General features: G+C 45.2%; 39 protein-coding genes. 16 read left to right on the top strand and 23 right to left on the bottom strand.

The window, feature by feature from the left end:
• Positions 1-243: 243 nt before the first annotated feature.
• Both G475_RS0119195 and G475_RS0119190 read right to left on the bottom strand, forming a co-directional pair.
• Entirely contained in the window at positions 244-813 is a 570-nt protein-coding gene (locus tag G475_RS0119195) for an FAD-dependent oxidoreductase (RefSeq protein WP_026702663.1), read from the bottom strand.
• Positions 814-875: 62 nt separating this feature from the next.
• Positions 876-1,160 carry a YrhK family protein gene (locus G475_RS0119190; protein WP_035711998.1) on the bottom strand — a complete coding sequence of 95 codons (285 nt, stop codon included), beginning with the start codon at positions 1,158-1,160 and terminating at the stop codon, positions 876-878.
• 376 nt (positions 1,161-1,536) lie between these two features.
• Between G475_RS0119190 and G475_RS0119185 the strand changes: the two genes are divergently transcribed.
• Positions 1,537-2,109, top strand: coding sequence for a thioredoxin family protein (locus tag G475_RS0119185; protein ID WP_035711994.1), 573 nt, complete (start codon positions 1,537-1,539; stop codon positions 2,107-2,109).
• A gap of 14 nt (positions 2,110-2,123) precedes the next feature.
• On the opposite strand, the gene G475_RS0119180 is transcribed toward G475_RS0119185, so the two are convergent.
• From G475_RS0119180 to G475_RS0119150, 7 genes are all read right to left on the bottom strand, one after another.
• On the bottom strand, positions 2,124-3,548 hold the full coding sequence (locus tag G475_RS0119180; RefSeq protein ID WP_051302733.1) for a HAMP domain-containing sensor histidine kinase: 1,425 nt from the start codon (positions 3,546-3,548) through the stop codon (positions 2,124-2,126).
• A complete protein-coding gene (locus tag G475_RS0119175) occupies positions 3,541-4,224 on the bottom strand; it encodes a response regulator transcription factor (protein ID WP_026702659.1) in 684 nt (227 codons plus the stop codon). The genes G475_RS0119180 and G475_RS0119175 overlap by 8 nt, the downstream gene beginning before the upstream one ends.
• 203 nt (positions 4,225-4,427) lie before the next feature.
• The gene (locus tag G475_RS0119170; RefSeq protein WP_026702658.1) at positions 4,428-5,135 is read right to left on the bottom strand and encodes a hypothetical protein; all 708 of its coding nucleotides are present in this window, start codon (positions 5,133-5,135) and stop codon (positions 4,428-4,430) included.
• A gap of 124 nt (positions 5,136-5,259) precedes the next feature.
• Entirely contained in the window at positions 5,260-6,957 is a 1,698-nt protein-coding gene (locus G475_RS0119165; protein ID WP_026702657.1) for an SLC13 family permease, read from the bottom strand.
• 126 nt (positions 6,958-7,083) lie between these two features.
• On the bottom strand, positions 7,084-7,800 hold the full coding sequence (locus G475_RS0119160) for a response regulator (RefSeq protein ID WP_026702656.1): 717 nt from the start codon (positions 7,798-7,800) through the stop codon (positions 7,084-7,086).
• Complete coding sequence (gene dcuS, locus G475_RS0119155; RefSeq protein ID WP_026702655.1) at positions 7,797-9,407, bottom strand: DcuS/MalK family sensor histidine kinase; 1,611 nt, start codon at positions 9,405-9,407, stop codon at positions 7,797-7,799. Before dcuS ends, G475_RS0119160 begins: the two co-directional genes overlap by 4 nt.
• Positions 9,408-9,491: 84 nt before the next feature.
• Positions 9,492-9,842: a helix-turn-helix domain-containing protein gene (locus G475_RS0119150; RefSeq protein WP_026702654.1), complete on the bottom strand. Its 351-nt coding sequence runs from the start codon at positions 9,840-9,842 to the stop codon at positions 9,492-9,494.
• A 231-nt stretch (positions 9,843-10,073) separates the two neighbouring features.
• Between G475_RS0119150 and G475_RS0119145 the strand changes: the two genes are divergently transcribed.
• Positions 10,074-10,253 (top strand): hypothetical protein, encoded by a 180-nt coding sequence (locus G475_RS0119145; RefSeq protein ID WP_026702653.1) that lies wholly within the window; start codon positions 10,074-10,076, stop codon positions 10,251-10,253.
• Positions 10,254-10,368: 115 nt separating this feature from the next.
• Here the strand turns inward: G475_RS0119145 and gucD are convergent, their stop codons facing one another.
• The 9 genes from gucD to G475_RS0119100 form a co-directional block, all read right to left on the bottom strand.
• On the bottom strand, positions 10,369-11,817 hold the full coding sequence (gucD, locus tag G475_RS0119140) for an alpha-ketoglutaric semialdehyde dehydrogenase GucD (RefSeq protein ID WP_026702652.1): 1,449 nt from the start codon (positions 11,815-11,817) through the stop codon (positions 10,369-10,371).
• Between the two features lie 12 nt (positions 11,818-11,829).
• A complete protein-coding gene (locus G475_RS0119135; RefSeq protein WP_026702651.1) occupies positions 11,830-12,999 on the bottom strand; it encodes a mandelate racemase/muconate lactonizing enzyme family protein in 1,170 nt (389 codons plus the stop codon).
• A gap of 29 nt (positions 13,000-13,028) precedes the next feature.
• Positions 13,029-13,952 carry a dihydrodipicolinate synthase family protein gene (locus G475_RS0119130; RefSeq protein ID WP_026702650.1) on the bottom strand — a complete coding sequence of 308 codons (924 nt, stop codon included), beginning with the start codon at positions 13,950-13,952 and terminating at the stop codon, positions 13,029-13,031.
• A gap of 1 nt (position 13,953) precedes the next feature.
• On the bottom strand, positions 13,954-14,646 hold the full coding sequence (locus G475_RS0119125) for a GntR family transcriptional regulator (RefSeq protein WP_026702649.1): 693 nt from the start codon (positions 14,644-14,646) through the stop codon (positions 13,954-13,956).
• Positions 14,647-14,746: 100 nt separating this feature from the next.
• A complete protein-coding gene (locus G475_RS0119120; RefSeq protein WP_026702648.1) occupies positions 14,747-15,904 on the bottom strand; it encodes an amidase in 1,158 nt (385 codons plus the stop codon).
• A 102-nt stretch (positions 15,905-16,006) separates the two neighbouring features.
• Positions 16,007-16,813: a histidinol-phosphatase gene (locus G475_RS0119115; protein WP_026702647.1), complete on the bottom strand. Its 807-nt coding sequence runs from the start codon at positions 16,811-16,813 to the stop codon at positions 16,007-16,009.
• Positions 16,814-16,907: 94 nt separating this feature from the next.
• Complete coding sequence (locus G475_RS25705) at positions 16,908-17,903, bottom strand: Gfo/Idh/MocA family protein (RefSeq protein ID WP_051302727.1); 996 nt, start codon at positions 17,901-17,903, stop codon at positions 16,908-16,910.
• Between the two features lie 20 nt (positions 17,904-17,923).
• Positions 17,924-18,730 (bottom strand): 3'(2'),5'-bisphosphate nucleotidase CysQ, encoded by an 807-nt coding sequence (cysQ, locus tag G475_RS0119105; RefSeq protein ID WP_026702646.1) that lies wholly within the window; start codon positions 18,728-18,730, stop codon positions 17,924-17,926.
• 18 nt (positions 18,731-18,748) lie between these two features.
• Complete coding sequence (locus G475_RS0119100) at positions 18,749-19,654, bottom strand: hypothetical protein (protein WP_035711981.1); 906 nt, start codon at positions 19,652-19,654, stop codon at positions 18,749-18,751.
• A 155-nt stretch (positions 19,655-19,809) separates the two neighbouring features.
• On the opposite strand from G475_RS0119100, the gene G475_RS0119095 reads away from it, so the two are divergent.
• From G475_RS0119095 to G475_RS0119055, 9 genes are all read left to right on the top strand, one after another.
• Positions 19,810-20,076 (top strand): hypothetical protein, encoded by a 267-nt coding sequence (locus G475_RS0119095; RefSeq protein ID WP_026702644.1) that lies wholly within the window; start codon positions 19,810-19,812, stop codon positions 20,074-20,076.
• 179 nt (positions 20,077-20,255) lie between these two features.
• Positions 20,256-21,563, top strand: a complete 1,308-nt coding sequence (locus G475_RS0119090; RefSeq protein WP_026702643.1) for an ABC transporter substrate-binding protein — start codon at positions 20,256-20,258, stop codon at positions 21,561-21,563.
• A 130-nt stretch (positions 21,564-21,693) separates the two neighbouring features.
• Positions 21,694-23,487, top strand: coding sequence for a sensor histidine kinase (locus G475_RS0119085; protein ID WP_026702642.1), 1,794 nt, complete (start codon positions 21,694-21,696; stop codon positions 23,485-23,487).
• The gene (locus tag G475_RS0119080) at positions 23,480-25,051 is read left to right on the top strand and encodes a response regulator transcription factor (protein ID WP_026702641.1); all 1,572 of its coding nucleotides are present in this window, start codon (positions 23,480-23,482) and stop codon (positions 25,049-25,051) included. The genes G475_RS0119085 and G475_RS0119080 overlap by 8 nt, the downstream gene beginning before the upstream one ends.
• Before the next feature lie 95 nt (positions 25,052-25,146).
• Positions 25,147-26,019 carry a carbohydrate ABC transporter permease gene (locus tag G475_RS0119075; RefSeq protein WP_026702640.1) on the top strand — a complete coding sequence of 291 codons (873 nt, stop codon included), beginning with the start codon at positions 25,147-25,149 and terminating at the stop codon, positions 26,017-26,019.
• Positions 26,020-26,082: 63 nt separating this feature from the next.
• Positions 26,083-26,961: a carbohydrate ABC transporter permease gene (locus G475_RS0119070; protein ID WP_035711978.1), complete on the top strand. Its 879-nt coding sequence runs from the start codon at positions 26,083-26,085 to the stop codon at positions 26,959-26,961.
• A gap of 15 nt (positions 26,962-26,976) precedes the next feature.
• On the top strand, positions 26,977-28,416 hold the full coding sequence (locus tag G475_RS0119065; RefSeq protein ID WP_026702638.1) for a glycoside hydrolase family 1 protein: 1,440 nt from the start codon (positions 26,977-26,979) through the stop codon (positions 28,414-28,416).
• A gap of 15 nt (positions 28,417-28,431) precedes the next feature.
• Positions 28,432-29,337, top strand: a complete 906-nt coding sequence (locus tag G475_RS0119060; RefSeq protein WP_026702637.1) for an ROK family protein — start codon at positions 28,432-28,434, stop codon at positions 29,335-29,337.
• Positions 29,334-30,299, top strand: a complete 966-nt coding sequence (locus tag G475_RS0119055) for a Gfo/Idh/MocA family protein (protein ID WP_026702636.1) — start codon at positions 29,334-29,336, stop codon at positions 30,297-30,299. The genes G475_RS0119060 and G475_RS0119055 overlap by 4 nt, the downstream gene beginning before the upstream one ends.
• A 446-nt stretch (positions 30,300-30,745) precedes the next feature.
• Here G475_RS0119055 and G475_RS26510 read toward each other — a convergent pair whose 3' ends face one another.
• From G475_RS26510 to G475_RS0119040, 3 genes are all read right to left on the bottom strand, one after another.
• On the bottom strand, positions 30,746-31,237 hold the full coding sequence (locus G475_RS26510; protein WP_051302726.1) for a DUF5412 family protein: 492 nt from the start codon (positions 31,235-31,237) through the stop codon (positions 30,746-30,748).
• A 141-nt stretch (positions 31,238-31,378) separates the two neighbouring features.
• Complete coding sequence (locus G475_RS0119045) at positions 31,379-31,648, bottom strand: phosphatase (protein WP_233275819.1); 270 nt, start codon at positions 31,646-31,648, stop codon at positions 31,379-31,381.
• Between the two features lie 206 nt (positions 31,649-31,854).
• Complete coding sequence (locus G475_RS0119040) at positions 31,855-32,616, bottom strand: SDR family NAD(P)-dependent oxidoreductase (RefSeq protein WP_026702633.1); 762 nt, start codon at positions 32,614-32,616, stop codon at positions 31,855-31,857.
• Between the two features lie 132 nt (positions 32,617-32,748).
• Between G475_RS0119040 and G475_RS0119035 the strand changes: the two genes are divergently transcribed.
• A complete protein-coding gene (locus G475_RS0119035) occupies positions 32,749-33,741 on the top strand; it encodes a zinc-binding dehydrogenase (protein WP_026702632.1) in 993 nt (330 codons plus the stop codon).
• 258 nt (positions 33,742-33,999) lie between these two features.
• Here G475_RS0119035 and G475_RS0119030 read toward each other — a convergent pair whose 3' ends face one another.
• Positions 34,000-35,391 (bottom strand): sigma-54 interaction domain-containing protein, encoded by a 1,392-nt coding sequence (locus tag G475_RS0119030; protein WP_051302731.1) that lies wholly within the window; start codon positions 35,389-35,391, stop codon positions 34,000-34,002.
• Positions 35,392-35,643: 252 nt separating this feature from the next.
• Here G475_RS0119030 and G475_RS27590 point away from each other — a divergent pair, with 252 nt between their 5' ends.
• From G475_RS27590 to G475_RS0119010, 4 genes are read left to right on the top strand one after another with little or no spacing between them, the layout of a single operon-like run.
• A complete protein-coding gene (locus tag G475_RS27590) occupies positions 35,644-35,787 on the top strand; it encodes a hypothetical protein (RefSeq protein WP_169728539.1) in 144 nt (47 codons plus the stop codon).
• Positions 35,788-35,808: 21 nt separating this feature from the next.
• The gene (locus G475_RS0119020) at positions 35,809-37,401 is read left to right on the top strand and encodes a sodium:solute symporter family protein (protein ID WP_026702630.1); all 1,593 of its coding nucleotides are present in this window, start codon (positions 35,809-35,811) and stop codon (positions 37,399-37,401) included.
• Positions 37,402-37,422: 21 nt separating this feature from the next.
• Positions 37,423-38,718, top strand: a complete 1,296-nt coding sequence (locus G475_RS0119015; protein WP_026702629.1) for an ArgE/DapE family deacylase — start codon at positions 37,423-37,425, stop codon at positions 38,716-38,718.
• 12 nt (positions 38,719-38,730) lie between these two features.
• Complete coding sequence (locus G475_RS0119010; protein WP_035711974.1) at positions 38,731-39,954, top strand: M20 family metallo-hydrolase; 1,224 nt, start codon at positions 38,731-38,733, stop codon at positions 39,952-39,954.
• A gap of 79 nt (positions 39,955-40,033) precedes the next feature.
• On the opposite strand, the gene G475_RS0119005 is transcribed toward G475_RS0119010, so the two are convergent.
• Complete coding sequence (locus G475_RS0119005; RefSeq protein ID WP_051302730.1) at positions 40,034-41,401, bottom strand: NAD-dependent succinate-semialdehyde dehydrogenase; 1,368 nt, start codon at positions 41,399-41,401, stop codon at positions 40,034-40,036.
• Positions 41,402-41,426 lie beyond the last annotated feature (25 nt).

Raw genomic sequence — 41,426 nt, 5'->3', positions numbered from 1 at the left:
GGGTTTATATAACAAGAACGTCCATTCAGCGGAGTCAAAATAGGTCGACTCCTGCGGGAAAAGCACGAGTCTCGAGACCCCGCAGGAAGTGGCTTTCTTCCGAGGAGGCTCGAGCCGTGCCCGCGGAAAGCGACCTATTTTGACGCAGCGATAGAACAATACACAAAAATCCGAACGATTTATGGAAAAAATCGTTCGGATTTTTTGTCCATGATAATGTTTTGTCCCAGACTCGCTGCCTGTTTATTTGGATTTTAACACATCATGGTCTACGTAGCGTTCTCCATTCATTTCTGTAAGTACGTTAATCGCTGTTTTTGCTCCATCCCCGGACGTTATGATGGTATGAACACTGACGCCGGCAGCGGTTCCAGCTGCCCAGACTCCTACTACGCTTGTTTTTCCTTTGTCATCGACATCAATGATCGATTTTATGCGTGGCTCGGTGCCTTCTGTTGTTTTAATGCCGGATGTTTCGGCAAGTTTGGTATTGCCGCCGATGGTGAGAATCACATGAGCCGCTTCATATTCTCCGTCCTCTGTTTCTACATTCACCCGTTGATTATCCACTTTCTCCACACGGTTTACTTGGGTATTCACAAATTCGGCCCCGAAGTTTTCCGCCTGCTCCCGGCCGGTTTTTAATAATTCCGGACCTTCTACTGCCGGCGCTCCGTAATGGTTTTCCACCCAGGCTGCTTTTGTCATACTTTGCTCGTTATCAAGAACCAGCGTTTTCTTTCCGGCTTTTGCTGTAAAAATAGCTGCACTTGCTCCGGCAGGGCCGCCGCCAACAACAATCACATCATACATACTTTTACTCCCTCCCTTGTTCTTTTCCATCCACCTTATCTCTTACCCGTTTCCCCCGTTTATCAATCATCATTTTTGTGCTGTTTTTCGATGTGTTTTTGCAAATGAAAATCATGAACCAGCCGTATGGCCGGGCGGACCATAAGCTGAAAACTTCCGATGACAAACAGCCAAATTCCAATGCTCTTTAACGGTTCTGAAAAAAAGAAGAAGCTTCCAATGAAAAACCACAGTCCAAGCAGAAAATCATTGAGGGTATGAAGGATGGTATATTTTTTCTGAACAAAGAACTCATAACGTCCGAGTGAGATATCCACATAGTTTTCCGTGGTCCTTTTTTCACTCATCTATCTTTGCCTCCCCTTTCCTAATAAATCTTCCCGGTATCATTCCTGGATAAAACAAAAATAAATCCCCGATCGCTGCCATCGGGGATTTATGATTATAAGGAGACATTTGGGCTTGCATTTACTTCATGGCGAAAATCAGTCGATAGCTGACCTCTGCCTGATCAGCTGTTAAAAGGAGGAATTATCATGTTCACCAGAAGAAGGGTCCTTTATGCTTGTTTGTCTCCTTATAAGAAGGGGGACAGGATAGTGTGTAATATGTCTTCTATCCTTACAATTTCATCTTATGAGATTTATATGTCAGCCCAATGTCAGAACGACATTTTTTCTAATTTTTTTCTTTCATGATAAACTCCAATAGAGGAGGGATAAAATGATAACATCGGCCAATATAAAAGAAAAGCTTGGACACGGCGTGACGCCGCAGGAATTTATGGAAAGCATGAATCATCGCTATCGCGCCACACTTGATCAATGGCACGAACTATTCACCTGGGACGACCATGATCGGGAAGCCCTTGCTCCCTTGAAAGACAACACCAGCCTTCGCTGTGCGGTTCTTGCCGGTGACTGGTGCGGGGACGTTCACCGCAGCCTCGGACCGGTGCTTGAGGTTATGAAGGAGGCGGATATTCCTGTTGAGCTATTTATCATGGAGAAGCACGATGATTTAATGGGACATTTTTTAACTATGGGCGGCCGTTCCGTACCGAAAGTAATTGTCACAAATCCAGGGGGAGATGTCCTGTTCACATGGGGACCTCGTCCTGCATACATCCAGGAACCAATGACCGAATTTAAGCGGCAGAACTATGCGCCGGACGATCCCCAGGCCGAAGAAGCCAAAAAGGCTGCGTATGAAGGGATTCATGCGAGGTATGGGAAGGACAGCGGTTATCAAAAACTGGTCGTATATGAATTGACCAACCAGCTGCTCCAACTCTGAACCCTGGGACGTCTTCACTCTTGATGCTTTGGCAGCTCAAGGGTGAAGACAGTTCTTCCCGGAGCGCTTTCTGCAAGCACCAGATCGCCCTCCATACTGCGGGCAATCATTTTGCTGAAAGGAAGTCCCAGTCCCAGGCCGTGGGTGTCATACTTTTTATTTTCTCCCCGGAAGAAGCGTTCGAATATAAGATGTTTTTCTTCTTCGGCTATCCCCGGCCCGTTGTCTATAATATCTATTCCTATCGTGGATGGATCTTTGTGATAGAGGACGGCATCCATGTTTCCTTCCCCTTTTAAGGCCTGCTTTGCGTTATTTAAAAGATTGACGATAATTTGTTGGAGCCGTAAAGAGTCTACGCTGACATAGACAGCGTCCTCCAGCAGATGCAGGGATAACTGCAGTGTTTCCTCATCGTTAGCTACCTCCCACTGGTGGATAATTTCCTTCAGCAGGGTATTAATATCATGTTCTTCTTTAGAAATCGGCACCGAGTAGGCAGCAAACGAATTAAATTCTAATAAATCCGCTACCATCGTTTTCATTCGATTGGCTTCGTTTAAGGATACATCAAGAAATTCTTTCGCTTCTTCTCCACTTACGACGTCGTCCCTTACGGCCTGAATCAGCCCCGTCATCGAAGTAACGGGGGTTTTTAATTCATGCGTCACTCCGGCCAAAAGCTCCGAGCGAAGTTTTTCGAGCTCCTGCAGGCGCCCGGACATTTCCCGGAAGGAATGAACGAGTTCATGCACTTCCTGTTCTTTTATGTTGGCCGGCAGGGTAAAGTCATAATCCTGTTCCTGAACATGTTTGGCGGCCGTAGCTACATCCTGGATAGGCCTTGAGAGTTTTCGCGACAAAACGTAAATAACGGCCCAGCCGATGAGTGCCAAAGAAACCAGCATAATCGCGAGAAGCCGGAATTCTTCGTTCATTTGCGTAAGCTGGTTGGCTGACTGAATCACGACCACCCAGCCGACAATGACATCCTCCGCCATAATCGGTGTTTTTACCAGATAGGACTCCTCGCCGCTTTCCAGCCGCAGGCGCTGGACATTGTTTTCATTTTCCAGAATACTTACGGGAAAGATTTCAAACGTAAAAGGGTTCCTTTCAAATGGGTTGGATAGAATCCGGCCGTTACGGTCCACAATATATATAATAGGATCCAGTTCCGTATCTAAAATATTCTGCCGCTGTTGGATATAATCAAAAATCCCCTCCTGAGGAACGGTTTCTCCTGATTGTTCCTCGACAAAACGGTCCGCTATTTCCTGTCCCAGATATTTGGTCATATCCAGTCGATGTTCAAGGTTTGTCTGTCTCAGCCAAAACACCGATACAATACCTACTACAATAAGTCCAATGACAAGTGTCATTAAATAGCGCGTCGTCCAATAACGAAGCAGTGAGATTTTCTTGTCTGATTTATTCATAAACACAGAATTGATACCCCAATCCACGCAGCGTCTTTATTTCCCCCTCCGACTCCGGCCAATTTTGCAGGGACTTGCGGATGCGCTTGATCGATAAGTCCACGGCCCGGTCACTTCCTTCATAATCGATCCCCCAAACCCTCTCAATCAGCTGTTCCCGGTCAAAGGTCTGATTCGGGTGTCTTGCCAAAAAAAGAAGCAGGGATAAATCCCGTGGGGTCAGCGGAACATCCGCTCCATTCAGTTTTACCGTGTGTGCTTTTTGATTGATGGTTAAACTGCCATAATGATTGACTTCCTCTTCCTGCAGCACCTGCCCCGACCGCCGCAGAACGGCTTTCGCCCGTGCTACCACTTCGCTTGAATCAAAGGGTTTACTTATATAATCATCGGCCCCGCCATCGAGGCCTTTGAGGCGGTAATCTACGTCTCCGAGGGCCGTAAGCATAATAACAGGAACGGCAGATTCTTCCCGGATTGTTTCGAGTATGCTCCACCCGTCCCGGCCGGGGAGCATCACGTCTACAATCGCAAGCTCCGGTTTAAACTCCCGAAAAGCAGGCAGCGCTTCATCCCCGTGTAATACAGCTTTTACTTCATAACCTTCTTTTTGAAAATAAGCCTGAAGCACTTTACTGATAGCCGGCTCATCTTCAATGATCAGTATTCTCTGCATCTCAGGTCACTCCTTGTCATCATTATATAAGATATACAGGTAATAAAGCTATGTATACAAAAGGAAATCCCCGATACATCATCAGGGATTTCCATATTTAAAAAGGGGGTCAATGAAAAAAGTTAGCTGCTTTTATCGCTGTGTTCACTTGTTGCTGCTTGCAGATAGCAAGGCGGGCTGCTGGGGGGACAACCCGCATGTTATTATATCCATGCATGCAAGGGGTCAGCATCATGGGTTGCTGAGGGAAAGAAGTTCATGTCTCTAGCTTCTTCCTCATGTTCGTTTACGATTTCATCGGAAATTTGTCGTATGCTTTTTCCCTTGGTCTCTATACCAAGTTCTTCCGCTGCTTGTAATGCTTGTTTTTCTTTCACTTCCATGATTAGTTGGGGGACTTCTTTTCCTTCAGGGTCAATGCCCAGTTCTTTGCTTTCGGCTTTTAATTCCGCTTCACTTACGGCGTCCACGATTTCCGACAATTCTTTGTCGCGGGTGTCAATGCCGAGTTCCGCTGCTCTTTCCGTTAGAACAGCTTCTCTGACTTCTTCTGTCAGGGTACTGAGGTTCTTTCCCAGTGTGCTTATTCCTAATTCTTTTGCTCGTTGTTTTACTGCGACTTCTTTGACTTCCTGGGAAATTTCATAAATATTCTTGTCTTCTGTGTCAATACCAAGTTCTGCAGCATACTGTTCCAGTTCCTCGGTTTTCATGGCTCGTCTGCTTTTATAGGCAGACGGCTGGCTGGCTTGATGTTGAGAAAAGCTGGCGTCTCCCTGAGGAGCTTCCTCTTTGGTGACTACGTTATCTACGGGACTATTTTCTGCAGCTGCAATGCCTGGCACTGCACCGATCATACTAATGGATAATACAGACGCCAGTAAATAGTTTCCTTTTTTATTCCATAGCACCTCGCTTCCCTCCTGAAGATTATCTATTGGATCGGCTCTCTGCCGATCACATTTATTACTTTAAAAGAACCTTATGTCAGCTTGATGTCAACAACAATATTTTTTTTAAAATTTTTCAGCCGGGTTATTGGAACTGTGATGGGATATTCTGCAGATCTATACTCCACACCGCCGGCAGGTAGAGATTGACAGCCACGACAATAAGAATAATAGCCAGCACATTCAGCCAAAATCCATTTTGAACCATTTGAATGATTTTCAATTTTCCTGTTCCAAAAATAATGGCGTTCGGCGGCGTTCCCACCGGAAGCATGAAGGCACAATTTGCTGCCATCGCACACGGAACCATCAAAGCATAGGGATGTATATTCAATGCAATGGCAAGAGACGCCACAACAGGTAGAATCATGGTTCCCGTTGCCGTGTTTGATGTAATTTCGGTTAAAAACAGCACAAGCGCCGTGGATACAAACACGATCAGGACAAAATTCATTCCTTCCAGAACCGTTAACTGCTCGGCCATCCAATTAGAAAGACCAGTATTTTCAAAACCGGAAGCAATCGCCAGACCTCCGCCGAATAACAACAAAATACCCCATGGAATATTTTTGGAATCTTTCCATTCGAGTACTTTTGTTTCTTCCTTGTGGGCGGATGGAATAGAGAATAGTAATAGCGTTGCCGTGATGGCAATCATCCCATCGCTAATTTCCGGCAGACTTACGATATCCTCCCATATAAATGTTCTTGTAATCCACATGAACGCTGCGAATACAAAGACGGCCAGCACCGCTTTTTCCTCCGGGCCAATGTGGCCGAGGGCTGTTTTTTCCTGTTTTATTAATTCCCGTCCGCCGGGCAGCTGTTTCATGTTGATGGGATAAATGATTTTAGTGAGATAAACCCAGGCACTCACCAGCAGAATGGCCACCACAGGAACCGCAAACGCCATCCAGCCGGCAAAAGATATTTCCACCCCATAAAGTTCCTCGACCGTTCCCGCCAGCAGACTGTTTGGCGGCGTGCCGATCAACGTGCCGAGACCGCCGATGGTGCCGGCATAGCCGATCCCGAAAATAATCGCTTTTTCAAATTTTTTCAGGTCCTTATTTCCCTCTTCTTCTTTCAGTGCTTCTGTCACCTGATAAACAATCGCCATTCCAATCGGAATCATCATCATCGTAGATGCTGTATTCGACACCCACATCGATAAGAAGCTTGTGGCAACCATGAATCCCAGAATAATACGATTGGTGCTTGTTCCTATGAAGTCTATAATATTTAATGCGATACGTTTATGAAGATTCCATTTTTCCATCGCCGTGGCTATAAAAAAGCCGCCCAGGAACAAGAATATAATATCATTTCCATAAGAGGAGACCACCGTATCCACATCCACCGCTCCGAATAACGGCAGTAAGATTATCGGTAAAAGGGAGGTCGCCGGGATCGGAATAGCTTCGGTAATCCACCATGTTGCAATCCACAGCGTGGCGGCTAATACGGTTTGAGCCGCGGCACTTAAGTCATCTGGCTGAAAAAAAAGCATGGCAAGAACAAATAACAACGGCCCAAGAATAAGCCCCACCAATTGGGCACGGGTGTAGGCTGGGTTATCCTCTCCGTCCCCTGAGCCACCGCCTGATTTTCCGTTGCCGCCCGGGCCTCCGGGACCGCTGCCAACTGCTGAATTTCCTTTGCTGCTCCCGGCGGAAGAAGCATTTGCTGCCTCCCTGATCTGAGAAAACGTCAACAATTTTTTCGTTTTCGTATGGGATGACCACAGACTTCTCCACACAGAAGTAATCGTTCCTTTCGCCACGTCCATTCCTCCTCACTCTTTCATTGTAAACGCTTACTGATTATCGAATATACATGTGTCTGCTTCGAAAGTATACCTTTGTTAAATATTCCAACCCTTTTTAAAGTAAAAAAAGCAAAAATGGAACTACTTCGCTTGAAAACGCTGCACCATTTCGAGCTTCCCGGGTTTGAGCCGGAATTGATGCAAGGGCCTTCCGGTTGCCTGGAAAATAACATCCATACCAAGCACATCCTGATCTACTAAGTAATGAAGGTATTTTCGTACAGAAACTTGGGAGATTCCAGTATGTTCGGCCACATCACCGGCAGAAAAAGCCTCCTCATGAAAGCTCTCCACCACCTCCGCGATACGGGAGAAGGTCAGCGGGGTAAGGCCCTTGGGAAGATCCGTTTCCTTGCTTTGAAGAGCCGGCTGGTGTTGAAAAAAGGGATCCAGATCTTTCTGCGTCACCGGCTCTTCCTTTTTGATGATATCCTGTTGATAACGATAGCGCCTCAACGCTTCCTGGAACCTTTCAAAATGAAAAGGTTTAATTAAGTAATCTACCGCCCCATATCGGAGAGCGTCCTGTACCGTTTCCTTATCATCAGCGGCAGTGATAACAATCACATCCACCGGACTTCCGGTTTTACGCAGATCTTTCAGCATTTCCATCCCTGTTTTCTTTACCATATAAATATCCAGTAAAATCAGATCAATGTCACGGCCGTTTAGGTACTTCCATGCTTCTTCCACATTTTCCACGGCAGCTGCCGCTTTAAACCCCTCTACTTTTTCGAGATATAATCGGTTAAATTTCGCAACCATCGGGTCATCTTCCACAATTAATGTTTGTATCATACGTGGTCCCCTTCATAGGGAACGGTCACTTCTATTCTTGTGCCTGTTCCTTTTTCAGAAAATATTTCGATATCCCCGTTCATTTCCTGCAAAGCTTTTCGGGTAAGCTCCATGCCATACCCCCGGTTCCTTCCTTTCGCAGATATACCTGATTGATATATATTCTCCATTTCCTCCTCTGTCATGCCTCTGCCATTATCGCGAATCGCAAAATAGAGAACGTCGTCCATGTAATGGATGGTTATTTTTATATGTCTGCGTGCCTGGTTCTGCACTGCTTCCATGGCATTATCCATCAGATTTCCAATAACCGTGATCAGCCCGTCCATTTGTTCCGTCTTTCGAAGTACAGGAAGCGGAGATCCCCCTTCCAGCTCGATCTCAATGTCCTGCTCCTGAAACGTATTGAATTTGTTCAGCAGATACCCTGCTAGAACCGGGTCTTTCACCAACTTAGAAACAGACCCAGTATCCCGTTGATAGGCCGTGGAGATCTGAGAAATATACTCCTCCAACTCCTGGTATGATTCGGTGTGAACCATGGCTGATATCACATGAAGCTTGTTCATGAATTCATGAGTTTGAGCCCGCAGCCGCTCTGCATAGTGTCTTGCCCCGGTAAGCTGTTCGAGAAGAGTGGTCAGTTCCGTTTTTTCCCGGAAAGTAGCAATGGCACCGACGACCTTTTCCTCTAAAGCCACCGGCATTCGATTTACGATAATAGAAAGGTCGTTCAGATTCATTTCCTGGTCGTATTCAGCATGTTGATGAGATAAGATCTCTCTCAAACGGGACTCCGGAAAAAAGACATCGACCCGTTCGCCCATCGGATCCTTCCTAATACCCGCTCGTTGAAATAATGCTCTGGCCGCATCATTGACAATAATAATATACCCCTTATCATTAATCGCAATAATACCTTCCCGGACAGAGGCAAGCATGGCTTCTCTTTCCTGGAGCAGCTGCCCAATCTCACGGGGTTCCAATCCATGCATTGTGTATTTGATACGCCGCGCCAGCCACAATGCTCCCAGGACACCAATCAGCATTCCTGCTCCGGAGCCAAGATAAACGATCTTCTGTCGATCCATCATAACACTCTCAATGTTATCCAATAAAATACCGACAGACACCACCCCGATCTGCCTGCCCTCCTCGTTGGTAATGGGTACAAAAGAACGCAGGGATTCCCCAAGGGTACCTTCAGCGACAGAAGAGTAGCTTTCTCCTTCAAATGCACGGTCTTCGTCGTTTCCTACAAAATACTGCCCAATTCGTTCCTCCACCGGATGGGACTGACGGATATGGTCCATATTCATGACAACAATATAAGCAACATCGGTTTCATCCTGCACCTGTTTGGTATAAGCTTGAATTTTTCCATCCTGGAACTCCTCCTGCAGTCCATTTCGGACAATGTCTGAGAAGGCCACAGCATGAGCGACATCCATTGTTTTTTCCTTTTGAGCCTCTCTTGCCTGCTCTGCTGTATCCCTTGCAATTAACACCCCTGTAACCAGCAGGGCAACCAGCGTGACAAAAGAAACGAGCAGGGTAATCCAACTCTGAAGCCGGATCGGCCTCCTATTATTTAACCAACGTTTCATACCTCTTCCCTTGCCTTTCTATTTTCTCCATCCAAGCATCAAAAAATGGGGCTGTCCAAAAGGGCAGCCCCTGCAGTCAGTAAACTAGTAATAATCCAGCCCCTGCTGTTTTCTTTCTTTTTCTCTTTTTTTGGCGTCCAAAAATTCTTTGAACTGCTCCTTGCTTACATAGGAGGACATGGCTTCTCTAACTACTTCCAGCCATTTTTCATCCAGTTCTTCTGCTGCTTCTTTCTCCGTTTTTGGACCTAGTATATCATGAACCTGAACATCCAGAGCTGCAGCAATTTTTTCCACATACTGTACGGAAGGGTACAGCCATCTATTCTGTTCGATGTCGTGTAAGTAGGTCAGCGATATATCTGTACGTGCCGCCAAATCATGAATAGACATGTCCTTTTTCATTCGATAACGGACAATCCGTTCCCCGATCAAAAGAAATCCTCCCTTCCCTTCTACTTTTCTTCCGGTTAAAGACCTTCCCCCATTTTGTTACGATTTTCTCCACCCAAATAAGCAGTTAAATAGGAGCATTCGTCCTTCTCTATTGCAATAATCACAACTTTTCTAGCATTTATTACAAATATATTACATGATAATATGTAATTGTAATGGAGATTTGAACCATAACATGGTCAATTCTGGAACCCCTAAGGAGGAATCATGTTGAACGAAGATAAACCGTACGTAGAGCTGTTATTATCCTCTTCCAACCCGCACATCAGTTTTTTATCCTTGTCCCAAACCATAATGAATCAAAATGATCTTACCACGTGTACGAAAAAGAACACCCTGCAGAAAGTTGTGGAGGCCTACGAAGAAATCTGCGATTATCCATATAATTAAAACGTATCAGCCTCACTCGATAGAATTAAAAATGAAAATCAAAACCCAACCTTATACGCAAGGTTGGGTTTATTATAGCATAATCTGTCCGATTTTCGATTTATAGTTGTATGATTTATTTCACAAACACCGTCTTGATTGATGTAAAAAACTCCTTGGCGGCTTCGCCCTGCTCCCGCGAATGAGAACTCGAGTTTTTCATGCCGCCGAATGGAGCCTGCAGCTCGACCCCTGCGCTTTCTGCGTTGATACGGACGAGACCGGCTTCGATATCGTCGAGAAACGATAGAAAGTGCTGAATGCTGGTGGTGAAAATCGAAGCGCTGAGTCCGTATTCTGTGTCGTTTGCCAGTTCAATTGCTTCTTCTACGGTCTCTACCTTCATTAACGCGAGGACCGGGCCGAAGATTTCTTCGCGGGCAATCGTCATATCGGGGCTCACTCTATCAAAGACAGCCGGCGTAATATAATACCCTTTTTCCTCCGGGACCGTCTCTCCTCCGCAGAGAAGTTCGGCTCCCTCTTCTTTCCCTTTTTCAATATAGGAGGAGACGGTCTGAAACTGGCTCTCACTGGCACACGGCCCCATCCAGCTGTCCTCTTTCATGCCGTCCCCGACTTTGATATCCTTTACTTTTTCAAGCAGTTTCTCTTTAAAGGAATCATAAACGGTACTTTGCACGATCACACGGCTGGTTGCTGTACATTTCTGGCCGGTGGACTTCAGTCCGCCGCTGATGGTTGCATTGACGGCCAAATCAAGGTCTGCATCTTCGGTCACAATGACCGGGTTTTTTCCGCCCATTTCGAGTTGATATTTAGCGCCTCTGGAAAGCGCCGTCTGTCCGATGCCCCGTCCCACCTGTTCTGAGCCGGTAAAGGTGATGCCGTGAACATGCGGGTGTTCGGCCAGTCCCTGCCCTATCACGGAACCGGTCCCTGTGACAAAATTAATCACGCCTTCAGGAAAGCCTGCTTCCGCCAGGCATTCCATCACTTTTGCTGCAGTGATGACCGCTTCCTGTGCCGGTTTGAACACAACGGCATTGCCATAAACGAGAGCCGGCGCGATTTTCCAAATGGGGATGGCTACCGGGAAGTTCCAGGGGGTGATAACGCCTACTACCCCAAGCGGTGTCCGTGTAGTAAACATCAATGCCTCCTGATCGGTGGAGGGGATGACATCGCCGTTTTTTCTCATGCCTTCGCCGGCATAATAACGCAGGAGCTGAACGCCGCGCATCGTTTCTCCCTTTGCCTCCGGAAATGTTTTTCCCATTTCTCTTGTCATCGTTTCTGCGATTTCTTCCAGGCGGCCCTCCAGAAAATCGGCCGCTTTAAATAAAATGTTTCCTCTTGCCGGCTCGGCCATTTTTCTCCAGGCATCTTTTGCCGCCATTCCTGCTTCCACCGCTTTATTCAGCGTATCCGCGCTGGAAAGGGTGTAATATCCCACGACTTCATCGGGACGTGCCGGGTTAATGCTTGCTTTGGTGTCCCCGGCGGATGATTCCCATGTTCCATTGATATAGTTGGAATAAGTTTGCTGTGTGACAATACTCATAGAAAGGCCTCCTTAGGATTTTGTCTGTGCGGTACGATCCTGCAACTGGTGGACCGTGACATCGTTCCAGCTCAAATCAGGAAGTGTAAACTGCTCCACTTTCTTTTCATCCAGTTCGATTCCAAGACCAGCAGTATCCCGGGACGGCGTTATTAAATAGCCGTTTTGGTAGCTGATTTTTTCAGTAACCACATCATCGATATACAGCTCCGGTCCGGTCGGATCCGACGTATAATTAAGGTTTGTCATGGTGCTTCCAAGATGTGCCATTGCTGCTGTACCAATGGAAAGCTCCTGAGTCGTACCGAGCAGGCAGCTTTTCTTGGCTACGTCAGCTGCCGCAATCGCTTTTTTTGCACTTGACAGGCCGCCGATAAAGATCGGCGAAACATTAAAGATATCAACAGATTCCTGTTTTATCATTTCAAACTGCTGACGAAAACTCCATACGTGTTCACTGACAGGGTGATCTATTTTATGGCGGAAATGACGAAGACCCTCAAAATCATTGGGATAGGCCGGGCTTTCTACCAGCTCAAAATGATAACGGGACAACCTTTTAACCACCCTTGCTGCTTCTTTCCAATCCAACAGATGACTGAAATCAAGCGATTTAATCGTGACTTTCGAACCGAATTCTTTGTCTACCGCTGCCAAAAAGGCTGCATCTGCTTCTACATTTTTTCCGGCATACAAACGGAACACATCGAATCCTTCCGCCAAACGCTTCCGGACGACTTCCACGTTCTCTTCAACTTCTTCCATAAAACGATGACGGAAAATCGGATAGCACACTTTGAACTTATCATGGTATTTGCCGCCGAGCAGTTCCGCGACAGATACACCGAGGTACTTTCCGCATAGGTCATGGAGAGCGTTGTCCACACCGTTACGGATAAAGCTCCCCTTCTCGTAGTAATACATCGCTTCCGGGAAGTTATCTAGCAGCTCTTTATTAATTAACGCCAGATCGAATGGGTTTTTCCCGATCAGAATCTGCTCCAGCACCTTTTCCAGGTCTTTCACATCCGGAGCGTAACGGGGAAGATGGGAAAAATCGGACATTTCCCCTATCCCTGTCACTCCTTCATCCGTATACAGCCGGACAATGATGTGTTTATTGACGAACCCAGTATGCCTGGGTACTCCGACGACGGTTAAAGATACATCTGTCAGTTTCATTTACGCACAACCTTTCCCCAGTAGAATGATTAGACTTTCAGAAATGTCTCTTTGCTAAGCTGCCAATCTTCCAGCAGATCCGCCACTTCCTGATTTTCTTCTGCACTTAACGCAGACACAGGCTCCCGGGTCGGCCCGGCCGGGAATCCCAGCATTTGCAGCGCTTCTTTGATGACAACGACATTGTTGCCGGCGTTGTGTCTTGCCCGCAAATCCTCAAACGGAACCATCGTATGCCACAGTTCCCAGGTCCGCTGCCAGTTTCCCTGACGCAGTGCCTGTAATAATTCAAAAGATATCTCCGGATACAAGTTTACGAGACCGGAGGTAAATCCTTCTGCCCCGGCCGCCCAGAAATACGGGGCCCACTTTTCGGCTGTTCCGCACACCCAGGTAACTCCGTGTTCTTCCGGCGTTTCCCTTACAATCTTGGTAAAGCGCGGAAGATCATTAATCGCGTATTTCACACCTGCCAGCTGCGGCAGCGGTGTCAATTCTTTCAACACTGCGTCCCCTAATGCGGGGTTTTTAAAATAAATCACCGCCGGCATATCGATAGCTTCCATAATATTTCGAAAATAAGCTGCCGTCCCGCCTTCGTTCATATAAGGATGAATCGGCATGTGAATCAAAACGGCATCCGCTCCTGCTTCTTTAGCATCGAGCCCCATCTCTACAGCTGTATCTACGGAATATCCAATACCGGCTATGACCGTTGCACGGCCGGATACCCATTCTGTTACCTTTCTGTTTTCTTCTTTTGCTTCTTCCACGGTCAACGAATAAAATTCTCCTGTGTTGCCGCATGGCACAATGACTTCCAAATGTTTATCGAGCAGATAATCGACATTCCGCTTCAGCGCCTCCCAATCGATCGAATGATCTGGATGAAATGGCGTAATATTAATAGCAGAAATCGTTTTCAATTTTTCCGCTGCTGTTTTCGTCTCCATATTATTCTCCTCTCCTCCGCTGTTCCTGCTTCATGACATGATCAAGCGTTCTCAGGATATGACTCTTCATTTCCAATTCCGCTGTTTCTCCATCACTCTGTTCCACCGCTTCAAACACCCGCCAATGCTCGGCAAACCCTTCCGTCTGTTCCTTATTCTGCTGCAGGGCCAGCTTGCGGAAGGCCCGGTCAAAAGCAGAAACGGTATTCCACGTCTGCTCCATCATCGGGCTTTGAGCGTAAGTAACAATCATCCGGTGAAAGGTTGTATTTTCCTGCACAAGCTCTTCCACCCGCTGTTCCTGCAGAAGAATATCCATACGTTCAAGCTGTTGTTTTAGCTTCTGTTTATCTGCCGGTGTCATTTTTTCTGCTGCCAGCCTGGCACACAACCCTTCCACCGACGCCCGAAGCATTAATATTTCTTCAATGGAGGTGTCCGCCATATTGGAAACAAACGTTCCTTTCCTCGGCACCGTTTCCACCAGCCCTTCATATTCGAGCGTACGGAATGCTTCCTTTACCGGAGTGGTGCTGATATTCATTTTTTCGGCAATCTGCCTTTCCCGGATCGGCTCTCCCGGCTTATAATAGCCCATTACAATCGCTTCCCGGATCGTATCGACCGCCATCTGCCGGAGGGACTGAATATTATTCGTGCGCGACATCAAAAATTGTTCGAGTTCCGCATCCATATTTCCACCTCCTTTGATATCTGATATATCAGTTAATAATACTATAAATCCCTATTGATCTTTTGTCAATCACTCGATCAACAGGGAGGGAGAGAATTTTTTAAAACGTATCCCCCCATTTCAATAAATGTTTATCTTGAAACCTGCCCGCAATAAGAGAGATACCTGCCGGTGCCTCTTTCGCTCCTGAAACAGGAACCGTAAGTTGAGGAAGTCCTCCAAGCCCTGCAATCGAAGTAAGCTGCATCGTTTTGGCTCTTCGGTCATTCATTTCTTCCAGCGATTGATTTCGTATTGGGGCCGGCCCAGGCGTTGTCGGAAGTACTAGTATCGTATCGTTTTTCAAAAAAGAAGAAAGATAACTTTGTATTTGTTCTCGGAGGTTTACTAACTGCGAATAACGGTTTTGATCCAATGTAGCTGCCCACGAAAATCGTTGGGCAATATCAGGACCGAATCCCGGGTTTTCCTGTTGGATCCACTCCCCGTGTTCCTGCCAGATTTCCATGGCCTGCATCGTGCGGAAGGTCTCCGCCCACGCCTTCAGTCCTCCGGTCGTCAATGTTTTCTGTTCCACTGTTTCCGCCTGACTAGAAATAGTGGACAGAAGCGGGGAATAAACGGACTGCAGCTCCGGGTCCAGCAGTTCCCAGGGTTCTTCCGGGATAACCACCCGCCGTAGACCGGGGCCCGCATGGAAATCATCGAGTAAGGCGTCCCCGATTTTTTTCATCAGCTTCGGTTCTTCTGCCATCCAGCCGATCGTATCAAAGCTTTTCGCCAGCGGAATGACGCCTTCGATCGGCAATGCCCCGTGGGTTGGACGAAATCCATACAGACCGCAGTAAGCGGCGGGAATACGCACAGAACCCCCCGTATCAGTGCCAAGCGCAAAATCAACACACCCGCCCGCCACTGCGGAGGCTGATCCACTGGAAGAGCCGCCTGGTATGCGATCCGGTGCTTTGGGGTTTTGAGGAGTGCCGTAATGATAATTTTCTCCGTTTAAACTGTACATCATCTCATCCGTGATCGTTCTTCCCTGCAGCTCCGCGCCTTGACGCCGCAGTGCTGTGACAACTGGTGCATCGTCGAGAGCCGGCCGGGCTGTACGGAGCCAATCTGGATTTCCCGCTCCATTGGCAACCCCTTCGACTGCTATGACATCTTTAATCGAAAAGGTCCTCCCCGATAAAACTCCCTTACCCAGCGGAGTTCTGACTGTGTCCTTATCAATATAAGCGTTGAATTCACCCATTTCCCCCGATCCCCCCTTTGTTTCATTATCGAGGACAGAGGGGAGCTTGTCATGCAGCAATGTCAATAAAAAAGGTGTCTTCCACTGGTTATGATCACTAAATCACAGAGAAACAGCCACCGGTTTTTTATTTCTGAAAAAATACCATTCCTGGTAACCTATTGACTTGAGATGTCTCCGGACAAGATCCAAATCCTCCCCGATCCGTTCCGGGTCATGGCTGTCCGATCCGAGCGTGATGGGGATGTTATAATACTTTGCTCGTTCCAATAAGTCTGCGGAAGGATACCAGCCGCCGCAGTCTTTCATTTTACCGGAGGTATTTACTTCAATCGCTACTTCCTGATCCGCTATTACGTGTAAGGCATGATCCACCTTATTCGTTTTCACATCGGAAATAGAAGGGAAATACCCTTTAATCGCATCGATGTGGCCAAGCACTTGGAACATGCCGCTTTTTGCTGATTTTTCAATCAACCGGTAATATTCTTCTTTGGTATCAAGGATTTCTTTTTCACTTAATCCATTCCAGCGGTTTTTATCAAAGATATTAACCCCGTGAACAAAATGAACCGAACCGATAATGTAATCCATCGGGTAGTGATCATAGACATTTTTGTATGTCTGGGCGGATTTTTCGAAGTAATCAGATTCTACGCCAAGCAGTACTTCAATTTTATCTCTGTATTTTTCTTTCAGTCGTCTGACTTCGTTTACATATTCAGCAAACTCACTTTTCGCCATTGTCAATGTCGGATAAGGATGGTTTTCTTCCCTTCCAAAGTACGGGGAATGATCCGATATGCCAATGACATCAAGTCCCCGCGCCAGTGCTGCCTGAATATAGTCTTCCATTTCTCCCCTGGCGTGGCCGCAGCGATAGTGATGCGTATGCAGATCAAATTTCATAGGCTCTCCACTCCTTCTCCCTTTTCTTCTATTAGAATATCATATTTTACAGTATGAAAAGAGCCAGGCTGGTATACAGCCCGGCTTACTCCTCTTAATATCGAATATTTGATTTTTTCTGTGTTCTCAACGCCTGATAGGCAAATTCCACAAGGGTGTTGACTTCTTTGGCGTCCCGCATCGTGTAGCGCGGCGGTTTATCTTCCCGGACACATTCCTGAAAATGCTCAATCTCATTTCGATAGGCGTCATCTTTTACGTTGATCGAAGATACGATGTCTCCCGAGCGGTCTTTTACAATAATCGTACCGCAGCCATTAGCTGAGGCATCAGGACGATAGGCATCTTCGACCTGAATGGAGCCTTTCTCACAAATGATTTCATATCGGTTCGCTGCCGGTAGATCAAAACCTGCCACCACTTCGCCTAACCTGCCGCTGCCATCTTCAAACAGCGCAATCGACATGACATCTACGCCGCTGGTGTCATGGTTTCTGCCTCTTGTGGTGACTTTTTCCGGTTTCCAGCCAAGAAGCTGATTCATGGTATGGATGCCGTAACAGCCTACATCATACAATGCGCCTCCGCCCAGCTCCTTATTCAGGCGAATATTGTTTTCATTGGTAATGGTAAAGGAAAAATGAGCTCTGTAAAACTTCCAGTCTCCCAATTTATTCGTCTGCAATACTTTTTTTACCACGTCATGCTGTTTATGAAACTGATGCATGAAGGCTTCCATCAGGATGACATGATGCTGTTCCGCCGCCTCCCTCATCTGCTTCACTTCTTCAGAAGAAATGCCGGCCGGTTTTTCCAACAGTACATGCTTGCCTTTTTCCATCGCTTTTAACGCCCATTCCGCATGAAGAGAGTTTGGAAGAGCAATATATACAGCATCTATCATGACATCATCTAACAGCTCTTCATATGTCTGATAAAATACAGGGACATCTTCAAAGTCTGCTGCTGACCCGGATTTGCTTGCAATGGCACGGATTTCCCCCTCCGAGGCTTTATGTAACGCAGGCAGAAATTCACTGATAGCTATTCTCGCTCCTCCGATAATACCCCACTGCAGTGTCTCTTCCATTAATAAAACGCTCCTTTGTTTTATGATTTTACAGATTCAGCTACAAACCAGGGATTACGCAGATTTTCTTTGTTATATGTCAAATTTTTCGAAGAGTCCGTCGTATGAACAGTACCGCCGGCCGCTTCGATAATGGCCTGTCCGGCTCCTGTATCCCACTCCATCGTCGGGGCAAACCGCGGATAGATATCAGCAGCCCCCTCCGCAATTAAACAGAGCTTCAGGGAACTCCCGGAAGAGACCGTATCGACGCTGTCATACTCCTTCTTAAGCTTCTCGATGAACGCCTCTGTCTCCTCCGACATGTGGGACCGGCTTGCCACCACCCGGGCTTTGTTCTGTTGCGGCTCCTGTTCGGGCAGACGGGTCCCATGGGAAAACCAACTCTCCCCCTCCCTGATCTCTTTGGCCGTAACACTGGCCTGCTCCACTTTGAGCGATCCTTCGCCGACCTCTCCTATATATAAAAGATCAAGGGCCGGCGCATAAATGACTCCGAAAACCGGAGCCCCCTGCTTCACAAGCGCAATATTGACGGTGAATTCGTCATTTTTCTTTATAAATTCCTTGGTCCCGTCCAGCGGGTCCACGAGAAAAAGGTCCTTCCACGCTGCCCTTTCAGGAAAGGGCAGCTGTTTTCCTTCTTCGCTTAATACAGGTATATCCGGAAACGCATCACGCAAAACATCCGCAATCAGCTGATGGGCTTTCTGATCCGCGATCGTCAGCGGGGAATCATCTTCCTTATATTCAACATCAAAATCCTTTTTATAAATATCCATAATGGCAGCACCGGCGTCCAGTGCCGCCTGAATAACTTGATTCATATCCCTGCTCCTTTCCTTTTAAAAATAAATATCAGGCAGCTCCAGGTTATATTTCTTCTGCAGATTGCGATTGCTTTCCACGTACTGGGCTTTTATATACTCTTCCAGCTTTTCCGGGAGATGGTACCGCTTATAATGAAGTTTGAAACTCCATTTACTCTGAAGCACCTTTCTCGGAGAAAACCTTCCTTTAATAGGAGACGGATTGACCGGGATGAGTCCTTTCGGATGAAGCGGCGTTTTAAATAAATAATTCACCCGGCGCCCAAGGGCGACCTGCATCGTTCCATAGCTCCGGTTGACCTGTTCATTTTCATAAGGGGGAATTTCTTCTTCTCCCATGTAACGTAAAAGATCGAGCATATGCTTGTCTGTCTCGCTTTTGAATTGCTCGTAGATCAGGAGATGATAATGATCACTCCCAAACAGCTCTTCTACTTTGCCCAGGTAATAATCATAATGATAGTGATCAAGGATCCCCTGATTCTCCAGATCCCTTAGGTGATCCTCCGGTTTTTTCACCCCGCCCTGATGGACATACTGCACATACAATGAGGCCAGCAGATTCACCTGCTCCCGGATACCGACAATAATGTGGACGTCAAACTCCTCTTCCGGAAACACCCGGCGTATATCCTCCAGCACCCGAATATTGTTTTTCGACCGTTTTTGCGAAAACGGGCTTCCCGACAACCCTTCATAGGAGATCAGTAACGGTTTCTTTTTATAAAACTTCAAAACCTTTTCCCGGATTTGTTTCACATGCTCATCTGACAGCTTTTTCAGCCTGAGATCGTAAAGCTCCTGTTTTAGTTTGCCGTACTTTACATAACGGACGCTTTGCATATTCGGATAGATGCAGCGCTGCAAAAACGATGTTGCTGTTTTATGAAATCCTATATGAACATAAATGGTTTTTTTCATCAGCTAAACTCCAAGTCATTAATCTTTCTTCTTATCATACATCATTTTTCCCCCGTTTCGCTACATCCAACCACACGCTTGCACGCTTCCTGCGTATAAATATCAAAATCATGACCATACTAGAATCAAAGTTTTGGTACGAAAGGACGGTTTCTATGAAGTATCCCATTCATGAACATATCATGTTTCAGGAAAAACGGGAGACGTATGCCCGGAAGTTCCATCTTTTGGCCGAGGAATTAAAAGCCTGCCACATTGATATTTCTCTGCTGCACGATGTCATTGACGCTTCCCACGATGTAGGCGATCTTCAGGCCGATATTGCATATAGGCAGGGGTATGAAAAAGGATGGCAGAACGGAAAAGCGAACCGGTATTATGAAAAGTTTCGGGAGGAATTATTGAAAAAAGCAGCGGAGTAACCTATTTTCATTAAATTAAAATATTAGGTGTTATCTGAATTTTATAGTATCCCCTCCTGATTATTGTTATGATAAATTAATTTTGGAAGCGATTTCAAAATTAACTTTATTAAAGAAGGGGGTTTTTTTGTATATTCAACTAAACTTGGATAACATTTTTGGCATAGAGGAGGTTTATAATGAAAAACAATAATCCAAACGTAATATGGAATACCCTATTACTAAGTATTATTACAGCAAGTTTGACAGCTTGTGGAAATTCAAGTACTTCAAACGAGGAAGAAGACGAAAATAATACAGATGGCACTGTTGATCTGGAATATTTTGTTGCCTCTGAGGAAGGGAATCCTGATTACGAGGTATTTATGGAATCTGTAAGAGAATTCGATGAATCGCATCCGGATATTAATTTACAAATTGACAGCGTTTCTCATAATGATTATTCAACTCGACTCACAACGCAGGCAGCCGGCGGTGAATTACCTGATATGTATCAGATTACTCCTATTTCTGCACTAGACAACATTGTCAAAAGCGGCAGTGCGGGAACGATTGATAACATCAAAGATCATTGGATCGACAATGGCCTTTTAACGGAAGAGTCATTTGATGAATTCGTAATGGAGGGCAGCACTTATGCTCTTCCACTTAACACTAACCCAACTCAATTTATTTACTACGACGAAGACATGCTGGAAAAGGCTGGCTACGATACATTTCCTGAAACCTATGATGAATTCATCTCATTAATAAATGACTTAAATGAAGCCGGTACCACTCCAATTACTCTTGGTAATTCCGCTCCCTGGGTGTTACAGTCCGTGTACCTCTCGGGTATTGCTGATCGTTTTACAGGGAGTGATTTTCTTGAAAAAGTAATGAACGGAGAGAAAAAATTCACAGACCCAGAATTCATTAAAGCACTTGAGGTTATTGAAGAACTTGTGGAAGTAGAAGCCTTTAATGAAGATTTGAATACAATAGATAATGAACAGATGGTTAATAAGTTTTTACAAGGAAACTCGGCAATGGTTATTGATGGAAATTGGTCAGCATCCACCATTTCTGAAAATAAACCAGAAGATAAAAACATTGCTATCGCTTCTCTACCTCTTGGTGATTCAAACAGTATACCTACCACTATGGGAACGGTAAGCGCAATTAACAGCGATTTGTCAGATAAAAAAAGAGAAGCAGCGGAAATGTTTCTAAAAGAAGTGTATGATGAAGATGTCTTTAAGGGGTTCTTATCTTTGGGCCGGCCCGTGCCTTCAGACATTAAAATTCCGGAAGATGATATTGAACCGTTGAGTTTGGAAATGATCGAACTTACTCAAACATCCGACCCTGCCCCCGTTTATGATGCAGTATTACCAACAGGCATCATTGATACGATTCAAAACGGCTTACAATCCATCACTATCGGGGAAGCCACCCCTGAGGAAGTTGCAGAGAATATACAAGCAGAGGTTCAGATAGAAGAGTAGTTCTCTATTAGTAGACGAATAAGTTCCATATGTTTATGATGAATATCATAGTTATACAGAGAGTGATCGATTTGGATCACCCTCTGTTTTCTTCATTACTATTTTATATAATTAAAAAGGAAAATTATTCATGCTGGAAAATTTCAAATTACACAATTGGAGTTTAAGATGGAAATCTATTATCATTTTATCTATTCTTACCATGCTCCCCATCGCTTCAATAAGTACAATGTTTTTCTATCAATCAAATAAAATACTTCAACAGCAGGTAATCGATACTTCCTATCGGAATTTGAATGTAGTGACATCGAATTTTAATGGAGTTATCCAAGATATTGAAGACATATCGGAGTATATTATTTTTAGCGATGAATTTTACCGTTTTATGACACTTACACCTGATACGGTCAGCCAGGGAGAAATAAATCAACTAAATGAATCGTTACGTGGATTTTTCACTTTTCACTTATCCAATAAACCTTATTTCAACTCCGTAACAGTAAAGGGAAATAATGGATTGATCATAAATAAAGGAGAAACAGTAAAAAATAGTGAAGAAACGTGGATGGAACAAGCTGAAGATTTAAATGGAAGCATCCTTTGGACCAATCCCTACCAGATAGAAAGCGGGTGGCCCCCGGAAAAGACCCGCGTTGTATCCCTCTTTCGTATTATCAACAGCACACGCGATCCCAGTGAATCCATTGGTGAAGTAAGAATTCGACTAAATGAAAAGGAACTCTACAATTTCATTAGAAATGAAGCAATTGATGAAAAACATGAGTTCTTCATCATGAGAGAAAACGGTTTGATTTTATCCCATAAGAAAAAAGAAAAAACCGGGTCCTTTGTTGAAAAGTCATTCGCTGATAAAATTACTCAATCGAATCAATCAATTTTTCAATACAGCATCAATAGAGAGAAATCTCACATCGTATCGGAAAAGGTAGAAGATTTTTATCTAGTCTCTGTAGTGAAGGAAAAATTTGTACTAGAAGAACTATCGGAAATTAGAAATATTATGAAAAGTATTGTCATAGCAACTGTTGCTTTAGCCTTAATTGCGATCATAGGGTTTTTTATTACGATCTTAAGACCCATTATGGAACTAATAAGAGAAACAAAGCGTGTGGAAAAGGGAGACTTTCAAGCCAGGGTAAAAGTACGTTCCAATGATGAAATAGGTAACCTTGGCAGCAGATTTAATAATATGGTATCTCAAGTTCAATTTCTTATAGATACAAAATACAAATTAGAAATAAGAAATAAAGAATCAGAAATGAAAGCATTACAAAGTCAAATCAATCCCCACTTTTTATATAATACATTAGATATGATCCGCTGGTCTGCCCGGCTTGAAAATGCTGCAGAAACGGGGAAGAGTATCGAAGATTTATCCAGAATATTTCGTATCAGTTTAAGTGACGGAAAACTGTGGATCACTCTCAACGAAGAGTTAAAAAACGTTCATAGTTATCTCGAACTTCAAAAAAGACGCTTAGGAGGGAAACTTTCCTTTTTAGTAATAAAAGAAGCAGGGTTGGAACATACACTGATGATGAAAATCATTTTGCAGCCGCTCGTGGAAAACAGTATCAAACATGGTTTTTCCAATCACAGCAAGGAAAATTTCATATATATACGCGCTTATGCAGTTAATCAAGAAGAGCTCATTATTGATGTGATCGACAATGGAAAAGGAGTAGATTGTAATCGTATTAACTCTATTTTTTCATCTGATCATTGCAAACACGAGGGATTCGCTCTTCGTAATATTAATGAAAGAATTACGAATGCATTTGGGCCCTGTTTTGGTTTAGAAGCAAAGGAACATACTGGTACGTTAATTAGAATTTATCTGCCTCTCGTTTATGGGGAAAAACAGCTGAATCTATTCTTAGAAAGGAAAGGACAAAATGGATAAAATTAAGATGCTTATTGTCGATGACGAAGCAATGATATGTGACGGGCTGGCTTCTACTATTTCATGGGACGATATAGGAGTCACTGTGGTGGGAACAGCTTATAATGGAAACGAAGCCGTGAATATTATAAAAAACTGTGACGTGGATATTGTTTTAACGGATGTATACATGCCTGAAATGGATGGATTGGCACTTACAGAATATTTGTCTGACGAATATCCTGCTATAGAAATTGTAATGTTCAGCGGATATGACGAGTTTGAATATGCACGGCAGGCTCTCCGGCTGGGGGTAAACGATTATATGCTTAAACCTGTCGATATTGATGAACTTCTTGATTTAGTGGCTTCCATTAAAAAGAAAATAGAACAAAAAAAGGTGAAGGAAAAAAGAAAAGGAGATAAGAAACTTCAAATTATTTCTGAGTGGATAAACTATTATATCTATAATTCTCCTATACCAAGTAATTTCAAAGAAAAAACCGAAGTGCCTAATAGATATTTTTATCGTGTTTTGGTAAGTGAGATGACAGATTATTCAGGTAATACATCATCTAATCAAAAACCCGAGTTATTATGGAAAAATAAATGGAAATCCTTTCTTCATAAAAAATGTGAAGAGGAACATATTCAATGTACTTTTATGTCTAATCATATAAATGAAGCTATTACCGTTTTCTTTACCGAAGCTCAAGAAAACATCAGCATGTCTGTCTTCCAAAACTTTTGTTTTGAAATGAATAAAAAACAACCCTTCCCTTTACAACATGGTATTTCTTCCATTGGTTCAGCTATCAAAGGTACCCCCTTGTTGTTTCAGGAAGCAAGCATGGCATTATCTCAACATCGAGGAAAAAGGGAAACCATTTCCTCCTATAAAGAAGCAAATAACTCGGAAATCCCGAGTACAAATACTATAAAAAAAGAATTACAGAAAGCTGTATTCAACGATGAACGAGAACACATCAAAGAACTATTAAATGAACATTTTGATTATCTAGTTCAAACAGATTTGTCGTTAACAGAAACTCTGCAGCTCAACCGGGAGCTTGAAATTATTATAGTGAATAACATTCATGATCGAACCAGTAAAATGCACAGTTTTACTAGAACTTTTCAGCTTCAAAAAGAAGTTGACTTAAAAACGTATAACACCTTTAGAGCATTAAAATTGTTATTACTCTCAGACTTAAATCAATTGTGCGATACGTTACATCTGCATCGACAGAAAACAAACTGGATCATAGAAAATGCGGTTCACTATATCTATAAAAATTTCCAACATGATATAAAAGCGCAACAAGTTGCAGAAGAGCATTTTATAACTCCTAATTATTTTAGTTTACTTTTCAAACAAGAAACCGGCCTGAGTTTTTCCGAATATCTTAATTCTCTGCGAATAAATAAAGCATCTGAACTATTGGCGAATACTTCGAATAAGGTTTTCGAAATAGCTGAATACGTAGGTTATAAAGAATATAAGTACTTTGTCAAAGTATTTAAAAAAAATATGGGGGTCACCCCTACTCATTATAGAAGTTTAAGTACGAAGCACATTCCATAGAAAAATGGATATAATCTGAAAAAAGGAGATTCTTGCTGATTTCCGCCCCTTTTATAATAGTAAATGTAAACGGTTACTATGATGGGAGTGGTTACGTGCACTTATTAAATAGTCCTTGGAAAATAGCAATCGGCCTGCTGCCTCCTCTTTTGATCTATTTGATTTTCAGCATTATCCCTATTTTCATATCATTTTATTATTCCTTTATGTCATGGGACGGTTTCGCTGACATGCAGTTTATAGGCTTAAATAATTATATTGAGGCTTTTAAGGATTCGACATTCTGGAGATCCGTAAAAAATAATATTTTAGTTGTGCTGGCCTCTGTAATAGGGCAAATATCGATAGGACTTACCTTAGCCCTTCTATTAAATCAAAAACTGAGTGGGGGCAAATTTTTCCGGACTATTGGATTTTTACCTGTAGTTATTTCAACGGTTGTGATCTCCATAACATGGAAAATGATTTATAACTCCGAAGACGGGATGCTCAATAACTTCTTGGGAATAATCCATTTAGATTTCTTAGCCCGGAATTGGCTTGGCAATCCTGAGACCGCCATGTATGCTATTCTAATTACTATAATTTGGCAGTTCGTAGGTTTATACTTTATAATCTTTTTATCTGCTTTACAAACGGTTCCTAAGGAAATGTTGGAAGCAGCAGTATTAGATGGTGCGTCAGAAATACAAAAAACGTTTTATATAACCGTGCCGGCAATCAAAAACGTTATTCTTGTTTCCATTGTGCTCTGTATCAGCGGAAGTCTAAAAACATTTGATTTAATTTACGTTATGACCAACGGCGGCCCCGCCCATTCAACAGAAGTCATGGCCACCTACATGTATCACGAGACATTTTCAGGCCTTAACTACGGGTATGGCAGCACTATCTCCGTGTTGATTTTTGTATTCAGCCTGATTCTAGTATTCATAACCACCAAAATTATAAGAATCAGACAAGATTAAGCTTTTAAAAAAGTGGATTGTTGTTATCGACATGTTTATCAGTTATAGAAAGGTGGACTTATCATGCAGACTAGAAAAAGGCAGATGGATCACTCCACAACTATAAATATCCCGGGCATTAAAAAAAGGGGTAGAAGAACACTAATTTACCTTATACTTCTTTTATTTTCTATCGTAAATGGATATCCAATCATTTGGATGGTAATGAATTCATTCAAATCCAGCCAAGAGTTTTCCTTAAATCCGTTTGGGCTGCCAATCGACTGGATTTTCACAAATTTCAGGGAAGCCTGGTTCACTGCAAACATCGGTACTTTCTTCTTCAACAGTATTTTCATTGGTTTAACTGCGGTCCTTATAGCAGTAATTACAGGGGGACTGGCAGCATTCTTTTTATCAAGATTCGATTTTAAAGGAAAAAAATATTTATACGGTTTCCTCGTGGTGGGATTATTGATCCCCATTCACTCTACGTTAGTCCCAATGTATATTCTCATGCAGAATCTCGGAATGCTTAATACTTACTGGGCGCTGATTTTCCCTTACGTGGCATTTAATCTCCCGATAACTATATTCTTATTAACAAGCTTTATGAGTACGTTTCCAAAAGAAATTGAAGAATCTGCTATTATGGATGGAGCTGGCGTATTCCGAATTTTTTGGTCCATTATGCTTCCTATGACTAAACCCGCAATTGCCACAGCCGTTGTAATCAATTTTATCAATAATTGGAATGAATTCGCTTTTGCTTTAGTTTTAATAAGCGACGAAGCCCTGCAGACCCTGCCGTTAGGACTCGCCAACTTTGCCGGAGCCTATACTACCAATTATCCCGCCCAGATGGCCGGCTTAACGATTGTGCTGATCCCCACGATCATTTTTTATCTCGTGATGGAAAAACAGATTGTGGAAGGAATGACGCAGGGCGCTGTAAAAGGATAAAGAGGAGGAATACACATGCAGACAAAAACATGGCAGCTGCCGGATAACTTCATCATAGGAGCAGCATTGTCGGCCTGGCAGTCGGAGGGCTGGTCCGGCAAGAAAGAGCACCAGGATTCCTATCTTGATCTCTGGTATAAAAATAATAAACATGTTTGGCACGATGGGTACGGCCCGGCGGTGGCCACGAATTTCCGCAACCGCTACAAGGAAGACATCGAGTATATGAAAGAAATCGGCCTTACTCACTTCCGCACGTCCATCAACTGGTCCCGGTTTCTGACAGATTATGAAAACGCGGTGGTGGATGAAGAATACGCCGCCTATATCAGTGATATGATTGATGAACTGCAAGCGGCCGGCATCGAACCGATGATCTGTCTCGAACACTACGAAGTCCCCGCTGTCTTATTCGAGCAGTACGGAGGCTGGGCTTCTAAGCACGTTCTTGAATTATTCCTAAAATACACGGAAAAAGTATTGGAACGACTCGGAGACCGGGTGAAGCACTGGTTTACCTTTAATGAACCGATTGTTCCGCAGACCCGGATGTATCTGGATGCGATCCGCTACCCGTTTGAACAGAATACAAAGAAATGGATGCAGTGGAACTACCACAAAGCGCTTGCCACCGCCCATGTTGTCAAGCTGTTCAAGGAGATGGGCTTAAAAGAAAAAACAGGGGCGGAAATCGGTGTGATTTTAAACCCAGAAGTAACCTATGCCCGTTCTACAGCAGCTCATGATCAGGAAGCCGCGCGCATCTATGATCTATTTTTCAACCGCGTCTTTCTTGATCCTTCCATCAAAGGAGAATATCCAGAGGAACTGCTCGACCTGCTGAAAAAACACGATATTATGTTTGAGTCAACAAAACAGGAGCGCAGCATGATCAGAGAAAACACCGTGGATACGGTTGGATTGAACCTGTATTTCCCCAATCGTGTCAAAGCCCGCACTTCCGCCTGGAACGAAGACATCCCGTTTCATCCTGAACGATACTTTGACACCTTTGACCTGCCCGGCAAGAAAATGAATCCTTACCGCGGCTGGGAAATCTATCCTACAATCATGTATGATATGGGAATGCGGATGAAAGAAGAATACGGCAATATTAAGTGGTTTATTGCGGAGAACGGAATGGGCGTGGAAAATGAACCCCGATTTAAAAACAAAGAAGGTATAATAGAAGATGATTACCGTATTGATTTCATCAGCAGCCATTTAAAGTGGCTCCTGCAGGCCATTCATGAAGGCTCCAACTGCCAAGGCTACATGCTGTGGGCGTTTACAGACAACGTTTCCCCTATGAATGCCTTTAAGAACCGGTACGGGCTGGTCGAAATCGATCTGGAAAATAACAGGAACCGTGCCTTGAAAAAATCAGCACACTGGTATAAAAGCTTAATAGAAACCGGCCGCTTTGAAGCGGAAGATGAGGAGATCTATAGATAGACCGGAGGGAAAGGTATGAAAGAATATACAGCGTTTGATATCGGAGGTTCTTTCATTAAATACGGCATTGTTAAAGAAAACGGAGACCTGCGGGAGCATGACAAAATGAAGACCCCCGAGTCTCTGGATGCATTGATCCAGCGGATATCCGCTATTGTGCATACTCATTCCGTCTCCGCCGGCGTAGCCGTCAGCTCTCCGGGAGCGGTATCAGAGGAAGGTATCATATATGGATCCAGTGCCGTTCCTTACATACACGGCCCGAACATGAAACAGCTCCTCCAAGAAGAAACCGGCATGCCTGTGTTCATAGAAAATGATGCCAATTGCGCGGGCTCCGCCGAACTATGGAAAGGGTCCGCCAAAGGCAGACAGGATGTTCTCACCGTTGTCATCGGCACCGGAATCGGCGGCGCGGTCATCAAGGACGGAAAAATTCATAAGGGGGCCAACCTGCACGGCGGAGAATTTGGCTATATGCTGCTGCATGACAGTGTTTCCGGAAATGACGCAGTCTGGAGCCGCCTGGCTTCCACGAAAGCGCTGGTTAAAAACGCAGCAGCAAAAAAAGACGTGGAGCCACACACCCTGTCCGGGGAAAAAGTCTTTGAACGGGCAGACAGCGGCGATCCGGACTGCAGGCAGGCAATCGAAGAGTTTTATCGTCTTCTCGCGATTGGACTCTATAACCTCCAGTATATTTATGATCCGGAAGTCATTTTAATCGGCGGCGGCATCAGCGCCAGGGAAAATTTAGTAGAACGAATCAATGAAAAATTGGATAACCTGCTGGATACCGTGACCCTGGGTACCATTCGCCCGGATCTTGCAGTATGCGAGTTCCGTCAGCATGCAAATCTGCTTGGTGCTGTCCATGGTTTTATTCAGAATTTGGAAGTACGAGGAGGCGTATCATCATGAATTGGGGAATTTTAGGCCCAGGTTCGATTGCTGAAAAGTTTGCCGCAGCAATCCAGCAAGAAAACGAAAGTATTTACGGGGTCGCCTCACGTAAGCTTGAAAAAGCCGAGGATTTCGCCTCCCGCCACGGAGTAATACACGCCTATGGGAGCTATGAAGAGCTATTATCCGATGAACAGGTCGATATTGTATACCTCGCCACCCCTCATTCCAATCATTATGAATACATGATCGACTGCCTGCAGCACGGCAAACACGTCCTCTGTGAAAAAGCGATCACCGTCAACAGCAGGCAGCTCCGGGAAATTAAAGAGCTTGCCCAGCACAGGGACCTTGTCGTTGCCGAAGCCATGACCATTTATCACATGCCGCTTTACGAAAAGTTAAAAGAATTCATCGCTTCCGGCGAACTCGGTCCGCTTCACATGATTCAGGTCAGCTTTGGAAGTGTGAAAGAAAAGGATGGAAGCAACCGCTTTTTCAACGAAGACCTTGCCGGCGGGGCCCTGTTCGATATCGGAAGCTACGCTCTGTCCTTCACCCGTTACTTCTTATCCAGCCAGCCTAATGACATTCAAACAACCGTAAAAAAATACAACACCGGCGTGGATGACCAGTCCGGCATTATTCTGCAAAATAAAGAGGGAGAAATGGCGGTAATATCCTTGAGTTTCAGCGCCAAGTTTCCGAAACGCGGGGTCCTTGCTTTTGAAAAAGGCTATATCACCGTCGATGATTTCCCGAGAGCCTCTCAGGCTGTGGCACAGTACCTTGACGGCGCCACCAAAACGATTTCCACCGGAGACACCGATAAAGGATTGACCTATGAAGTAAGCGCAATGAATCGTTATGTATCCAGCGGAGAGCAAGCAGATACGCTGTCCTTATCGATGGATGTCATAGAGATTATGGATAACGTCAGGAAGCAGTGGCAGCTCCGCTATCCTTTCCCGTTTGAATGACATACTGAGAGGTTCTCGTAACATCCTCCCTGGTTAAAACGTCTATCGTTACGGAAAGGAGGAGAATTGTGGCTTTGACCGGAGCTTTTGTCGTATTTATAAGCATATTCCTGATCGCAGTGTTTACTATCCTGTTTTTCATGAAACAAAAGGACAGACACCCTCCATACTTGATAACGTACATTCTGATAGGCATGCTTTTGGTCCATTGGGTTCTGTACGGGTCAGGCATCTATGCCACGTTCCCTGACATCGGCAGTATCATATTTTTACCGATTTGGTTTGTGCTGTGTGGATGGGGATTTATTACAGGAGGGATAGAGTATAAAAATAATACAATGCCGCCATCCTTATATGAAGCTTATCTCTTTTCAGTACCTTATTCGCGTTGTTTCTTCAGGGGGTGTCGAGGATGTAAAATTCTTTTTGATGATGATTACTCTTCATCAATAATCAATTTGAATCGTTTCTCCGTTAATCGACAGCGTATGGTCGTCTTCCCAGGTAACATTTGCTTTGTCGGTTCCTTTCTCGGAATAAATCGTTTTCGAAAACCACAACGGTCCTTCCAGCTTCCCAACGACGAAATAAGACGTTGCGGCTCCCCCATTTCTCAGGTACACACTCACCTCATGACTGCCATTCGGGGATTCCGACACCCCCAACATTTGATTCGGGAGCAGCAGAGTAAAAGTCAGTGCCGCTGTCAAAAAGAATGAGGCAAATATCGTAAATAGGCTTCTTGATACAGCCATCCAGTTTGTATTCTGAAACCCTATCCCTCCCATAACCACGGAGAGGGCAGCAAAAACAAGGAGCTCCCAGCCCGGGGGAAGCACCGACCAGTCAGATAGGCTGGGGTCAACAATAGAATAAAAAAACAGCAAAATAGTAAAAAGACATAAACTAAAAGACCAGTGAGCGCATTTCTTTATCATCATTAATCCCCTTTTTTTACACCTTTTTATAATTTTACAGAAATGGAGAAAACAAAGAAAAAGCAGAGATCAAGCTCCCTGTCCCCCCTCTTCTCCCGACCTTTTATAAAATATTTTTCGATAAAAGCCTCTTCCTGGACTTTATAATTCTTCTATCTTTTTTAAGGATAAAACAACAAAGACCAGTCCTATTATTCCTGACAGAATGGATAATGTTACCGGTGCTCCCCCTATTTCTCTCAAGGCGGTCCCAAAAACGCCATAATTAGTATCCCATCCTTGTCCATCCACACCTGCTAAAGTGTGCGAATAGACCGATGCTGAGATTAATGTAAAGCCATAAATAATTGTACTTAGAAACAAAAATGACAATCCCACAGCTAATTTTTTCATTCCTATCCCTTCTTTCAACGAATTGCTCCTATAATACCATCGGCATTTCCTGCAAAAACCTCCACTTCCCTTCTAGTTTTGTATATAATTTTTCTCAAACTGCGGAATGAAAGGAAGTGCAGGGAAGGGATATAGAAAAAGCCCGCCTCAGCAGCTAAGCGGACGGACTATAAGTCAATGTAAAACGTTCCACTACGTAATAAAAGATTGTTGAGTATCGTAAATTATCTCATCAGCACCCCGCCGTTGACTTCTATTGTTTCACCGGTGACAAAATCACCGTATTCGGAAACGAGATAGTAGACGGCGCCGAACACATCTTTCGGAGTGCCTTCCCGTTTTAACGGTGTGCTGTTCACCGTATTTTTTCGCCCTTCGTCAGACGTAAACGTATCATGAAACGCTGTTTCTCCGATAAAACCAGGTGATACATTGTTCACGGTAATATGGGGGGCAAGTTCCTTCGCCAGTCCTTTGGTAAAAGTCATCAATGCCCCTTTTGATGCAGCATAAGCGCAAGCTCCCGGGCCGCCGCCGTTCTGTGCCGCAAGCGACGTGATATTCACCATCTTCCCGCCGTTTTCTTTCATCATGGGAATCGTCCGCTGCGACACTAGAAATGCACTTGTAACATTCAAGTCCATCACCTGATGCCACAGCTCTTCGTTCATTTCTTCAATCGGACTGCGTTTCACCAGATTTCCAGCATTGTTGATCAATATATCCAGACTTCTGGAAAATTTTTCATTCATTTCAGCAAAAAGCTCATCTATCTCTTCTGTTTTCAACATATCCGCCTGGATCGTGACACACTTACGACCCATATTCGTAATTTTATCTTTCACTTCTTCGGCGCCGGTTGTGTTACTGCCATAATGAACGGCTACGTCCGCCCCGGCCTTTGCCAATCCGAGGGCAACGTCTCGTCCGATTCCGCTGGCTCCTCCTGTCACTAATGCTTTTTTTCCTGTTAGATCACTATCAATCATCATTTTCACCTCCGTCTCTTGTTTTCCAGATCCTTTATTAAAAATCCTGCTTTTCAACCAGAAAAATGTCTCCCTGCCCCATTATGTGATAGCATAGAATTGATAAGCGGCAGAAACTGGAGGGATAAGATGAAAGCATTGGTACATGAAAAGAAGCTTGGAATGGAAGGTCTGCATTATCAAGAAACCAAAACCCCCGAGCCGGAAGCCGGGCAGGTGCGGGTACGTTTGAAAACGACAGGAATGAATCACCGCGATTTATCCATCCTGCACCGGCACCAGCCCGAAGATCCAGCCTGCATTATCGGTTCAGACGGAGCCGGCATTATTGATGCCGTTGGCGATAACGTTACCAGGATCTCAACAGGGGACGAAGTAATCGTCAATCCCGGGCTGGGGTGGAAAGAAAACAGCGATGCCCCGCCGGAAGGGTTTGATATTCTCGGAGTTCCCACGGACGGCACCTTCGCGGAATATATTGTCATCTCAGCAGACAATGTGGAACCGAAACCGGAGCAGTTGAGCTGGGAAGAAGCCGGTGTCCTCGCCCTGCCGGCTCTTACAGCGTACCGTGTTTTATTTACACGAGCACGTGTCCACCCCGGTGATAAAGTTTTCATACCGGGGATCGGTGGTGGAGTGGCCACCTTTCTCCTACAGTTCGCCAAGGCAGCAGGAGCCACCGTTTATGTCACCTCCCGCTCCGAAGAAAAGAGAAAACAGGCCCTGGAGCTTGGCGCCGAAAAAGCGATCGACAGCCATGAAGACTGGACAGAAGCCTTAAACGGGGAAAAAATGGACATCGTGATCGAATCGATCGGCGGAGCTACTTTTAATAAATCCCTGGCACAGCTGCGACGCGGCGGGACGATGGTCACCTTCGGGTCCTCCACGGATGACACCGTCGAATTGAATATCCGTCCGTTCTTTTACGGGCAGTACAACCTCCTCGGTTCTACGATGGGAAGCACGGAAGAACTGCAGGAGATGCTGGCATTTATTAAGAAACATGATATTAAACCAGTCATGGACAAATCATTTCCTCTTGCTTCCTTTGAAGAAGCATTTGACCGTCTCCATCAAGCTGCGCAGATCGGCAATATCGGATTTCACATTTCTTAACCGGGGAAGGATGCAGACACTAGATGGTCGGATCCCGCTTTTAGTGGACGTATAGAGTATCTTTGGGAACACTATTACTCTATCATGGGCGGATAATGGGTACGATCATCCGCAAGCATCCACTAACACCTTGCTCCAATGCTTTAGTGTCCGCATGACAATGTCTTGCGGACACTATTGCTGTATTTCCAGGCTGCTAATGTACACAATCGAAACGTTCTTCCTGTAAAAAGGATGCCCCTAACAACATTCCAGTGCTTACTGCTCGTCTTCCGGGCTGTGATCTCTATATTTTTTCCACCGGCGCATAAAGGAAGACTGTGTAATCCCCAGTGCTTCGGCGGCTTTTCTCGTCGACCCGTACTTTTCATAGGCATTATCGACCATTTCTTTTTCCACCGCTGCCAGCGTTTCCGGCAGGCTTTTCGTTTCTGTGATAAAAGTGGAAGAGGAACGGTTTTGGACAACATCTTCTGGAAGATCCTCTACGGTAATCGTCTCTCCGCCGGAGGTAATCACCATCCGTTCCACTACATTTTCCAGCTCCCGTATATTTCCCGGCCATTCATACTTCTGCAAAATATCCAGAACTTTATTAGAGAAGTGGCGGTTTGTATGATGCTCTTCATTAAACCGTTCCAGAGAAGCCTGCAGAATGGGGACAATATCTTCTCTCCGTTCCCTTAAAGCGGGGACATGGATCGGTAAAACATGGAGCCGGTAAAATAGATCTTCTCTGAATTTCCCTTCTTCCACCATCTTCTTCAGGTTTTTATTGGTGGCTGCAATAATCCGTATATCCACCCGCTGCCGGGACGTCTCCCCTACCGGCAGAAACGTTTTATCCTGCAGCAGCTCTAGAAGTTTCGGCTGAACATGCAGCGGCAGTTCCCCGATTTCATCCAGAAACAGCGTTCCTTTATCGGCCAGCTTTACCAGACCTGTTTTTCCGCCGCTGTATGCTCCAGTGAAGGCTCCTTTCGTATAACCGAACAATTCAGATTCAATTAATGATTCGGGAATTGTTCCGCAGTTCACCTGCATAAATGATCCCGAATGGCGTTCACTCAAATCATGTATCCGTTCTGCTGCGGCGTTTTTTCCCACCCCTGTCTCCCCCGTAATCAACACGGTCGTCTGAACTCCCGCAACTTTGCCGATTAAATCGAGCAGCTTAACAAAACTCGGACCTTTCCCTAAAAAGTCGGGACGGTCCTGTTCTTTCTTAGCAACCTGAATATTACGGATCTCCTGACTGTACCTCCGCAGAAGACTTTCCGTTTCTTCCAGCTGCATGGATGTTTTCACATTTTTGGTTATGTCACGGGAGTGTACAATAATTAACGGTTCCCCTTCGATATCCATTTTATGGCCGCTTACCAGGTACTGCCTGCTTCCTAATGAAGTCTGTACCGTATTGATCGAACCCCCCGCTTCCAGAACCATACGTGTGATCGACGGCGTCATAACACCTTCCTGTTCGAGATCATATACATTGCGGCTTATCAGCTCGTGCCGGGACGTGCCGAGAATTTTTTCGCTGGCATCATTCAGCCAAATGGTGTTCCCTGTTCCATCAGAAAAATATAATCCATCATTCAGTACGTTTAATATTTTTTTGACAGAATCCTGATGTAATATCTGTTTCATACTCAATATAAGGACTCCTATTCCCGTTTATTGAATGAATATTGGTTCATGCCGCTTAACCCTTCATTATTTTGAATTATTTTTGGTTCAATCGAATCAGTAACGGTTCAACTTCCGATTATGTTGATCTTACTTGATGAGATCCTGCCTGGTCAATGACTGATTTGCCGGTTCCATGTAAATATAGTATTTGGCATAGTATTTGCAATGTACGCTGATAACACTTATCGAAAAAGGAGGTGAATCAATCCAATGAATATCGATGTTTTCATTTTATTTTTCAATGCTTTTTTAACTACCCTGTTGTCTTCCGCTGTTGTCATTTGGATTCTGCGTAAAAAATACCTTCCTGTTATCAGAAAAATGGAAAAAGAACAACAAGAAGAAAACAAATAACCTTTGAAGGAGGAAAAAGCCGTGACCTCGACTATATTTTTTATTGTGTTAGCGATATATGTCATCACAGGCGGAGTCGTTGCCAGATTTGTCAAAAGTAAAGCTGATTTTTACGTAATGGGGGAGAAAGGCACGACCGTTCTTATCGTTGGTACGTTGGCGGCAACGTATCTAAGTGCGGTTACACTGCTCGGAATATCAGGACAGTCCTATGCGGAGGGGCCGCTTGTCATTGCCACTCTCGGTTCCTTCGGAGCATGGATAGGTACACTGCTTGCCGTTATTTATATCGGAAGAAAAATGAAAGCTCTCGGCTGCCATACAATGCCTGATTTTTTCGAAAAACGGTTCAACAATAAGAAAGTAAGCATTATTGCATTAATCATTATGATTATAGGTCTTCTTGGATACGGTGTCATTCAACTTATCGGGGCAGGTCTGGTATTGAGCCAGGTAACCGGCATCGCTTTTCCTTGGATGATCGTTCTGTTTACTGTTGCTCTGCTTGTTTTCTGCGCTCTTGGAGGTATGTACGGAGTCGTCATCACGGATACGATTATGCTGTTCACGATGCTTGCCATTTCCTGCATTATTGCGCCTTACTTAATTGGACAGGCAGGGTTTGAAAACATGAAAGCATTAGGAGAGCAGCTTCCTTATTACTGGAGTATTGGCGGGACAGAGCAGCGTCCGATCGGCTGGTCCATTTCCCAGTTTCTTGTCTGGATCCTGTTTTTCTCATGTACCCCGGCCCTTGTTTCACGGGTATTTCCGGCCAGAAACGATTTTGTCATTTTGAAATCCGCCGTCATTGGTGTATTCCTTGCTCCTTTCATGCAAGTGATCGTGTTTATCGCTGCCGGGAGCATGAGAGTGCTGCAGCCCGGAATCGAAAACACAGACAATGTCATGATTATCGGATTTTTAGAGCATGTCCCTTCTTTCCTCGGCGGCATCGGGCTTGCCGGATTGATGGCTTCCATCATGTCCACAGCTTCAACCCTGTTTGTCCTTGTAGGTTTCGCCCTTGCCCGGGACCTGTATGAGCATTTGAATGAGAAGAAAATGGACGAAAAACAGAGCCTCTGCCTCGGCCGTTACGCACAAATTCTAGTTGCAGCCGTCGTATGTATTATCGCAATCATGAGACCATCCGCCATTTACTGGATTTCCATTTATGCCGGAGCTGTCTTTGGTGTAGGCTGGCTCCCTACGGTAGTCGGAGGGCTGGAATGGAAACGGATGAACAGCAAAGCAGCGGTAGGAAGCATGCTGATCGGCACAGGTGCTTTTATTCTGATTGATGAACTGTCACGAAGGGGAGTTATACCGCTTCCGGAACAGATCGATTCGCTCATGATCTCGTTCGCTGTCGGCGTTGCCGCACTGCTCATCATCGGATTCAGCACCCGTCCCAATGAGTATGAAATGGAGTACTTTCATACGATGAAAAACACAAGCATCGCTGATAAAACCATTCAGGAAATCACTGCCGAAAAGAACGGACTTTCCAAGCTGAAAAAACAGTATAAACAGACGATGGTGATTTCTGTGTCCTTTATCTTTGTTGCAGCACTTATCTGGGGTTATTTCTTCATACGATTAGGACTTTAATACAAAGGAGAATAGACAACGATGAATTCATCAGAAATAACGAGTCAGGTCATAACAGAAATAGAGAACATGTGGGAGGAGGAAGTACAGTTCCTGCAGCATATCGGCCGTTTCCCGAGCACGCTCGGGAACGAACAGGCCCTGCAGCATTATCTCGCTTCTTATTTTTCTGAAGAACTGGATCTCGAAGTGGATCAATTTACCCCTGATATAAAAGAATTATCCACCCACCCGGGATTTTCGGTGCCGGAATGGAGCTATGACGGACGCTCTGTTGTGGTTGCATCCTCTCCCACCGCCGCAGAAAAAACGGGCAGGAGTCTTATTTTTCAGAGTCATGTGGATGTTGTGAGCCCGGAACCCCTGTCTTTATGGTCTGTGGATCCCTGGGGCGCCCAGCGTATCGACGGGAAAGTATACGGACGCGGCCTTCAGGATATGAAATCCGGGCTGGCCGCCATGGTTTTCGCCTATAAAGCCATCCGCGCGGCAGGCTACCTCCCTGCAGCTGATTTTTATCTGCAGACTGTGATTGAAGAGGAATGTACGGGAAACGGTGCTCTTGCCGCACTGGAAAAAGGATGGACCGCTGATGGAGCACTTATTCCCGAACCTTTTGGACTAAAAGCCACCCGCTCCCAGCTGGGCGTGCTGTGGATGCGGGTCACCGTCAAAGGGGCAGGAGCTCATACCGAGCGTGCCAGTGAAGCGGTTAATGCGATTGAAAAGTTATATGTCATGATGGATGCCTTAAAACAGTATGAAACCTTTATCAATGAAAAACCGAAACATCCGGATTTTTCCCATCATGATCATCCGCTGAATGTGAATATCGGCACGATTAAGGGAGGGGACTGGCCGTCCAATGTACCATCAACGGCTTCTATGGAAGTGCGGATCGGTTTTTATCCGGGAGAAGATCCCGAAGATATCAAGAAAGAAGTGGAAAACTGGTTGATGGAAGCTTCACAGAAAGACCCGTGGCTTTCCACCACACCGCCGGATATCACCTTTTTCGGCTTTCATGCCGCGGGTGTATCGATCGATGATCAATCGCCATTATTCCAGACGCTGGATGCCAGTCACGAAAAAATCACAAGTACTTCTCCTGGAAGAAATGCATTAACCTGCACAACTGATCTTCGTTTCTTCAATCTATATTATGACATTCCTGCTACCTGTTACGGCCCGGTTGGAGGAAATATGCATGGTCCCGATGAATGGGTCGATCTTGATAGTGTTAAAAAAGTCACTAAAGTTTACGCAGACTTCATTTCTTCCTGGTGCGGTCTTGTTCCTGACAAAACAAAAAGGTAGGTCCTAATAACTATGAACATTAATGTAGACAGAATGAAACGTAGATTTCAGCAGTTAAATAAAATTGGCAGAAGTCACGGTGGAGGTATCAACCGTCTTGCCTTAACGGATACAGATAAAGAAGCCAGAGATCTGTTTCTTGCGTGGTTAAAAGAGCTGGATTTGGAATTACAATGGGACGACCTGGGAAATATATATGGGGTTAAACCGGGAGTAGATGACTCTTTGAAACCTATTCTAATCGGTTCCCATCTAGACTCCGTTCCTGACGGCGGTGCTTTCGACGGTGTTCTCGGTGTATTAACCGGTCTCGAAGTGATCGAAACTTTAAAAGAGAATCAAATTTCCCACCGCTTTCCTGTGGGAGTTGTCAATTTCACAAATGAAGAAGGAGCCAGATTTCCGATTCCAATGACTGCCAGCGGGGTTCTCAGCAGTATTTATCCTAAAGAAAAAATGTATCACCTTCATGATGAAAATGGTGACACAATCGAACAAGAACTGCAACGGATAGGCTTTCAGGGAAAGGAAAAATACCGCATTACAGATTTAGAAGCTTTTCTGGAGCTTCATATTGAACAAGGCCCGGTCCTCGAAGAAAAAGGAGCCCATATCGGGATAGTGGACGGTATACAAGGATTGTCCTGGCAGACCATCAGTGTTTATGGAGAGGCAGATCACGCCGGTCCTTCCCCAATGTCTTACCGCAAAGATGCTGGTATTGCAGCCATGCGCGCCATGCTTTCTATTCATGATTGGGTAAATCATTTAAATGACGGCACGCTAGTCACTTTTGGAAAGATTCAAACCATACCGGATACGATCAATGTCATCCCCGGTGGATCAAAATTTTCCCTGGATATTCGTCACCCGGATAATAATGTACTGCTAAAACGTCAGGAAGAATGTTTGAAACGGATAAATGACATCATTACATTAGAAGGATGTTCATGGGATCATGAATCATTATCTTACATGGCACCTGTTTCTTTTCATCCACCATTTGTCAAAGAGCTGGAGCAGATCTGCCGGAATAATGATTATGCTTACCAAACAGTGACAAGCGGTGCCGGGCATGATGCGATGCATATGAATCAACTTGCCCCCGCCGTGATGGTGTTTGTTCCCAGTATCAATGGGAAAAGCCACAATAAAGAGGAGGTCTCCCGGTGGGAAGATATTGGTCCTGCTGTAGACGTCATTTATGAATGGATCGTTCAATATAATAAAATATAGAATTTAGACAATGTCTGCTTACTTTCAGCAGCTAAATCCTTATTACATTAAAATCTCCCGGAGCACCGGGAGATTTTAATTATATCTTAAACGACGTGTACTTCACTTCCAGAAATTCCTCTAAACCGTAGTACCCGCCTTCCCGGCCGAGGCCGCTTTCTTTCATGCCGCCAAACGGCGCCTGCGGAACCGACGGCAGGCCGTCGTTGATGCCGACAATTCCGTATTCCAGCGCTTCGCTCAGCCGCATGGCCCGGGAAAGGTCACGGGTAAAGGCGTAGGCAGCGAGTCCGAAATCGGTGTTATTCGCCAGCCGCACCGCTTCGTCTTCGTCCCGGAACGTGGCAATCGGCGCAACCGGCCCGAAGGTTTCCTCCTGCATACAAAGCATGGTTTCGTCTGCTCCGGCGATGACAGTTGGCTCATAAAATCCGGGTTTTCCTTCCACCCGCGAGCCGCCGCTCAAAATCCGGGCTCCTTTTTCTTTCGCGTCGGCGACATGGGCTTCGACTTTTTCCAGGGCCGCTTCATTGATGAGCGGGCCGACGTCAACGCCCGTTTCAAAGCCGTCTCCGGCCTGCAGCTTCTGCACAGCGGCGGTGAATGTTTCTTCAAACGCTTCTGCAAGACTTTCCTGCACGTAAATCCGGTTGGCACAGACACACGTCTGGCCGGCGTTACGGAATTTGGATTGGATCGCGCCTTCCACCGCCTGTTCCAGATCCGCATCGTCCATCACGATGAACGGAGCGTGGCCGCCGAGTTCGAGCGAGACTTTTTTCATCGTCTGCGCTGATCCTTCCATCAGTTTTTTCCCGACCGGGGTGGAGCCGGTGAAGGTGAGCTTGCGAACCCGTTTATCGTCGAGCCAGGTTTGGCCGATCGCGGGGGCATCGCCGGTTACAACATTGACCACACCGGCCGGAATGCCGGCCTCCTCCGCCAGTTCCGCCAGCATCAACGCGGTCAGCGGCGTGTCTTCCGCCGGTTTGATGACGACCGTGCAGCCGGCGGCCAGCGCCGGTCCGACTTTCCGGGTAATCATCGCCGCCGGAAAATTCCACGGGGTAATCACAGCCGTCACGCCAACCGGCTGTTTCTGGACAACAATCCGCTTATCCGGGGCCGAAGCCGGAATCGTATCGCCGTAGATCCGTCTGGCTTCTTCGGCATACCATTCGATGAAGCTGTTGGCGTAGCCGACTTCCCCATAAGCCTCCTTATAAGGCTTGCCCTGTTCACTCGTCATCAACGAGGCCATGGCTTCCCGGTTGGCTTCGATCAACTCGTGCCATTTTTTCAACCGGGCTGCTCGTTCATTCGCCGTTTTGGCCGCCCAGGCCGGGAAGGCTTCCGCCGCCGCATCAACAGCTGCTTCCGCCTCCTTCTGTCCGGCAAACGGCACCGCAGCTACCGTTTCGCCGGTCGACGGATTCGTCACATCCATTTTATCCAGGCTGGTTCCTGTCCAC

Origin of the sequence: Salibacterium aidingense DSM 18341, assembly GCF_000429685.1 — a bacterium.
In the GTDB taxonomy this organism is placed as follows: Bacteria; Bacillota; Bacilli; order Bacillales; family Marinococcaceae; genus Salibacterium; species Salibacterium aidingense.
Note: the sequence above shows the minus strand (reverse complement) of the source record. Positions and strands in the feature narration are given on the sequence as shown.

Bases quoted from the DNA above. Each gene is read 5' to 3' on its own strand.
- G475_RS0119180 (WP_051302733.1), bottom strand. From the start codon at position 3,548: ATGAATAAATCAGACAAGAAAATCTCACTGCTTCGTTATTGGACGACG.
- G475_RS26510 (WP_051302726.1), bottom strand. From the start codon at position 31,237: ATGATAAAGAAATGCGCTCACTGGTCTTTTAGTTTATGTCTTTTTACT.
- gucD (WP_026702652.1), bottom strand. From the start codon at position 11,817: ATGAGTATTGTCACACAGCAAACTTATTCCAACTATATCAATGGAACA.
- G475_RS0119005 (WP_051302730.1), bottom strand. From the start codon at position 41,401: ATGGATGTGACGAATCCGTCGACCGGCGAAACGGTAGCTGCGGTGCCG.
- G475_RS0119080 (WP_026702641.1), top strand. From the start codon at position 23,480: ATGGATAAAATTAAGATGCTTATTGTCGATGACGAAGCAATGATATGT.
- G475_RS0119195 (WP_026702663.1), bottom strand. From the start codon at position 813: ATGTATGATGTGATTGTTGTTGGCGGCGGCCCTGCCGGAGCAAGTGCA.
- G475_RS0119060 (WP_026702637.1), top strand. From the start codon at position 28,432: ATGAAAGAATATACAGCGTTTGATATCGGAGGTTCTTTCATTAAATAC.
- G475_RS0119100 (WP_035711981.1), bottom strand. From the start codon at position 19,654: ATGAAAAAAACCATTTATGTTCATATAGGATTTCATAAAACAGCAACA.
- G475_RS0119185 (WP_035711994.1), top strand. From the start codon at position 1,537: ATGATAACATCGGCCAATATAAAAGAAAAGCTTGGACACGGCGTGACG.
- G475_RS0119065 (WP_026702638.1), top strand. From the start codon at position 26,977: ATGCAGACAAAAACATGGCAGCTGCCGGATAACTTCATCATAGGAGCA.
- G475_RS25705 (WP_051302727.1), bottom strand. From the start codon at position 17,903: ATGGAAGAGACACTGCAGTGGGGTATTATCGGAGGAGCGAGAATAGCT.
- G475_RS0119010 (WP_035711974.1), top strand. From the start codon at position 38,731: ATGAACATTAATGTAGACAGAATGAAACGTAGATTTCAGCAGTTAAAT.
- G475_RS0119160 (WP_026702656.1), bottom strand. From the start codon at position 7,800: ATGATACAAACATTAATTGTGGAAGATGACCCGATGGTTGCGAAATTT.
- G475_RS0119135 (WP_026702651.1), bottom strand. From the start codon at position 12,999: ATGAAACTGACAGATGTATCTTTAACCGTCGTCGGAGTACCCAGGCAT.
- G475_RS0119090 (WP_026702643.1), top strand. From the start codon at position 20,256: ATGAAAAACAATAATCCAAACGTAATATGGAATACCCTATTACTAAGT.
- G475_RS0119095 (WP_026702644.1), top strand. From the start codon at position 19,810: ATGAAGTATCCCATTCATGAACATATCATGTTTCAGGAAAAACGGGAG.
- G475_RS0119190 (WP_035711998.1), bottom strand. From the start codon at position 1,160: ATGAGTGAAAAAAGGACCACGGAAAACTATGTGGATATCTCACTCGGA.
- G475_RS0119030 (WP_051302731.1), bottom strand. From the start codon at position 35,391: ATGAAACAGATATTACATCAGGATTCTGTCAAAAAAATATTAAACGTA.
- G475_RS0119070 (WP_035711978.1), top strand. From the start codon at position 26,083: ATGCAGACTAGAAAAAGGCAGATGGATCACTCCACAACTATAAATATC.
- G475_RS0119120 (WP_026702648.1), bottom strand. From the start codon at position 15,904: ATGGGTGAATTCAACGCTTATATTGATAAGGACACAGTCAGAACTCCG.
- cysQ (WP_026702646.1), bottom strand. From the start codon at position 18,730: ATGAATCAAGTTATTCAGGCGGCACTGGACGCCGGTGCTGCCATTATG.
- G475_RS0119130 (WP_026702650.1), bottom strand. From the start codon at position 13,952: ATGGAGACGAAAACAGCAGCGGAAAAATTGAAAACGATTTCTGCTATT.
- G475_RS0119175 (WP_026702659.1), bottom strand. From the start codon at position 4,224: ATGCAGAGAATACTGATCATTGAAGATGAGCCGGCTATCAGTAAAGTG.
- G475_RS0119115 (WP_026702647.1), bottom strand. From the start codon at position 16,813: ATGAAATTTGATCTGCATACGCATCACTATCGCTGCGGCCACGCCAGG.
- G475_RS0119015 (WP_026702629.1), top strand. From the start codon at position 37,423: ATGAATTCATCAGAAATAACGAGTCAGGTCATAACAGAAATAGAGAAC.
- G475_RS27590 (WP_169728539.1), top strand. From the start codon at position 35,644: ATGAATATCGATGTTTTCATTTTATTTTTCAATGCTTTTTTAACTACC.
- dcuS (WP_026702655.1), bottom strand. From the start codon at position 9,407: ATGAAACGTTGGTTAAATAATAGGAGGCCGATCCGGCTTCAGAGTTGG.
- G475_RS0119055 (WP_026702636.1), top strand. From the start codon at position 29,334: ATGAATTGGGGAATTTTAGGCCCAGGTTCGATTGCTGAAAAGTTTGCC.
- G475_RS0119035 (WP_026702632.1), top strand. From the start codon at position 32,749: ATGAAAGCATTGGTACATGAAAAGAAGCTTGGAATGGAAGGTCTGCAT.
- G475_RS0119125 (WP_026702649.1), bottom strand. From the start codon at position 14,646: ATGGATGCGGAACTCGAACAATTTTTGATGTCGCGCACGAATAATATT.
- G475_RS0119085 (WP_026702642.1), top strand. From the start codon at position 21,694: ATGCTGGAAAATTTCAAATTACACAATTGGAGTTTAAGATGGAAATCT.